General features: G+C 29.6%; 36 protein-coding genes (1 of these 36 only partly in view). 21 read left to right on the top strand and 15 right to left on the bottom strand.

The features are described 5' to 3' along the window. The 5 genes from ACYPV9_RS13165 to ACYPV9_RS13145 form a co-directional block, all read right to left on the bottom strand. On the bottom strand, positions 1–2,248 hold a 2,248-nt coding region (locus ACYPV9_RS13165), incomplete at its 3' end, for a beta strand repeat-containing protein (RefSeq protein ID WP_459744424.1). A 112-nt stretch (positions 2,249–2,360) separates the two neighbouring features. Beyond that, positions 2,361–2,957 carry a phage tail protein gene (locus tag ACYPV9_RS13160; RefSeq protein WP_459744422.1) on the bottom strand — a complete coding sequence of 199 codons (597 nt, stop codon included), beginning with the start codon at positions 2,955–2,957 and terminating at the stop codon, positions 2,361–2,363. 160 nt (positions 2,958–3,117) lie between these two features. Then, positions 3,118–3,798 (bottom strand): response regulator transcription factor, encoded by a 681-nt coding sequence (locus ACYPV9_RS13155; protein WP_459744420.1) that lies wholly within the window; start codon positions 3,796–3,798, stop codon positions 3,118–3,120. A 13-nt stretch (positions 3,799–3,811) separates the two neighbouring features. Further along, entirely contained in the window at positions 3,812–4,603 is a 792-nt protein-coding gene (locus ACYPV9_RS13150) for a sensor histidine kinase (RefSeq protein WP_299063034.1), read from the bottom strand. Between the two features lie 951 nt (positions 4,604–5,554). Next, the gene (locus ACYPV9_RS13145) at positions 5,555–5,953 is read right to left on the bottom strand and encodes a hypothetical protein (protein ID WP_299063037.1); all 399 of its coding nucleotides are present in this window, start codon (positions 5,951–5,953) and stop codon (positions 5,555–5,557) included. Positions 5,954–6,136: 183 nt separating this feature from the next. On the opposite strand from ACYPV9_RS13145, the gene uvrC reads away from it, so the two are divergent. Both uvrC and ACYPV9_RS13135 read left to right on the top strand, forming a co-directional pair. Next, the gene (uvrC, locus tag ACYPV9_RS13140; RefSeq protein ID WP_459744417.1) at positions 6,137–7,930 is read left to right on the top strand and encodes an excinuclease ABC subunit UvrC; all 1,794 of its coding nucleotides are present in this window, start codon (positions 6,137–6,139) and stop codon (positions 7,928–7,930) included. 2 nt (positions 7,931–7,932) lie between these two features. Continuing rightward, positions 7,933–10,131, top strand: coding sequence for a patatin-like phospholipase family protein (locus ACYPV9_RS13135; RefSeq protein WP_459744414.1), 2,199 nt, complete (start codon positions 7,933–7,935; stop codon positions 10,129–10,131). A 64-nt stretch (positions 10,132–10,195) separates the two neighbouring features. Here the strand turns inward: ACYPV9_RS13135 and ACYPV9_RS13130 are convergent, their stop codons facing one another. Then, entirely contained in the window at positions 10,196–12,448 is a 2,253-nt protein-coding gene (locus tag ACYPV9_RS13130) for an inorganic phosphate transporter (protein ID WP_459744411.1), read from the bottom strand. A 260-nt stretch (positions 12,449–12,708) separates the two neighbouring features. On the opposite strand from ACYPV9_RS13130, the gene ACYPV9_RS13125 reads away from it, so the two are divergent. Both ACYPV9_RS13125 and ACYPV9_RS13120 read left to right on the top strand, forming a co-directional pair. Then, positions 12,709–15,459, top strand: a complete 2,751-nt coding sequence (locus tag ACYPV9_RS13125) for a TonB-dependent receptor (protein WP_459744408.1) — start codon at positions 12,709–12,711, stop codon at positions 15,457–15,459. A 131-nt stretch (positions 15,460–15,590) separates the two neighbouring features. Next, on the top strand, positions 15,591–17,603 hold the full coding sequence (locus ACYPV9_RS13120) for an autotransporter outer membrane beta-barrel domain-containing protein (protein WP_299063053.1): 2,013 nt from the start codon (positions 15,591–15,593) through the stop codon (positions 17,601–17,603). Positions 17,604–17,675: 72 nt separating this feature from the next. Here ACYPV9_RS13120 and ACYPV9_RS13115 read toward each other — a convergent pair whose 3' ends face one another. Next, on the bottom strand, positions 17,676–18,149 hold the full coding sequence (locus ACYPV9_RS13115) for a cation transporter (protein ID WP_459744405.1): 474 nt from the start codon (positions 18,147–18,149) through the stop codon (positions 17,676–17,678). 94 nt (positions 18,150–18,243) lie between these two features. Between ACYPV9_RS13115 and ACYPV9_RS13110 the strand changes: the two genes are divergently transcribed. Further along, the gene (locus ACYPV9_RS13110) at positions 18,244–19,119 is read left to right on the top strand and encodes a DMT family transporter (RefSeq protein ID WP_459744403.1); all 876 of its coding nucleotides are present in this window, start codon (positions 18,244–18,246) and stop codon (positions 19,117–19,119) included. A gap of 55 nt (positions 19,120–19,174) precedes the next feature. On the opposite strand, the gene ACYPV9_RS13105 is transcribed toward ACYPV9_RS13110, so the two are convergent. Together ACYPV9_RS13105 and ACYPV9_RS13100 are read right to left on the bottom strand one after the other, a co-directional pair. After that, positions 19,175–21,229 carry a M16 family metallopeptidase gene (locus ACYPV9_RS13105; protein ID WP_459744401.1) on the bottom strand — a complete coding sequence of 685 codons (2,055 nt, stop codon included), beginning with the start codon at positions 21,227–21,229 and terminating at the stop codon, positions 19,175–19,177. A gap of 9 nt (positions 21,230–21,238) precedes the next feature. Continuing rightward, the gene (locus tag ACYPV9_RS13100; protein WP_299063065.1) at positions 21,239–22,546 is read right to left on the bottom strand and encodes a M16 family metallopeptidase; all 1,308 of its coding nucleotides are present in this window, start codon (positions 22,544–22,546) and stop codon (positions 21,239–21,241) included. A 266-nt stretch (positions 22,547–22,812) separates the two neighbouring features. On the opposite strand from ACYPV9_RS13100, the gene rplU reads away from it, so the two are divergent. From rplU to ACYPV9_RS13040, 12 genes are all read left to right on the top strand, one after another. Then, positions 22,813–23,472: a 50S ribosomal protein L21 gene (gene rplU, locus ACYPV9_RS13095; RefSeq protein WP_299063068.1), complete on the top strand. Its 660-nt coding sequence runs from the start codon at positions 22,813–22,815 to the stop codon at positions 23,470–23,472. 40 nt (positions 23,473–23,512) lie between these two features. Then, positions 23,513–23,773: a 50S ribosomal protein L27 gene (rpmA, locus tag ACYPV9_RS13090; protein WP_015481656.1), complete on the top strand. Its 261-nt coding sequence runs from the start codon at positions 23,513–23,515 to the stop codon at positions 23,771–23,773. Positions 23,774–23,879: 106 nt separating this feature from the next. Next, positions 23,880–25,112: a 3-deoxy-D-manno-octulosonic acid transferase gene (locus ACYPV9_RS13085; RefSeq protein WP_459744397.1), complete on the top strand. Its 1,233-nt coding sequence runs from the start codon at positions 23,880–23,882 to the stop codon at positions 25,110–25,112. 63 nt (positions 25,113–25,175) lie between these two features. Further along, positions 25,176–25,733 (top strand): YeeE/YedE family protein, encoded by a 558-nt coding sequence (locus tag ACYPV9_RS13080; RefSeq protein WP_459744394.1) that lies wholly within the window; start codon positions 25,176–25,178, stop codon positions 25,731–25,733. A gap of 3 nt (positions 25,734–25,736) precedes the next feature. Continuing rightward, positions 25,737–26,150: a DUF6691 family protein gene (locus ACYPV9_RS13075; protein WP_299063078.1), complete on the top strand. Its 414-nt coding sequence runs from the start codon at positions 25,737–25,739 to the stop codon at positions 26,148–26,150. A gap of 275 nt (positions 26,151–26,425) precedes the next feature. Beyond that, positions 26,426–27,418 (top strand): GTP 3',8-cyclase MoaA, encoded by a 993-nt coding sequence (gene moaA, locus ACYPV9_RS13070; protein ID WP_299063081.1) that lies wholly within the window; start codon positions 26,426–26,428, stop codon positions 27,416–27,418. A 2-nt stretch (positions 27,419–27,420) separates the two neighbouring features. After that, complete coding sequence (locus ACYPV9_RS13065) at positions 27,421–28,608, top strand: molybdopterin molybdotransferase MoeA (protein WP_459744389.1); 1,188 nt, start codon at positions 27,421–27,423, stop codon at positions 28,606–28,608. Between the two features lie 42 nt (positions 28,609–28,650). Further along, entirely contained in the window at positions 28,651–29,007 is a 357-nt protein-coding gene (locus ACYPV9_RS13060; RefSeq protein WP_459744387.1) for a four helix bundle protein, read from the top strand. A 25-nt stretch (positions 29,008–29,032) separates the two neighbouring features. Continuing rightward, positions 29,033–29,506 (top strand): cyclic pyranopterin monophosphate synthase MoaC, encoded by a 474-nt coding sequence (moaC, locus tag ACYPV9_RS13055; protein WP_459744384.1) that lies wholly within the window; start codon positions 29,033–29,035, stop codon positions 29,504–29,506. After that, a complete protein-coding gene (locus ACYPV9_RS13050) occupies positions 29,499–30,605 on the top strand; it encodes an NTP transferase domain-containing protein (RefSeq protein WP_459744381.1) in 1,107 nt (368 codons plus the stop codon). Before moaC ends, ACYPV9_RS13050 begins: the two co-directional genes overlap by 8 nt. Next, positions 30,606–31,685, top strand: coding sequence for a ThiF family adenylyltransferase (locus tag ACYPV9_RS13045; RefSeq protein WP_459744379.1), 1,080 nt, complete (start codon positions 30,606–30,608; stop codon positions 31,683–31,685). It begins immediately after the preceding gene. Positions 31,686–31,694: 9 nt separating this feature from the next. After that, positions 31,695–33,464, top strand: coding sequence for a MutS-related protein (locus ACYPV9_RS13040; protein WP_459744377.1), 1,770 nt, complete (start codon positions 31,695–31,697; stop codon positions 33,462–33,464). A 40-nt stretch (positions 33,465–33,504) separates the two neighbouring features. On the opposite strand, the gene ACYPV9_RS13035 is transcribed toward ACYPV9_RS13040, so the two are convergent. The 5 genes from ACYPV9_RS13035 to mutY all read right to left on the bottom strand — a co-directional run bounded on the left by ACYPV9_RS13035 (position 33,505) and on the right by mutY (position 38,623). Then, positions 33,505–35,100 carry a hypothetical protein gene (locus ACYPV9_RS13035; RefSeq protein WP_459744373.1) on the bottom strand — a complete coding sequence of 532 codons (1,596 nt, stop codon included), beginning with the start codon at positions 35,098–35,100 and terminating at the stop codon, positions 33,505–33,507. A gap of 101 nt (positions 35,101–35,201) precedes the next feature. Then, the gene (gene gldD / locus ACYPV9_RS13030; RefSeq protein WP_459744370.1) at positions 35,202–35,753 is read right to left on the bottom strand and encodes a gliding motility lipoprotein GldD; all 552 of its coding nucleotides are present in this window, start codon (positions 35,751–35,753) and stop codon (positions 35,202–35,204) included. Continuing rightward, complete coding sequence (gene gldE / locus ACYPV9_RS13025; protein ID WP_459744366.1) at positions 35,746–37,074, bottom strand: gliding motility-associated protein GldE; 1,329 nt, start codon at positions 37,072–37,074, stop codon at positions 35,746–35,748. Before gldE ends, gldD begins: the two co-directional genes overlap by 8 nt. A gap of 23 nt (positions 37,075–37,097) precedes the next feature. Then, positions 37,098–37,538 carry a single-stranded DNA-binding protein gene (locus tag ACYPV9_RS13020; RefSeq protein WP_299063108.1) on the bottom strand — a complete coding sequence of 147 codons (441 nt, stop codon included), beginning with the start codon at positions 37,536–37,538 and terminating at the stop codon, positions 37,098–37,100. Positions 37,539–37,579: 41 nt separating this feature from the next. Beyond that, positions 37,580–38,623 (bottom strand): A/G-specific adenine glycosylase, encoded by a 1,044-nt coding sequence (gene mutY / locus ACYPV9_RS13015; RefSeq protein ID WP_459744363.1) that lies wholly within the window; start codon positions 38,621–38,623, stop codon positions 37,580–37,582. Positions 38,624–38,764: 141 nt separating this feature from the next. Here mutY and ACYPV9_RS13010 point away from each other — a divergent pair, with 141 nt between their 5' ends. After that, a complete protein-coding gene (locus tag ACYPV9_RS13010) occupies positions 38,765–39,055 on the top strand; it encodes an HU family DNA-binding protein (protein WP_077810882.1) in 291 nt (96 codons plus the stop codon). 328 nt (positions 39,056–39,383) lie between these two features. Next, complete coding sequence (locus ACYPV9_RS13005) at positions 39,384–40,913, top strand: Rne/Rng family ribonuclease (protein ID WP_077810883.1); 1,530 nt, start codon at positions 39,384–39,386, stop codon at positions 40,911–40,913. 88 nt (positions 40,914–41,001) lie between these two features. Here the strand turns inward: ACYPV9_RS13005 and ACYPV9_RS13000 are convergent, their stop codons facing one another. Beyond that, entirely contained in the window at positions 41,002–42,057 is a 1,056-nt protein-coding gene (locus ACYPV9_RS13000) for an endonuclease/exonuclease/phosphatase family protein (RefSeq protein ID WP_459744359.1), read from the bottom strand. 119 nt (positions 42,058–42,176) lie between these two features. Between ACYPV9_RS13000 and ACYPV9_RS12995 the strand changes: the two genes are divergently transcribed. Both ACYPV9_RS12995 and ACYPV9_RS12990 read left to right on the top strand, forming a co-directional pair. Next, complete coding sequence (locus ACYPV9_RS12995; RefSeq protein ID WP_459744357.1) at positions 42,177–44,927, top strand: carboxypeptidase-like regulatory domain-containing protein; 2,751 nt, start codon at positions 42,177–42,179, stop codon at positions 44,925–44,927. Between the two features lie 10 nt (positions 44,928–44,937). Beyond that, positions 44,938–45,750: the 5' portion of a DUF5689 domain-containing protein gene (locus tag ACYPV9_RS12990; protein WP_459744353.1), read on the top strand. 612 nt of this gene lie beyond the right edge of the window; the window shows 813 of its 1,425 coding nt (coding positions 1–813); it begins with the start codon at positions 44,938–44,940; its stop codon lies beyond the right edge, outside the window.

The following is a 45,750-nucleotide window of genomic DNA, read 5'->3' as shown; positions in this document are numbered from 1 at the left end:
TAGTTCCTGCGTTAGCAGAAGCAAAAGCAAAAGTTGGGCTTCCGTCTAAAGCAACATCATCAGCACCAATTATTCCGTTTAAAGTAGCTGTACCAGTTGCATTTCCTGCAGTTGTAGCATCATAAACTTTATTAGTAGCCGTTAAACCGGTAACTGTAAGATTTTTTGCCGTAATATCTGCAATTAAAGTAGGTTGCGTTAATGTATAGTTTGCAACATCAGTTCCAGAGATTGTGTAACCTGTAGTGTTAACATTGATGTTAGTTCCTGCGTTAGCAGAAGCAAAAGCAAAAGTTGGGCTTCCGTCTAAAGCAACATCATCAGCACCAATTATTCCGTTTAAAGTAGCTGTACCAGTTGCATTTCCTGCAGTTGTAGCATCATAAACTTTATTAGTAGCCGTTAAACCGGTAACTGTAAGATTTTTTGCCGTAATATCTGCAATTAAAGTAGGTTGCGTTAATGTATAGTTTGCAACATCAGTTCCAGAGATTGTGTAACCTGTAGTGTTAACATTGATGTTAGTTCCTGCGTTAGCAGAAGCAAAAGCAAAAGTTGGGCTTCCGCCTAAAGCAACATCATCACCAGATACCACACCCGATAAAGTAGCAGTTCCTGAAGCAGCGGCAGTAGTTGTGTTATCATATTGTTTATTTACTCCAGAAAGACCAGTTACGTTTAATGCAATTAATACAGTATTTTTTGCAACTGTATCGGAAGTATTATTTCCAATATTTCCGTTAGTATCTGTTAAAGATACATTTAGTGTAATATTACCATCAGGTAGTCCACTTAAATCAATATTTGAAATTTTATCTGTAGCTGTGTTAATTGTACCTGAATTTGTTATAGAACCAGAGCCTCCATCACTTGTAAATGTATAATTATAAGTTGATCCTACTTCTGCATTAGCAAACGTAAAACTTACCTTATCATCATTTGCAGCTCTTATTGTAGATTGATCTATTGATGCACTATAACCATTAGGTGCAACTGCATCAACTAAAACTGAAGTTGTATTACCAGCACTATTTAAAGTTAAAATAGCATTAGAACTACCGGTATCTTGTAATGATCCGCCATTAGTAACTAACGATCCTATTGTAATTCCATCAGTATCTAAATCTCCAGATTGAATTGTATATCTAAATAAAAGAGCTGTAGAACCAGTACCGCTCATGTAAGTAGCTTGACGAACAGTACTACCAATTGTTACGGCGGTTTGAGGGGTTCCTCCTGTAGTAACTACAGTTATGTTTTCATTAAAATTAATGGTGAAATCTAAGTTCTGACCTGTAGTATAAGTTGCATTTGGAGGTACAGAAACACTAGTTACTATTGGTGCTACTGCACTTGAAATAACTGTAGTTGTATTATTAGTATCAGTAGCAGTTCCATCATCAATAACAACAGTAAAAGTTGTAGTTTCTGACGTACTAGATCTATTATCTGTTGGGTTAAAAGACAAAGCTCTTAATTTAGTTTGTAAATCTGCGGGACTTGTACTCGTAATCGTATAAGGACCTGTACCAGAAAGTCCTGATCCTGTTAAAACTCCTTTAGCATTATTGTCTAAAGTTATGGTTGCAGATAAATTATCGCCATCTGCATCAAAAGTAGTTATTGAAGAAAAAGGAGTTATGGTTGCAGTATCGTTTACGGATTGTCCCGAAGATGTATTAGCTATTATTGGTGCGGTATTAGATGAACCAAGTGTTACACTATCTAAAACAAATTGTTCAGATGTTGTGTAACTAGATGCAATTGTAATTTCAGTTACTGAAGTCCAATTTAATGTTATGTCAAATGCATTTCCACTAAAATTAGAACTTGCTGTAGTAACAACTGTATTACTTCCACCAGTTGGAGTGAATGTCCAAATTCTGAATTCACTATTAGCAGTACTAGCCATCTTTAATTTAGTGACATTAACTGCTTGATTAAACGTAATAGTCATATCACCAGTTTCTGAAGATGTACTTTGATATACAGCTCCATTTGTAGTTCCTAGTGCTCCACCTAAATTAGCAGAATTAAGATAGGAAGTTTGATCTGGGTTAAAACTGTTCGAGTTTTGTATTCTAACAGTCATAGTTGTACCAGATAAAGTTTCTACTACTGTTCTAAGATTAGATCCACTTGTGTTATCCGTAGTAGTAGCATCCGAAATATCAAAAGTTTGTGAAAAGGATTGATTTGAATAGGTTAAAATTATACCAATAATTAACAATAAAGTAATTTTTTTCATAATGAGAAAGTATTAAATTCTTTTTAAGAAAGAATAATTCAAATTTAATAAAGCGGATGTAAAAAAAAACAGGTAATTCTACCTGTTTTTTAAATCGAAGTGTTTTTTAAATTTAGTCTCTTGAAGGAAAAATACCTTGTAAAGCAATTAAATAGTTTACAGTTTCGAATGGTTGCATATTGTTGTGATCTCTACTTCCACCATTATTTCCAATAGTAAGTCCTGCGTTTCCACTAATGGTTTGTCCGTTTACAGTGTTGCCTGATGATGCTGGCCCAAAATTCTTTGTTTTGCTTGGGCCTAAACTTCCGGGGTAATTTCCTACAGCAGGTATATCGCCTGCTTGTGGTATTTCATTTACACCATTTTCTGTACTTAATAAAATGTGCTGATCTTGTGCACCACTATCAATAGCGGCGTGGTTATGAGAAGGTATTTCTAGAATATTTAAAGTGTGTGTTTCTTCACCACCTCTTGCGCCTAATTGTCTAGGAGTAAGTCCAGGTCCAGTACCATAATGCATAGGTACTCTACCTCTTAAATCTGGTAAGGCAAAAGTAGTTCTGCCATCTCCACCATAAGTAGTTCCTATAATAGAAAATAAAGCTGTGTTTTGTGCAATAGGCATTAATTGACCGTCGCATTTTGCCCATCCTCTAATAGTAAAGTTACCTACAAATGCCATAATTTGTCCAATAAATGGTTCCATAATATAATAGTTTTAAGTTAATAAGTTTGGTTTGTACTTTTTGTACATTTCAAAATTATACTTAAGCGTTGAAGTGCATTAGAGAAATAATTACTAAAAATCAAAAAGGGTATAAATACTTATTTATAAAGTATTTATACCCTTTAAAAAAGGAAATCTGTTATAAATTAAAATCTGGCGTGATTTCTATTAACTTTTTTTGAATACCATAAATAACTAAACCTGCAACATTTTTAGATTGTGTTTTTAATAATAAGTTATTTCTATGACCTTCTACAGTTCTAGGACTTATAAAAAGTTTTTCGGCTATTTCTGATGTTGTAAATTGCTCGCAAATTAGTTCTAAAACTTCTAATTCTCTTTTAGATAATAAGTTCTTGTCTAAATCGCTTTTTATACGTTTTCCACTAGAAGAAATTATATTTTCATGAATTATTTTTAATACTTTTTCATCATAGAAAAATCCTTTATTAAAAACTTCATTTATAGTATGTACAACTGTTTTTGGGTTGGTGTTTTTTAGCAAATAAGAAGATGCACCAACATCAATCATGTTGGTTATAAAAGATTTGCCATCGTAACTTGTTAAAGCTATAATTTTAATATTAGGATGTGATTTATGTATAGCTTTGGTAGCTTCTATACCATTCATCTCTGGCATTTTTAAATCCATTAAAATTATATCTGGAAACTCTTCTGTATTATGAATAAATTTAAGTAGTTCTTCACCATTACCGGCTTCAGAAACAACATTAAAATTAGGTTCTCTTTCTAACAGAAAACGCATTCCTTTTCTAAAAAGTTCTTCATCATCTGCTATTACTATATTAATTTTACTCATAACTTTAGGGTATTTATATTATAATTAAAATTTTAAAACCTTCGTTTTTTTTGCTTTTTAATTGAAATTTGCCATTTAATAAAGAAACTCTACTTTCTATATTCTTTATACCAAGACCTTTTTTATTTTGCATGTTTTCAGAGTTAAAACCAATACCATCATCTGCATAATCAAAATATAACTTGTTATCGTTGTAGTTAATTTTTATAGTGCAATTACTAGCTTTACCATGTCTTACAGAATTATTTATTAGTTCTTGAGTAATTCTAAATAAATGCAACTCGTTTTGTGGTGATAAATGTTTCTTTGGATATAAAATTTTATAATCGATATTAATTTTTCTACTATTATTAAAACTGTCTGCCAATTCTTCTATGGCATCTTTTAAACCAAATTGAGACAAAATTGGAGGTAAAAGATTGTGTGCAATTTTTCTAGCACTTTCTAATGTTTTATCTGTTACATCTAAAATACCTTCGTTAACAAATAAGTATTCTTCTGGGCTTAAATTGCCGTCTTTTAAAAGATTTGCGTTTAAATTAATAACATTTAGTTTAGAACTAATATCGTCATGTAAATCTTGTGCAATTCTTTTACGTTCTTCTTCTTGTGTTACTATTATAGATTGTATTATTTCTTTTTGATGGTTTATTTGTAAAGTTTTTTTCTCTAACTCTTTTGCTACTATTTTTTTTCTTGAGAAAAAGAAAAATAAAAGTAGGGCTGCTCCCATTAAGAGGAGTAATAAAACACCTATTAGTACAATAACAATCACTTGATCTTCTTTAGCAAAGAATTCTTCCATAAGGGGTTTTTGAAAAGTAAAAACGAAATTAAGGAAAAATTTTTATTTAAAAATAGTTGAAAATTAGCGATATAAAAAACCTGTTGTAAAAAACAGGTATTTATACTTGTTGCTCTATTTTTTTGTTATTTCTAAAACTTTTATTCCATTCTACAGCAATTAAAATTTGATAACATAAGTAGATAAAAGAGTTTAATAACCACAATAACCGAGTAGTTGTAGTTTGAATATTACCTGCAGAAAATAATAAGGTACTACAAACTAGGTATAAGAAAAAACCTGAATTAAAGTAGATGTACTTTTTGTTTTTAGAATCAATTTTTTCGATAAAAAAACTAAAACTAGAAATGATTAAAGGAATTGAAAATATAAGAATTTCTATACTATTAAAGCGAAATAGCAACTCAGGTTTAAAGCAAAAAACTACAATTAGTGTTAAAGGAAAAATTACACAGCTATATTTTAAGATAGTTTTTATTACTTGATTGTTTAAAACTGTACTAAAAAACAAACTCATTAAAATATATTGACCAATGGTAAATACATGAAAGAAAAATAAATTATTAATTTTTTTAAAAGCTAAATAAGAACTAATAATTTGAATGATTAGACTTAACAGTAAAAAGAAATACAAATATTTATAGGCAACAGATTTTTGCTTATATGTTATACTATATAGAATAACATTTATAAATAAAACAACGTAACCTAAGTAAATAAGGCTTTTTCGTACTATAAAAATTGAATCCATATAAATTGTTAAGGTTGTAAAATACTACGATTAGATTTTATTTTTATTGAAACAAAATAAAAACTGTTTTCTAGAGTTTTATCACCTTTTTACGCTAAAATTACTTGATGTTTTTAGAATTATACAACAAAGCACTAAATACATAATAAAGTATTTTAGTGCTTTGTAATTCTTGTTATAAGAGTGTAGTATGAAATTTATTAACCTCCGTTTAAAGGACTTTCTTCATCACAAACATTTGGGCAAGGTTCAGAGAAATCATAAATATCTCCACCTTCCTCATCTAATGTAAGTCCGTCTTTAGAAGAAATCATATCTTTTCCATTTTTGTCTACACCAACCATCATTAATTTTTCGATGTATACTTTTTCTCCTTCAACCATTGTTTTTTCTACACCAATGTAGGCTCTAACGCTTGCTGCGCCTTCATCTATAACTTCTTGCAAATCTTTTAAAGGAATGTTAAATGCTCTACAATCATTATAATTGTTATAGCTACTTTCTAGTTTACGCCATCTTTTAGCCCAGTCTTTTGCAACTTTTAAACTAATAGTGTTTCTTGGGTTTGGTTTTGGTATGTCGTTTGGTTTCGTTGACATTTGTAGTTAATTTAAGTGTTAATATTAAGTTTGGTTAGGGAATAAAAATATATAAAATAAAGTAAACTTGTGTGTTAACTATTAACTAATTACTTAAAATTAGGTGTTTATACTTGTTACATGTTAAAAAATAATCTAGTAATACATTCTTAAATATGTACTAAAAATTGGTATTTTCGTACTATGTCTATACCTTCTTTAGAGCTTCAAATAAAAACCTTACCAAAAGAACCTGGTGTTTATCAATATTTTGATAAAAACGATGTAATTATTTATGTTGGTAAAGCTAAAAACCTAAAAAAGAGAGTTGCTTCTTACTTTAATAAGAATCACGATAACGGTAAAACAAGAGTTCTTGTAAAGAAGATTGTTCGTATAAAACACATTGTTGTAAATACAGAAACAGATGCTTTGTTGTTAGAAAATAATCTAATAAAAAAATACAAACCTCGTTATAATGTTTTACTTAAGGATGATAAAAGTTACCCTTGGTTGTGTATAAAAAAAGAACGTTTTCCAAGAGTTTTTATGACACGTAGAGTTATAAAAGACGGATCTGAATATTATGGACCATACACTTCGATAAGAACAGTACGAGTTTTACTAGACTTAATAAAAGAATTATATCCTTTAAGAACTTGTAATTACGATTTAAGTCATCAGAATATAAACGAAGGCAAATATAAAGTCTGTTTAGAATATCATTTAAAAAACTGCAAAGGCCCTTGTGAAGCTTTGCAAACCGAAGCTAATTACAACGAGTCTATAAAAGAAATTCGAAATATAATAAAAGGTAATTTTAAAGAAAGTTTAGAGAAATTTAACAGAATGATGTTGAATTTTGCTGAAAACATGGAGTTTGAAGAGGCTCAAAAAATTAAAGAAAAGTTAGATTTATTAAGTAACTATCAATCTAAAAGTACTATTATAAATCCGTCTATAAACAATGTAGATGTTTTTTCTATTATTTCTGATGAAACCCATGGGTATGCAAACTTTCTAAAAATTTCTAACGGATCGATTATTCAATCGCATACAACAGAAATTAAGAAAAAATTAGACGAAACAGATAAAGAGTTGTTAGAATTATTTATTGTAGAAATTAGACAACGTTTCGAATCGCAATCACCAGAAATTTATGTGCCTTTTAAAGTAGATTTAGGTGAAAATTTAAAAGTAACAATTCCTAAATTAGGTGATAAAAAACGTATTGTAGAACTGTCTCAAAGAAACGCAAAATATTATAGACAAGAGCAATTTAAACAAGTTCAGATTGTAGATCCAGAGAGGCATACAAAAAGAATAATGGCACAAATGAAAAAAGATTTGCGTCTATCTGTAGAGCCTCGTCATATAGAATGTTTCGATAACTCTAATATACAAGGTACAAACCCAGTTGCTGCTTGTGTGGTTTTTAGAGATGGTAAACCAAGTAAAAAAGAATATAGGCATTACAATATAAAAACAGTTGTTGGGCCAGACGATTTTGGTTCTATGGAAGAAGTTGTTTTTAGAAGGTACAAACGCTTGTTAGAAGAAGATAAACCGTTGCCACAATTAATTATTGTAGATGGTGGTAAAGGGCAATTATCATCAGCATTAAAAAGTTTAGAGGTTTTAGGTTTGCGAGGTAAAATTGCCATAATTGGTATTGCTAAAAGATTAGAAGAAATTTATTATCCAGATGATCCAATACCTTTATATTTAGATAAAAAGTCTGAAACCTTAAAGATTACACAGTATTTAAGAAATGAGGCGCATAGATTCGGTATAACATTTCATCGAAATAAACGAAGTAAAAGTGCTATAAAATCTGAGTTAGAACAAATTCCGGATATTGGTAAACAAACAATTACTACTTTATTGCGTAAATTTAAATCGGCAAAACGAGTAAAAGAAGCTTCTTTAGAAGATTTAAAAACAACAATTGGTAACTCTAGAGCTTTAAAAGTCTACAATTATTATCACAAACAATAATCATGAAAATAAAACTACTTTTTTTTGTTTCTCTTATCACCTTAAGTATTTATACGCAAAGTAAACAACCAAAAGTAGGCTTGGTTTTAAGCGGAGGTGGAGCCAAAGGTTTTGCTCATATAGGTGTTTTAAAAGCAATTGATAAAGCTGGTATACAAGTAGATTATGTTGGTGGTACAAGTATGGGTGCAATTGTTGGTGGTTTGTATGCTGCGGGTTATTCTGCAAATCAAATAGAAGAAATTATTTTAAAAACAGATTTTTTAACGCTGTTAAGAGATCGGTTGCCTAGAAGTTCAGAAACCTTTTTCGAGAAAGAATATGGTGAGAAATCTGTAGTAACGCTTCCTGTAAATAAAGGCAAAATAGGGTTGCCAAGAGCGATTTCTAAAGGACAAAATGTATTAAATTTATTATTAGAGCTTTTCGATTCTGTAGACGGTAATCAAGATTTCTCTAAACTTTCAATTCCGTTTTTTTGTGTAGCAACAGACGTAGAAAATGGTGCGGCGGTAATATTAGAAAAAGGCTCTTTACCATTGGCATTAAGAGCAAGTGGCTCTTTTCCATCACTTTTAAACCCAGTAGAGGTAGATAACAAATTATTAATTGATGGTGGCATTGCAAATAACTTTCCTGTAAGTATCTTAAAACAAAAAGGAATGGATATTGTGATTGGTGTAGATGTTGAAGGTAAATTATTTCAGAAAGAAAAAATAAACTCTGTTGTTGCTTTATTAAATCAGATAATGAGTTATAAAATGTATAGTAAATCTGATGAAGAAATAAAGAAAATAGATGTCTACATTCATCCAGAGATTTACAACTATACAGTTGTAGATTTTGATAAGAAAGAAGAAATTTTAAAAAAAGGTGTTGTTGAGGCGTCTAAATATGCAGAGGTTTTTGCTGAAATTGCAGCCAAACAAAAAGTAAAAAAGAAAAGAAAAAAGTTAAAGTTTAGTACAGAAAAATTGTTGATTTCTGATATTGGAATTGATGGAGCATCTTATTATACAAGAGCTTTTGTTTTGGGTAAATTAAATATAAAAAGTGGTGACAGTTTATCTAGAAATGATATTACAAAGAAGATTTACTTGCTTTCTGCAACAAGAAATTACGCTAGAATAGAATATAATTTAATTAAAAAAGTTAACGGTAGTTATTTATTAGACTTTAAGTTAATAGAGTCTAATGAAAATGCAAATTTAAAGTTAGGTGTACATTACGATTTGTTATATAAATCTAGTGTTTTGGCAAGTTACAATCAGAAACATTTACTTAAAAAAAACGATTTATTTTCTTTAGATTTGATTTTAGGTGATAACTTAAGATACAACTTAAATTATTTTGTAGATAATGGTTTTTATATAAGTTACGGTTTTAGGTCTCGATATAATCATTTTAGAAGTAATTCTAAATACAATCAGGTATCAGATTTACCAAATGTAAGTAGTATAAATTTAAGTTACACAGATATTACCAATCAAGCATTTTTTCAAACGACATTTAGTAGAAAATTTGCTTTGGGTTTGGGTGCAGAACATAAGTGGTTAAAAGCATCAACAGAAACATTATCTACTAATGAAATACCAGAAACAATTATAGATAGAAGTAATTATTTTAATGCATTCGGATACATAAAACTAGATACGTATGATAAAAAATATTTTGCTACTAAAGGTTATTTTGCAGATTTAAACTTTAAATGGTATGTTGCCTCTACAGATTATAATGATGATTTTAAGATGTTTTCGCAAGCAAAAGGAACCTTGGGCTTTGCAACTACTTTTTTTGATAGATTAACATTTCAAAACACCAATGAAGCCGGTTTTACCATAGGAAACCCAACTTCGAATGTATTTGATTTTTATCTTGGTGGTTATAATCAAAATTACATAAATACCTTTGTTTCTTTATATGGATACGAGTTGGCAGATTTTTCTAACAATTCGTTTATAAAATCTCAGTTTGATTTTAGATATCGATTAGGCGATTCTCATTACTTTTCATTTATAGCAAATTACGCACGATTAGAAGATAATGTTTTTAGAGATTTAGATTTGTTCGAGAATATAAAATCAGGTTATGCTCTTGGGTATAGTTACGATTCTTTTTTAGGTCCTATTGAGATAAAATATAGCTGGACACCAGATCATACCGATGGCCAATGGTTATTCAATCTTGGTTTTTGGTTTTAAAAAATTGTCATAAAAAAAGCCCTGAGATTTCTCAGGGCTTTTTTTATGTGATAAATATAATATGTTATTTATTTGATTTTGTAGTTAAATAAAACTCTTCATAAGTATTTAAAAGATTCATTAAAGCAGAAATTAAATCTTTTGTTTCTAATAATAAACTAAAATAAAGAGTTGTATTCTTCGGGCTAGTTTCATCTGTTCTAATTCTAGCTACTTGCTTTTCTACGGAATCAGAAACATTGTTTAAAAGTTGCCTTTTTTCAAAAATAATTTGACTTAAATCATCGAAACTTCTATTTTTAAAAGTAGCATTTACTTTTAATAAAAGTGAAGCTAATTCAATATCTATTTCTTTAAGGTCTTTTAGTTGTCCTTTTTTTAAGTTTTTATGATTGTTGTTTACGTGTTTGTAGCTTGCTCTAGAAATATAACTTATAGATTGCGCTACATCTTGTAAATAACCTAGAACCATAATGTAAAATCTACTAGCTTGTACAGATGTTTCATCTAAAGATTTTATAAAATAGAATACGCCATCTTTTAAACTGTCAATTTCGTTATTAAGCTTTTCTACGTGCTTATCTGTTTTACGAAGTTTGTTTAAATCGTGGTTTGCTAAATCATTTACAACGTTTGTGTACAATTTGTTTACTCTTTCTGCAACTCCAGAAATATGATCTGCACTTTCTTCTATTACTCCGTTAATTGTAATTAATTCAGCTCTTTCTATAAAATCTTTCTTTTTTACTTCTTTTGTTTTATTACGGTGTTTAATTGTATTTCTACCAATTAAAACAGCTAAAAGAATTAATAATAAAGGTATAGAAGCAATGTGTAAACTTATTAAGTAAGCAATTACACCTGCAGCAATAAAAGCAATAATTGCGGTTAAAAACCATCCACCAATTACATTTAAAACACCTGCAACTCTATAAACAGCACTTTCTCTACCCCAAGCTCTATCTGCTAAAGATGTACCCATTGCAACCATAAAAGTTACATAAGTTGTAGAAAGTGGCAACTTCATAGAAGTTGCTATAGAAATTAAAACACTTGCCATAATTAGGTTTACCGAAGCTCTAACTAAATCAAAAGCAGGCATTTCGTAAGTTTTATCTTTTGTAAGTTGTAAAACAGGTTTCTCGAATTTCGAGTTTATAAACGTTTGTGTTTTTTTAGGGATTACATAGTTAATACCAACATTTAAAAACATTGCAGCTCTTACAACAACTCTAGAAACATTGTTAGGTTGAAATTTCTCATGGCCTTCACCTTGTCTAGATAAATTAATACCAGTTTCTATTACAGATTTTGCTTTAGAAGATGTCCATAGTGTAACAACCATAATTCCTCCAGCTAAAAGAAGTAACCAAATGTTAGAAGGTACTTTTTTGGCCAAACTTCCCATAGAAAATAATTGAGGATCTACGCCAGAAGCACTCCAAGCTTCATAAGAATTTAATGCAGCAATTGGTACACCAATAAAGTTTACTAAATCGTTACCAGCAAAAGCCATTGCTAAAGAAAAGGTACCAACACCAATAATTAAAACAAGAATATTAATTTTTAGAAAACGAATTAATAATCCAGAAATTAGTGTCCAAATTAAAAAACTTGCAGCTATAATTTGTATTGTGTTACCATCTAATAAACCGGCAATGCTTCCGTAAAAATCTGTTCCTTTTAGACCTTTAATTATTATAAAATAGGTAATAGCTGTAATTGCAAAGCCACCAAATAATGCGTTGATATAGTTAGGTCTTGTTTCAAAATTAAACGAATAGATAAGTCTCGAGAAATATTGCACAATTGCACCGACTGAAAAGGCAACTACTACAGAGAGTAAAATACCTAAAACAATATCTGTAGCGGTATTGTAGTTTATGTAGTTCCAGATAGCATTAATGCTTTCGGCATCGTTATTTGCAATTTTAATAAGTGCAATAACTACAGCAGAACCTAAAAGTTCAAAAACGATAGAAACCGTTGTAGAAGTTGGCATTCCTAAAGAGTTAAAGATGTCTAGCAATAGAATATCGGTAATCATCACTGCCATAAAAATGTACATTACATCTTGAAAAACAAACATGCCAGGATTAAAAATACCTTTTCTAGCAACTTCCATCATTCCGCTAGAAGTTACAGCCCCAAAGAAGACACCAACACTAGCAATAATCATTATTTTCTTTACAGAAATGGCTTTAGAACCTATGGCAGAATTTAAAAAATTTACTGCATCGTTACTTACACCAACAACTAAATCTACAATAGCTAAAACAGCTAAAGCGACAAGCATTAAAATATATGGATCACCCATTTTTCTTCAAAAATTTTAAGCAGCAAAGTTAAATACTCAATCTGTTGACTACGTTATCTTAATGTTATGAAATTCATTTAAGAATGCGTCAAAAATAACAATTTTATTATTAACCCATAAAATTATTAAGAAATGTTAAATTAACATATAAACACATCTGGTTAACATTGTCTTAACGCGCTAATAACGCAACGATAATTTACAACTAACATAGACTTTACAAATCTAACGGACTTTTGCCAACGTAAATAACACACAAAATGAAGAAATTTTTATTTATTGCTTTTATTGCATTAAGTCAAGTATTAACAGCGCAAGACAAAGGAACTTTAAAAGGTTTGTTAACCGATAAAGAAACTAACAATGATCCTTTACCTTTCGCAAATGTATTTATTAAAGGAACAAGTATTGGGGCAACCACAGATTTTGATGGAAATTACTCTATTAAAGTACCTGCAGGAACACACGTTGTTTCTTTTAGTTTTTTAGGTTACAAAACTGTAGAAAAAACATTTACAATTAAAGCAGGAGAAACTGTAGTTTTAAACCAAGTTATGTCTGCAGAAGAAGGTGTAGGTTTAGATGAGGTTGTTATTAAAACATCTACAAGTAAAGAGTCTGCAAATGCATTATTATTAGAACAGAAGAAAGCAACTGTAATTAAAGAAAGTATAGGCGCGCAAACATTAGCTAAGGTTGGTGTATCTAATGCTGCTAATGCAACAACTAAAATTTCTGGTGTTACAAAAAGTGAAGGTACTGGAAATATATTTATTAGAGGTTTAGGAGATAGATACTTATCTACTACTATGAATGGTTTAGCTATTCCTTCGGATAACGTATCAAACAAAAACATCAACTTAAACTTATTTTCTACAAGTGTTATTAAAAATATAGGTGTAAGTAAAACATATGCTACTTCTAGTTATGCAGACCAAGGTTCTGGTAATGTAGATATAGATTCTAAAGAGTACACTAAAAAAGGTTTTTCTATATCTGTTTCTGGTGGTACTAACACAAACGTAACAAGTTTAAACGGAGATTTTAGAACGCCAATTATTAACAATGATGTTACTTTAGGTTTTCATAAAAAAACATTTGCATTACAAGATTTAATAACAAACCAAGGCTGGGGTACAGAAGCAATGTCTACACCGGTTAATTTTAGTGGTTCTTTTACTGCAGCAAATAAATTTACAGTTTTAGGTAAAGATGTGGCTGTTTTCTTAACAGGTTCTCATTCAAAATCTTTTACACACCAAAAAGGGGTTTTTAATTCTTACAGATCGAACGTTTTAGATAATAGTTTTTCTGATGCAGAACAATATAGTTCTGTAGCAAATACTACAGGTTATGTAAACTTTAAAATAAAATTAAACGATAATAACAAACTTAAATACAACACACTTTTTGTAAATACAGGTACAACAAATTTGTATGAACAAGGTAGAAATGGTTTGGGTTATGTTTTTGATCAAGATCCGCAAGAAGAAGGCGCTTTTGTAAGAGACCAAAACTTTAAGCAAACAACAATGTTTGTAAACCAGTTAATGGGAGAACATAAATGGAACGAAAACAATACTATAAATTGGGCCGGAGGTTACAATTTTGTATTAGCAGAAGAACCAAACAGAATTAGAAACGAGGTAAATATTTTAGATATTACAAATTCACCTTTAATTCAGTATTCTCACGTTGGTGATTACCAGCAAAGAAAATCTACTCAGAAAATTCAAGATAAAGAATATACTGCTTTTATAGAAAATAAATGGGCTTTAGGAGCTATAAACGAAGACGATGACAAACCATATTCTTTAAATTATGGTGTAAACTTTAGACATAAAGAAAGAACTTTTAGATCTTTATTTGTTGGGGTTAGAGCTAAAGATTTCACCGCACCTTCTATAGATGATCTATCAGAAACATTTACACCAACTAATTTTAATAATGGTTTAAGATTAAGAGTTGGTGAAGTAGATAGATACAATGCAGATTTAGATATTATGGCAGGTTACGTAAACTTCGATTTTCAATTAAACGAAAAGTTTTCTGGTAATTTAGGTTTACGTTACGAAAGAAATGAATTAGACGTTACTTGGGATGTTACAAACTATGTTGGTAGGTTAGGTACAATTAATAGAGTTTACGAAAGTTTATACCCAAGTGTAAATTTAAAATACGAAATTAAAGAAAATCAATATTTACGTTTTGCATCTAGTATTACACAAACTTTACCAGAATTTAAAGAATTAGCACCTTTCGAGTATGTTTCTCCTACAGGTCGTGTAATTAAAGGAAATCCTGAATTAGAAAAATCTGACATTTATAACTTAGATTTAAAATACGAAATGTTTCCTCAAAGTGGGCAGTTATTTTCTGCAACTGCATTTTACAAGCAAATTATCAACCCAATTAACTTAGCGCAAGCAAGAGGTTCTTCTGGTAACTTTGTATATTCTAATACAGGTGATGAAGCAGAAGTATATGGTTTAGAACTTGAAGCTAAAACAGATTTAATAAAAAATGATGACGATGAAGGTGTTTTAAACATAACTGGTAACGTTACGAAAATGTGGTTAAAACAAGATTTATTAAAAGATTTTCAATATAAAGATATTACAGAATCTAGTTTACAAGGAGCTTCAGATTTTATTATAAATAGTTCTTTAAGTTATAGTGATAAAAAAGAAAAAGAATTTATTGCAACTTTAACAGGTAACTATTCTTCGGATAAAATATTTGCTTTGGGATCTCCAGAGGATTTTGCAAATAGTGCATCTCTTTATAATGACGAAATTTTAGAAAAAGGGTTTGTTGCTTTAGACTTAGTTGTAAGTAAAAAACTTACAGATAATTTAGTTGTAAAGTTTGTAGGTAGAAACTTATTAAACCCAGAGATTAAACAAACTCAAAAAGTTAGAGATTTAATTTCAGAGATAGAAACAAATCAAACTGTTTTGTCTTACAAGAAAGGAAGTCAGCTTACATTAAGTGTAAAATATACTTTTTAAATCTAGGTTAACGATTATTTAACAAAAGGGTAGTTTTTGTAATAAAAGCTAACATAGGATTAATATTTACATAAAGAAAAGAAAAGGATTAGTTGATTTCTTTGTGGAAAATTAAAATCAAACAAAAAACAATGAAAAAATCAGTTTTTAAAATTCTTAACATCGTAGCTTTTTCGATAGCTACTTTAACATTAACCAATTGTGGTAGTGACGAGCCAGATATTATTTTACCAGGTAACGAATCTGAAGTTATAGAAAACTTAAAGGTTGGAATAATGAATGGTAACTTAGATGAAGATTATACTTTAGATCCTGGTGTGGCATACAATCTTAACGCAGCTTTTACTATTGACTCTGGTGCTAAATTAACAATTCCTGCAGGAACTAAAATTCAGGCATTAAACAACGGAACAAGCGTTTTTATCGCCGTTTTACAAGGAGGTCAAATAGATATTCAAGGTACAGCATCATCTCCAGTAATTATGTCTTCAGCTTCAGGAAATCCTGGTGATTGGGGTGGTTTAACTCTTTGTGGTGAAGCTACAACAACTGCAGGTGTAGATGCAGAAGCAGAGGTTGGTGGTTTTATTTATGGTGGTACTAACGATCAAGATAGTTCTGGTTCTATTAACTACTTAGTTATTAAAGGTACAGGAGCTCAAATTAGTTTAAACTCTCAATACAATGGTGTTTCTTTTTACGCTGTAGGTTCTGGTACAACAGTAAGTAATGTTGCTGTTATAGATGGTTCTGACGATGGTGTAGAATTTTTTGGAGGTACAGTTTCTGTTTCTAACTTATACTTAGAAAACAACGAAGATGATTCTATCGATTGGACAGAAGGATGGAACGGAACAGTAAATACTGCTTATATTTCTCATACTAAATCTGGTTTTTCTACAGTTTTTGAAGGTGATAAAGATAACGGAAACCCTAAATTTAACGATATTACAGCTATTTCTACTGTTGGTGGTAAAGCTTTACAATTTAAAAAGACTTCTGGAGGAACAATCTCTGGATTATCTTTAAGTGGTTATGATGTAGATTTAGACATGGCAGATGGTGGTGCTACTTCTAACGTAGTTTTTTCTGATGGTTATACACCAGTTGCTTTAGCTACAGAAGAAGAAATGGCAGCTTCAGGTGAATACTTTTATACATTAAACACAACTGTTGTGCCAACTGTTGCGGCTTCTGCATTCGATTGGGTACCAACAGACTTATCTTTTGAAACAAGTGCTTTACAAGGTGCTGTAACTACAGATGTAACTTTAGATGCTTCTGTTAACTATACATTAAACTCTTCTTACATAGTACAATCAGGTGCAACTTTAACAATTCCTGCAGGAACAAAAATTACTGCAAGAAATGGTGGAACTGGTGTTTACATTGCAGTTTTACAAGGTGGTAAAATAGATATTCAAGGTACAGCAACTAACCCAGTAGTTATTGCTTCTGCTTCTGGTGAACCAGGAGATTGGGGTGGATTAACAATTTGTGGTAAAGCAACAACATCTGCGGGTGTTAATGCAGAAGCAGAGGTTGGTGGTTTTATCTACGGAGGAACAGAAGATGCAGACAATTCTGGATCTATTAAGTATTTAGTAATTAAAGGAACAGGAGCTCAAATTAATTCTGAATCTCAGTACAACGGTGTTTCTTTTTACGCTGTAGGTTCTGGTACAACGGTAGAAAACATTTCTGTAATTGATGGTGCAGATGACGGTGTAGAGTTTTTCGGTGGAACAGTTTCTGCTTCAAACTTATACTTAGAAAATAACGAAGATGATTCTGTAGACTGGACAGAAGGATGGAACGGTACTGTAACTAATACTTACATTTCTCATACTAAATCTGGTTTTTCTACGGCTTTTGAAGGTGATAAAGCTAACGGAAATCCTAAATTTGTAAACTTAACAGCTATTTCTACTGTAGATGGTACGGCTTTACAATTTAAAAAGACTTCTGGTGCAACTATTACTAACATTTGGTTAGAAGGTTATGCTAAGAACATCGATATGAAAGACAATGGTCCTTTAGCAAACGTTATTATAGATGGTGTAGCGGCAACAACTACAGCAGACTATAAAACAGGAACAAAAGTAGATGTTTCTACTTGGACATGGAAAAGTGCAGGTTTATAATCTAAAACTTTTATAAAAACTAAAAAGCAGGCGTTAAGCCTGCTTTTTTTAATTTATAGAAATAATGTTGTTTTAAACAGTTTCCTTTTTATCGCAACAAGCCATTTTACAATCTTCTGCACAAACCATTTTACCATCGATGGTTTTACCAGAACAACAGCCTTTTTTTTCTGGTTTTAATTCACATTTTTCTTTACAATCATCAGAGCATTTATGTGATTCTTTAGTAGTACTTATTTCATTAGAAGCTTCAGAAGCTGTATATAAATCTCCGCCAGCAATTCCGTTAACATAAGCAATTAAATCTTTTTTAGATGTTGTATTTGCATCGTAAGAAATGTTAGCAATACTATCAGTAAAAACAACTTTAGCATCTATTACACCTTCTTTTTTAGACAATTTAGATTGAATTGTTTTTGCACAACCAATTTCACAAGTCATACCAGAAATAGCTAGAGACACATTCTCTTTTTTTACATCTTTAGCGCATCCAATAAAAAACAAACATGTAATTGCAATAGAAAATAATATTCTTTTAGTGTTCATAATATTTAATTATTAAATTATGTTACAAATTTATCAATAATCAAGTTTATATCTTAATAATTGTTACACTTTTGTATTGAGAAATATACTAATTATGAATAATCAACAACAAAAATGGTTGTATTTAACCTTGCTTTCTTTGGTTTGGGGTAGTTCTTTTATTCTGATGAAAAAAGCCTTATTGGGTGTTACGCCAATACAATTAGGTGCTTTAAGAATGATTTTTACTGCTATATTTTTACTGTTAGTCGCTTTTCCATCACTTAAAAAAATACAAAAGAAACATTATAGGTACATCGTTTTTACTTCAATAGCCGGTACGTTTGTGCCAGGTTTTTTATTTGCTTTTGCTATTACAACAATTGATAGTTCTATTGTTTCAATTTTAAACTCTCTAACGCCTTTTAACACGCTTATTTTTGGTGCAATTGTTTTTGGTTTCGGATTTAAAAGAACGCAATTGTATGGTATTTTAATTGGTTTAATTGGTACGTTAATTCTCATTTTAAAAGGAGCTGCATTAAATCCAGATCAAAATTATTGGTATGCATTTCTTATTATTATCGCCTCGGTTGGTTATGCTTTTAATGCAAACATGGTAAAAAAGTATTTAAATGATTTAAATGCTTTGTCTATTGTTACTGGTAATTTTTTATTATTGATTGTACCTGCGTTTATTGTTTTAATGTTTACAGATTTTTTTAAGAATTTCGATTTTAATAACAAGGTACTGATGCAATCTTTAGGTTATTTGGCGATCTTATCTATTGTTGGAACCGGAATTGCCAAAACTATTTATAATAAATTAGTACATATTTCAGACCCAGTTTTTTCGTCATCTGTCACGTATTTAATTCCTTTAGTAGCTATTTTTTGGGGAGTTTTAGACGGAGAGAAGTTAAGCCCGCTTCAAATATTTGCTGGTGTAATTATACTTTTTGGAGTATATCTTGTAAATAAGAAAAAATAAAAAGAGCCAAGAAATTAATCTTGACTCTTTATAAAATGTATTATTTTAAAGTTGATTAATTAAAATCTGAATCAGAAATACCTTCATTAATTTTAATTTCTTTTACAACAAAATCTAAGTTCATTGGTCCAGATTTAATTCCGATAGCATGCGGAAATTTAATTCCGTTTACTTCTTTATAATCAGAATAAACAGTTGGGGTTTTTACTTCTTTTCCGTCTGGAGTTTTAATAGTAGTTATCTCTTTAACTTTTAACCCAGAAGTCATATCATAAAATACCTCTTTATCATTAAAACCTAAAACATAAGCATTTTTACCATCTAAAGGTTCTATTCTTAAAAGTTTACCAGCAGTGTAAGCTAAATCACTAAATAGTGCATTTGCACTTTTTGCTTTTGTAATTTGTTCTGCAGTCATATCTCTTTTTTGACCTCTTGAAGAAGCGTAACCAGTTGTACCGTTAAAAGTACTTTTTTGCATTACGTTACCCATAACAGCAATCTCTTGAGAAGATTTGTTAGGTGCAGCAGCTTTCATTGTCATAACCAAAGGTGTGCCTTGTACTGTAGCATTAGAAACAATCATGGTGGTTTTTACAGCCATAACTTTGTCTTTACCACCAATAGCATCTAAATATTTATTTACAACTTTTTCTGCAGTAACTCCTTCTGGTATAGGCATTGTCATTTCTGGTTTTTCAGTAGGATTTCCTTCTTTGTCGAAATAGCTAATTACGTAATCAGTTTTTTCTAAGTTTTTAAGAACGTCAATTCCTCTACCAGTTACCATTATTCTAGATTTATCTCCTCTAAAATATTTGATAGCAGCATTTTGTACATCATCTACAGTTACAGAGTTAATGTTTTTAATGTAGTTTGCATAAAAATCTTCTGGTAAATTGTACAAAGCAATGTTTAAAGCATAACTTGCTGCAGTAGCAGGTTTTTGTACATCCATTACAAAACCACCAATGTATTCTTCTTTAGCGTCTTGTAATTCTTTTTCTGTAACTTTTTGATAACGAATTTTGTTAATCTCTTTCTTGATTTCTACAATAGCGCTATCGGTTACCATGTTTCTAACACTTGCAGTTGCTCTAAAAGTTGCTGTGTTGTCTTCTCTACTTTGACTAATACCAGAGTAAGAACCATAAGTATAAGCTTTGTCTTCTCTTAAGTTGTTAAAAAGTCTTGCAGAACCACCGCCACCAAGAATTTTATTAGCTAATAATGCAGCATAATAATCTTTGTCTCCTAAAGTTAAATCTGTAGTATTAATTACAGAAATTTCAGATTGTTTTGCATTTGGCATGTTAACAAAGCTAATTGCTGCAGTTGGTAAATTTTCTGGAGCAGGATATGAAGATGCAGGTATTTCTCCTTCTTGCCAATCTTCAAATAAATCTTCTACTAATTTTTTAGTTTCCTTCGGATTTATATCACCAACAATAATTAGATACGCATTGTTAGGTTTGTAATAAGTGTTGTAATTGCTTTTTATATCTTCTAATGTAATAGCGTTTACAGTTTCTTTGCTTGTGAATTCTCCGTAAGGATGATTTTTACCATACACTAAAATATTCTGAACTCTACCTGCAATTGCTGGTACATTTTTTTCTGTAGATTTTAAATTCTCTAAAGTAACTTCTTTTTCTTTATCAAATTCTTCTTGAGTAAATGTAGAGTTTTTAACACCATCTGCCATTAAACCCAAAACCTCTGGAAAATATTTTTTTAACGATCTTGCAGAAGCGCCAGTACTATAATAACTTACACTTGCACCTAAAAAATCTACTTTTTCATTAAAATCATCTTTAGAAATATTAGTAGTTCCTCTACCTAGTAAGCTTCCCATCATTCCAGAAACACCAGCAATATTACCTTCTAAATAAGGTTTATTGTCTATTCTTAAAGTTGCAGAAACTCTAGGTAATTTATGGTTTTCTACCATAATTACTGTCAATCCGTTTTCTAGAGAAAATTTTTCTGCACTTCCTAATTTTACAACAGGATCTGGCCCTGGTGTAGGCATTTTACTTCTGTCTATTTGCGCATTTGTGGCAAAAGACATGGTTATAACTGCTATAATTGATAAAATTTTTGTCTTCATCTTTCTTAATTATTTTTTCTTAGGTAGGTACTCTAAGATTAATCTTTGATTCTTGTTTAAATATTTTTTTGCAACTTCTCTCATTTCTTCTCGAGTAATAGATCTATAAATATCTATTTCAGAATTTATCAAATTAGTATCACCATACATTACGTGGTATCTAGCTAAAGAATTTGCAATACCTACCACACTAGAATTAGAGTTTACGTAGTTGTTTTCAAATTGATTCTGAATTTTTTGGTAATCTCTTTCAGAAATTAAATCTGTTTGTATTTTTACTATTTCTTCATCAATTTCTTTTATTAAATCCATTAAAGGAGTTTTACCTAAAGGAATACCAAAAAGAGCATACACACCATAATCTTGCTGAGAAACATTTGCAGCTTGTACAGCTAAAGCCATTTTCTTTTTGTCTACAATCTTTTTGTATAAAACAGAACTTTTACCACCGCTTAAATACGTAGAGATCATGTCTAAAACCTTAGAATCTCTTGTTTTAAAAGAAGGAGTTCTGTAAGCCGCTACAATTGCAGGAATTTGAATGTTCTCGTCATAAGCCTTTGCTTTAAACTCTTTTGTAATAGGTTCTTCTTTTGGGAAAGTTCTTACTACTTCTTCGCCTCTTGGAATTGGTCCGAAGTAATCTTCGATCATTTTCTTGGTAGAAGCAATATCCATATCACCAGCAACCACTAAAGTTGCATTGTTTGGTACATAGTATTTTTTGTTAAAAGCTAAAAACTCTTCTAAAGTTGCAGCGTCTAAGTGGTCCATATACCCAACATTTGGGTCTTTGTATGGATGTACTTTAAAGATGTTTTTAGATATTTCTGGTAAAAGATTAGAGTAAGGTCTTGTACGTTGTCTTTTTTCTTCTTTAACAACTTCATTTTGAATGTCTACACCTTCTTGTTTAATAATTGGATGCAATAAACGTTCAGATTCCATCCATAAACCTAGTTCTAATTTGTTAGATGGAAAAATTTCATAGTAATATGTTCTATCTTGAGAAGTGTTTGCATTATTTCTTCCTCCGTTAGAAGAAACAATTTTAAACCAATCTCCTTTTTTAATGTTTTTAGTTCCTTCAAATAATAAGTGTTCAAAGAAATGTGCAAAACCAGTTCTTTTTCTGTCACCATCTTTACCACCAACACCATACATTACAGAAGTAATAATTACTGGGGCAGATTTGTCTTGATGCAGTATTACATGTAGTCCGTTGTCTAACTTGTACTCTTCAAACTCAACCTTTTGTGCATTTGCAGAAAATGCAATCAACAATGCTGAAGCAAGAGATAAAATACTTTTTTTCATTTATTTTTTATTTAATTAATAGTTGATGCTTTGTATGACGCAGATAATTTATCTTTGTTACAACAAATTAACTTTTTTTGTAAGTTATCTTCAAAAATAGCAAGAATCTAATGAAACATAAAGAGCAAACCGTATTTATTTGCTTGATTGTTAAATAGTTTATTTTTCTATAGCAATGTTGTAGAGTTGTAAAAAATATGTATATTTGCATCCGCATTTTCAAGAGAGAAAGTGTATAATAAGTATAAATACGCAAAACAAATAGTATGTACGCAATCGTAGAGATAGCAGGGCAGCAGTTTAAAGTAGCAAAAGACCAAAAAGTATACGTTCACCGTTTACAAGGAGAAGAAGGATCAGAAGTAAGTTTTGATAATGTTCTTCTACTAGACGATAATGGAAGTGTATCGATTGGCGCCCCAGCTATAGAAGGAGCCGCAGTAACGGCCAAAATTTTAAGTCACTTGAAAGGTGATAAAGTAATCGTTTTCAAGAAGAAAAGAAGAAAAGGTTACCAAAAGAAAAATGGACACAGACAAGCTTTAACAGAGATTCAAATTGAATCTATTGCTGCTTCTGGTGCTAAAAAAGCAACTAAGAAAGCTGCAACTAAAAAAGCAGCTGCTCCAAAGGCAGAAGCTAAAAAAGCTGCTCCAAAGAAATCTTCTAAAGGAGATGACTTAAAGAAAATTGAAGGTGCAGGACCTAAAGCTGCTGAAGCTTTAGTAAACGCAGGTTTAGATACTTTTGCAAAAGTAGCTAAGACTGATGCATCTAAATTAAGCGAAATTTTATCTGAAGCAAGTTCAAGATTATCTCACATCGTGACTGATACTTGGCCAAAGCAAGCTGGTTTGGCTGCAGAAGGTAAATGGGATGAATTAAAAGAATTACAAGATAGATTAGACGGAGGTATTGAAAAATAAATCCTTATAATTTAACTTTAACCTATAAAAACTCAATAACATGGCACATAAAAAAGGTGTAGGTAGTTCGAAGAATGGTAGAGAATCAGAATCGAAACGACTAGGAGTAAAAATATTTGGAGGACAAGCTGCAATTGCAGGTAACATTATCGTTCGTCAAAGAGGTACTACGCACAATCCAGGAGAAAACGTTTACATGGGTAAAGATCATACTTTACATGCAAAAGTTGATGGAATTGTAGAATTTCAAAAGAAAAGAGATAACAGATCTTATGTATCTGTAACTCCATTTGAAGCTTAAGATTAAGTTTTAAAAAATATAAAAAGCTCAAACATTAATTTGTTTGAGCTTTTTTTTGTGATAAAGGTTACAAAACAACTTGTTTGTATTTTGTACTTTTACAGTCATGAAATTTTTATACAATTTAGTACTTTTTAAAGCAACTATTTTACTGCCAATAATTGGTTTTTTTAATAAAAAAATAAAACTTTTTATAAATGGAAGAAAAGAAGTGTTCTCTAAAATTGAAGTTTTAAAAAATGAACATACAATTTGGTTTCATGTAGCTTCATTGGGTGAGTTTGAACAAGCTAGACCAATTATAGAAGAGTTAAAAAAAGAAAATTATAAGTATAAAATATTAGTTACTTTTTTTTCGCCATCGGGTTACGAAATTAGAAAAAATTATAAGTTGGCAGATGTAGTTTGTTATCTTCCTTTAGATACAAAGTCAAATGCTAAAAAGTTTATAGAAATTGTAAATCCTAAAATGGCAATTTTTATTAAATATGAATTTTGGCCAAATATTCTGAATCAGCTAAAAACCAAAGAAATTCCTACGATTTTAGTTTCTGGTATTTTAAGAGATAAACAATTGTTTTTTAAAAGCTACGGAGGTTTTATGAGAGAGTCTTTAAAGGCTTTTCATTATTTTTTTGTACAAAATCAAGAGTCTAAAAAATTACTAAATTCTATTAATTTCACCAATGTTACAGTTGCTGGAGACACCCGGTTTGATAGAGTTTCAAAAATTTTAGAACAAGATAACTCATTAGATTTTATAACCGAATTTAAAAGCGGTAAATACACTTTAGTTGCAGGCAGTACTTGGCAAGAAGATGAAAAATTATTGGTAAATTATATCAATAATAATGCAGGCGAAGATGAAAAATTTATTATTGCACCCCACAATATCAAAACAGATGCAGTTTTAGAACTGCAAAAATCGATCAATAAAAAAACAGTATTATTTTCTAATCGATCAAACAAAAATCTCTCAGAGTATCAAGTTTTTATTATTGATACAATTGGTATTTTAACCAAGATATATGCTGCGGCAAATGTTGCGTACGTTGGTGGAGGTTTAAAGACTGGATTGCATAATATTTTAGAGCCAGCAACCTTTGGAATTTCTGTAGTTATTGGAAATAAATACGACAAATTTAAAGAAGCGGTAGATTTAGTTAAAATTGGTGGTTGTTTATCAATTAAAAATCAAGAAGAGTTTACAAAAACTTTGTTAAAATTAAAGGAAGATGAAAGCTTTAGAAACTTAACAGGGGTTATCAATAAGAGGTATATAAAAGACAATCTTGGTGCGACTACACAGATTATAAATTATTTAAAAGATAAAATTTAAGAGAGAATTTATTTAGGTTTTGGTTCTTTGAATTCATGCTGAATAGATAAAAATAGATTAATTATGGATATTATTTTACAACCTTGGGCTTGGTATGTTGGCGGGCCATTAATAGCAATTTCGTTGCTTTTGTATTTTTATTTTGGTCAAAATTTTGGTGCTTCTACTAATTTTGAAACCTTATGTACAATGGCTGGTGCAGATAGATTTTCTGATTATTTTAAAAAAGATTGGAAAGACAGAGATTTTGCATTGTTATTTGTAGTTGGTTTGATTATTGGTGGTTTTATTTCGGCATACTTTTTAACACCAAACCAAACAATAGATTTAAATCCGAAAACTGTAACCGAATTAAGTGATTTAGGTTTTTCTAATATTGGTAATCAATATTTTCCTGATGAAATTTTTGGTGATGATGTTGTTTTTTCTTTTAAAGGATTTTTAATATTATTAATTTCTGGAGTTTTTGTAGGTTTTGGTACAAGATATGCTGGCGGTTGTACATCGGGTCATGCTATTACAGGTTTAAGTAGTCTACAATTGCCTTCTTTACTAGCTGTTATTGGTTTTTTTATTGGCGGAATTATTGCAACTTGGTTCATAATCCCTTTATTATTTTAAATTATGAAAAATATTAAATTTTTATTTTTAGGAATCTTTTTTGCTATTGTTTTAAGTAAGACTCAAGCAATTTCTTGGTTTCGCTTTTACGAAATGTTTAAGTTTCAATCTTTTCATATGTATGGTATTATTGGCGGTGCCGTAATAATTTCTGCAATTTTTATGCAGTTATTTAAAAGCGGAAAAATTAAAGATATAAATGGTAATAGAATAGTACCAAAACCAAAGAAAAAAGGCTTTATACGAACTATTTTAGGTGGAACTTTTTTTGGCTTAGGATGGGGAATCTCTGGGGCTTGTGCTGCACCAATTTTTGTTATTCTTGGGTTTAAATTGGCGCCTGCATTAATTTTATTAGTTGGCGCTTTATTAGGCACTCTAATTTATGGTGTATTAAGTAAAAAATTACCAAATTAATAAATCGAAATAAGAAATTTCTTGTAAAAATATTAAGAGTAATTAAAAGCTTTTGTAAACAGGAAATTCTATGCAATAATTACTCGTATTTCTATAGAAATTATGTAAAACTACATTCAGAATTCTAGTGTATACTATTTTCAAGTTTTTATAAAGGAATTCTCAAAATTAAAAACTAATTTTAAAGAAATTATTGCCTCGTATTATATTATGGTAATATTTTTAGATAAAAGAAGTAAAACAACATATTTTACAGCTAGATTTAAAATCTTTTCATGAGTAAACTTGTAGACAATTTTGGACGACAAATAGAGTACGTTCGGTTAGCAGTAACCGATCGTTGTAATTTACGTTGTCAATATTGTATGCCCGCTCATGGTATAGACATAGTGCCAAGGCAAGAGTTATTAACCTTTAAAGAAATGTATCGCTTAATTCGCGTTTTAACAGAGTTAGGCGTAAATAAGGTGCGATTAACTGGTGGCGAACCTTTTGTGCGTAAAGATTTTGTCGGTTTTTTGGAAATGTTGTCTTATAACGATTTGTTAGATGCAATAAATATTACCACAAATGGTGCGTTAATTTCTCATCACATAGAAAAAATTGAAAAACTAAAAAAGATAAAGAATATCAATTTAAGTATCGATAGCTTACAAAGAGAAAAATTTGCTAAAATTACTAGAAGAGATGTTTTTCCTGAAGTTTATAAAACTTTTGAATTGCTAGAAAAAAGCAGCTTAAATTTAAAGCTAAACGTAGTTGTACAATCGGGTTTTAATACAGATGAAATTGTAGATTTTGTAAGATTGACAAAAGATAAAAATGTAGCTGTTCGTTTTATTGAAGAAATGCCTTTCAATGGAAAAGGACAGCGTGATATGCAAGAAAATTGGACGTTCAACAAGATTTTAAACGAGATGAAAACCGAGTTTGATGTTCAAGAAATAAAGTCTGAAAAATCATCGACTTCAAGAAATTATAAAGTAGAAAATCATTTAGGTACTTTCGGAATTATACCTGCATTTACAAGAACTATTTGCAACGATTGTAATAGAATTAGAATTACAAGCACAGGAACTTTTAAAAATTGTTTGTTTGATGATGGCGTTTTTAATTTACGTGATTTCATAAGAAAAGGCGCTTCAAATGACGATTTAAAAGAACTTTTCTTAGGGTTGGTAAAAGACAAACCAGAAAATGGTTTTATAGCAGAAGCAAATAGAAAAGATGGTGGCGCTTCTGAAAGTATGAGCACAATAGGAGGATAAATATGATTTCAGTAAAAGAAGCTTTAGAAACCGTTTTAAATTCAATCCAAAATTTTGGAGTTGAAGAAATTCCGTTTATAAAATCTGTTGGAAGAGTTTTAAAAGAAGATATTCTTGCAGATAGAGATTTTCCGCCATTTAATAGAGTTTCTATGGATGGAATTTGTATCGATTTTAATGCATTTAATAACGGACAAAGAGATTTTAATGTAGAAGGAATACAAGCTGCAGGAAGTGAGCAAATGACGCTTAAAAATAATGAAAACTGTATTGAAGTTATGACAGGTGCTGTTTTACCAAACAATGCAAATACAGTAATTCGTTATGAAGATGTTACGCTTAAAAACGGAATTGCAACAATCAATATTAATAAAATAAATGATTGTCAGAATGTACATGCAAAAGGGAAAGATGGTAAAGCTGGTGATGTTTTAATCTCAAAAAACAAAATTATTTCTGCCGCAGAAATTGGTGTTTTTGCAACAGTTGGTAAATCGGTTGTAAAAGTTGCAAAACAACCAAAAGTAATGATTGTTTCTACTGGTGATGAATTGGTTGGTGTAGATGAAATTCCGTTAGAACATCAAATTAGAAGATCTAATGTTTTTACGTTGGTTTCATTATTAGAAAGATTACATATTCCTTCTGAAACTGTTCATATTACAGATGATAAACCAATTTTAAAATCAAAAATAAAAAGCTTCTTAAAAGAGTTTGATGTGTTACTTTTTAGTGGCGCGGTTAGTAAAGGAAAATACGATTTTTTACCTGAAGTTTTCGAGGAGTTAGGTGTAGAAAAACTGTTTCATAAAGTAGCGCAAAGACCAGGAAAACCTTTTTTCTATGGAAAAACTGATGAATGTAATATCTTCGGATTTCCCGGTAATCCAATCTCGACATTTGTAAATTGTTTGGCGTATTTTTATCCTTGGTATTATAAATCTATAGGAGTAGAAATAGAAGAAGAAACGGCAATTTTAGCTGAAAATGTATTATTTAAACCCAATTTAGAGTTTTTTTTACAAGTAGAATTAAAAAGTAAATTTGGGCACTTAGTAGCCTTTCCAATAAAAGGAAATGGTTCTGGAGATTTAGCAAGTTTGGTAAATGCAGATGCTTTTATTCAATTACCAAATGATAAAAATGAGTTTAAAAGTGGAGAAGTTTTTAAAATAATTCGCTATCGCTAATTATTAGTTTTGAGTGTTTAATTTTAAGTAAAAAATAGAGTTATGAAAGAAAGTATCGTTCAAAAAAAGAGTTTCGAATTTTCTTTGAAAATCATTTCTCTCTACAAGCAATTACAGCAAGAAAAAGAATTTATAATATCAAATCAAATTTTAAGAAGTGGAACTTCAATTGGAGCAAATATTGAAGAGGCATTGGCAAGACAAAGTAAAAGAGATTTTACAGCAAAGATGTCTATTTCATCAAAGGAAGCAAGAGAAACTAAATATTGGTTACGATTATTAAAAGAAAGTGAATTAACAAATATAGAGGTGAATCCACTAATTTTGGACATTCACGAGTTAATTAGAATTTTAACTTCCATTGTTAAAACTTCGCAGAGTAACTTAACTAAAAACTAAACATTTAAAACTAAAAACTATTTAAATGACTTTTACACATTTAAATTCCAATAACAATCCTAAAATGGTAAATGTTTCTGATAAGAAAATTACCAAAAGAACAGCAATTGCAAAAGCAACCATGTTTTTAGGAAAAGAAGTGATTTCTAATTTTTCAAATGATGAATTAACAACCAAAAAAGGCCCCGTTTTTCAAACAGCAATTATTGCAGGAATTCAAGGTGTTAAAAAGACTTCAGAATTAATACCAATGTGTCATCCATTATTTATTAATGGAGTAGATATTGATATTAAAATTATCGATTTAGAAAATATTGAAGTGCTTTGTGAAGTTACAATTGAAGGAAAAACAGGTGTAGAAATGGAAGCTTTAACTGGTGCAAATATTACTTGTTTAACAATTTATGATATGTGTAAAAGCATCAGTCAAAAAATGGTGATTAAAGAAGTAAAGTTGGTAGAAAAAACTGGAGGAAAATCTGATATTATAAATGGCTAAACATAAAAAACACACAAATTTAGAAAGAAGAGATAATGATAATTTCGCTCCAAATGAAATCGCTATTTTAGGAACAAATTGTGGTGTAATTTCAGATTTAGTTCATAAGGTATCCCAAAAATTATCAAACTATAAATTGGCTTATTTTGATGCTTCACATGCAAAAGATGTTGAGAGAAATAGATTGTCTGAGTTTACTTTTCATCATGAAGGAAATTTACAAATTACTACTTCTGGAAACGTAAATAAATTTGAACAACGTTTGCAATTTGCGCAATACGATTATGTTTTTATCAACGGAAATCATTACCAAGGTGCCAAACAAATTTTAATTTTAGACGAAGTAAAAGAAGCTTCTGTATTAAAAAGATTATCACAATTAGATAATATACAGTTTATTATAAAGCTGAATTCTGAGACCGAAATTTTTGATTTTTTAGTTGAAAAATATCCAAATATTAAAAATAAAATATGTTATTCGATTGATGAAGTCGATGCAATTTCAAAGCATATAAATAATTTAATTCAAGAGAAGATTGCGCCAATAAAAGGTTTGGTTTTAGTTGGTGGAGAAAGCACAAGAATGGGGAAAGATAAATCTGAATTGAATTATTTTGGGAAACCTCAAAAAGAATATGCTAAAGAATTATTAGAATACAACAATTTTGAAACCTATTATTCTGTTAAGAAAGAATCAGGAAATTCTGAAGAAATTTCGGATAAATTTTTAAATTTAGGACCTTTTGGTGGAATTTGTTCTGCATTTCAGAAAGACCCAAATTCAGCTTGGTTGGTTTTGGCAACTGATGTACCATTTGTAAATGATGAAGTAATTCGTCAATTACTAAAACATAGAAATCCGAGTAAGGTTGCTACAGCAATTAAAGGAAAAAGCAAGGAGTTTGTAGAGCCTTTAATTACTATTTACGAACCAAAAGCATATTCTATCTTATTACAATATTTAGCACAAGGATATTCTTGTCCGCGAAAAATGCTAATTAATTCTGATGTAGAAACTGTAGAAATTGATGATGAATTTATCAGAAACATAAATACTCCAGAAGAATTTAAAGCTGCCAAAGAACAGATAAATTCATAGATGAAACCCACAAAAAATCAACTTTTTAAGCGTCAAATTACTTTAGCAGAAATTGGTAAAGAAGGGCAAAACAAACTGCAAAAAGCTTCTGTCTTAGTAGTTGGTTGCGGTGGTTTAGGAAGCCCAATTGCAGTGTATTTGGCATCAAGCGGAATTGGAAAAATACATTTAGTAGATTTTGATACCGTTGATGTTACAAATTTACATCGTCAAGTTTTTTATAGTTTAGAAGATTTAGGTAAATCTAAAGCAGCAGTTTTATCAGAATTTATAAAAAAAAGAGCGCCATTTACAGAGGTAAATTTTACAAACAAACCAATTACAAAAGACAATGTTTTAGAGTTTGTAGAAAGTGTAGATATTGTTGTAGATGGTACAGATTCTTTGCCTACCAAATATTTAATAAACGACGCTTGTGTAATTAAAGGTAAGCCTTTGGTTTATGGTTCTTTGTATAAATTTGATGGTTATGTGTCTACATTTAATGTAGAACAAAAAGACGGCAGTTATTCGGCCAATTTAAGAGACGCTTTTCCAGAAATGGCTACAGATATACCTAATTGTGAAGAAGCAGGTACTTTAAATGCTATAGTGGGTATAATTGCTACTACACAAGTAAATGAGGTTTTAAAGTTAATTACAGGAATTGGAAAACCGCTAATTAATGAGTTGTTAATTTATAATTCGTTGCAAAACACGCAATTGAAAATGAAACTAAAAGCATCTATTATGAAAGATAAAATAGCTAAATTATTTAACGTTCAAACGTATGTTGATGTCGCTTGTTCTGGTCAAAATTTAGATTGGCAAATATCGCCTGAACAATTAAAAAATAGATTGGATGATGAGAATTTAGAAATTATAGCGGTTTTAAATAATTTGAATTTACCTTTTTACGTTCACCAAACGATTCATATTAATAAATTTAAAGCATCAGAAATTAAGGTTGATAAAAATAAAACGTATGTTATGGTTTGTCAGCGTGGTTTAAACAGTTATAGAGCTACTAAAAGATTAAAAAAAGAGTATCCAGATTTAGAAGTTTTAAGTTTAACTGGCGGAATTTCTTCTTACAAATAAACGTTTTTAATGAGTAAAATATTAGATTTTTATATAAATACCAAAAAAGAATTAGAAAACGAAGCAGCAATTTTAAAAAGAAAATCTATCAACTTAAGTGTTTTTAGATTTGCAGTTTTTATTGGAACTTGTCTTTTAATATACCTTACTTTAGGTGCTTATCCAGATGTTTTTATTGTAGCTTTTTTAGGTGCATTGTTATTTGGTTTTTTAGTTGTAAAACACATAAATTTACAACGTAAAAGGGCAATTGTAAATGCTAAAATAGCTATAAATAAAGATGAAATTAGTGTTATAAATGGTGAGTATTATCATTTAGAAACTGGCGAAGAATTTATAGATTCAACACACTTTTATAGTAACGATATTGATTTATTTGGAAAAGGTTCTTTTTTTCAAAATATTAATAGAACTAAAACATTAGATGGTAAATATCTTTTAGCAAACTTACTTTCTAATAACGAAAATACGTTAATCGAAAGTAAACAGAAAGCAATTAAAGAGTTGTCTAAAAAAGTTATTTGGAGACAAAATTTTGCAGCTTTGGCAAGTTTGGTTTCAGTTAAAACGAATTCAGAGTCTGTAGTAGCTTGGTTCTCTAAGTATAAAAGGGTTTTCCCAAATTTCTTATCTAAAGTTCAGGTTTTATTTTCTTTGATTTCAGTAATATTAATTGGTTTAATTTCATTCGGGTTTTTATCATTTTCATATTTGGTTCTTTGGTTTTTTGTTGGTCTTTTTATTACCGGAAGATTTTTAAAAAAAACTAGTAACTTATATTCTGAAACCGATAAGGTTAGAGAAACTTTTAAGCAATATCATGTTTTATTGAACGAGATAGAAAATGAAAAATTCACATCAGAAATATTAGTAAAAAAACAAGCAATTATTAATTCTGAATCAAAAAAAGCATCAAAAATATTTAAAGAATTTGCAAGAATTTTAGACACGTTTGATCAAAGAAATAATATTTTAATTGCTGTTGTTGGTAATGGTTTGTTTTTAACTGAAATTTACAATGCTTGTAAAGTAGAAAAATGGATTTCTACATATAAACATACCGTAAAAAAATGGTTTGAAGCTGTTGCTTTTTTTGATGCTAAAAATACATTAGCCAACTTTACTTTTAATAAACCTAATTTTGTTTTTCCAGAAATAGTTGCGCCGCAAAACGTTATCGATGGTGAAAATTTAGGACATCCGTTGTTAAATGCTTCAAAAAGAATTGACAATGATTTTTCAATAAAAAAAGAAGCGTTTTTTATTGTTACTGGAGCAAATATGGCCGGTAAAAGTACTTTTTTAAGAACTGTTTCTTTAAGTATTGTAATGGCAAATTGCGGATTGCCAGTTTGTGCAGAAAGTTTTAAATATGCACCAATTAAGCTTATTACGAGTATGCGTACTTCAGATTCTTTAACAGAAGATGAATCGTATTTTTATTCTGAATTAAAGCGATTAAAATTTATTGTAGATCAAATTGAAAATGAAGATTATTTTATCATTTTAGATGAAATATTAAAAGGAACTAATAGTAAAGACAAAGCAATTGGCTCTAAAAAGTTTGTAGAAAAATTATCGAAATCGAAATCTACAGGAATAATTGCTACACACGATGTAAGTTTATGTGCATTAGAAGATGAATTTGTAGATATAAAAAATTATTACTTCGATGCAGAGATTGTAGATAATGAGTTGCGTTTTGATTATACGTTAAAAAACGGAATTTGTAAAAATATGAATGCTTCTTTCTTGTTGCAAAAAATGGAAATAATTTAAAAAAAAAGGTAGCTTAACTAAACTACCTTTTTTATGATATTTAAATACTGTTTTTAGTTATTTCTACTTTCCAGATTTTGTTAGATGCTTGCGATTTATTTTTGCCATAAGTTCCTGGATTGGATTCAAAGGCTTCAATTCCGCCAAATATAAATCCAACATTAATTGTTTTTTTATCTGAAGAAAAACTCTTTGCAACATCTATAATTTCATCAGAATATTTACTGTAAGTTATTTCTCTATTAGGAAACATTATTGCTTCTGCACCATAAAATGGTGCCGAATTTTCATCTTGATCTTTAAAGATATTGTAGTTTAGCGTTTTTGGTGTGCTTTTTAGAGGTAAACTGTTAATATCCATAGAAATCTGAACACTAGAATTTGTAAATCCGGATAAATGTCCTTTTGGTGCTCCTTTGCCATCACCAATACCTCCTATTAAAAAAGAATGTAAATAGTTGCTGTTTGTATCAAATAAAACTACACTCGGACAAGAATAAACATTAAAGTTTTTTTGATTGTAAGTTGCGTCATATGTATATAATTTATTGTTATCATTTGTATAATTAGGATGCACATAAATAGCATCGTTCCATGCTTTTAATGGATGCCCAGGTTTAAACACACCTGTATAAATTGCAATACTTTTTTCTATAGAATTATTAGTCGGGTTTTTATAAAGTGATGGTAAAATTGGTCCGTCTCTTCTTCTAAATACAGAAATAGTATCCGAAGCTTTGCTTGTAGGGTTACTAATGTCTGATATTGGATTCTTTACCTGAATATTTAAAGTTGATATGTTTTCTTTATTATTACTTACTGTAAAAGGGTAAACTGCGTTTAGGTATTTTTGGCCTTCAGAAAATTTTGGTGCACTATTACCAAAACTATGACCTAAAGAGAGGTATAGTACATCATCGAAAATATACAATTCGCCACCGGTACTAATCAAGGTGTTATTTTTACCGACTTTAAGTAAATCTGTCCACTCATTTTCTCTTAATTTTTTCTCTTTAACTAACTTTATTAGATTGCTTACATTTATTTTTGCAACATGGTTGTAAGTTGTAAAGCCTTTGGTTAAATTTGTAAAATCTTCTGGTCCATAACCGCCAAGAGTATACAAATAATTTCCTTTTTGTTTCACCAAAGCATTTGAGTTTTTAAAGATGGTTGAATTTTCTTTAACAGTTTGTAATAATTGATAAAGTGGATTGGACTGTGCAGGAACACCGTCTCTAATTGTGTTGTATTTATTTTCGATCACAGATATGAAATCGGTAAGAGTTAAACTTCCAGAAATTTCATCATTTATAGGATTGTAAACATAAATTACATCGTTATATGAAGATTTTGTAAAAGAAGAGCCCGCATAATTTCCGTTTAAATTATGAATTCCTCCGTTTAAAGAATCTAAAGAGTTTGTTCTACCAGCAAATAAAAGCCATTCTTCACCGTTTAAAGATTCGGCATGCGTAAAAGATTGTAATGCGGGCGCATTCGTGTTTTTTGTTTGTGAAATTTTTAAAACGTACTCTGGAATAATTTTAGCAGTACTAGTTTCTTTCTCTTTGCAAGATTTACATAAAAAAACGAGTAGAAAAACACCAAAAATTTTTAATAAATTAATTTTCATGATAGATAAGTTTGGTTAATTATTTCAAATAACCGAAAAAATCTACTAAAAAATTAGCGTTGTTATGGCTGTTTTATAAAGTAGGTAAATTTACTTGAAATTTAATTTTGCCACTCTAAAGTTTCTATTAAATGTAAAATATCTTCTTTTACATAATCTATTGCAGGTAAAATGGAATCGTAGTTAGGTTTTGCGTAAAAATATAAAGAACCTTTTAAGAAGTTTTTTGTGCTATCTGTAACATGAAATTGTATGTTAGAAGCTGCATTACCGGTAATTTCGTACATACTACCGTATACTTTTTTTGTGTCGTTTAAAAAGTCTTTGGGTAAAATTTGTTCTGCTTTTGTAGTGTGTTTAAAAACTAATTTTTCTGCTTCAGTTAAAAGTTCTTGTATGTTGTTTTTAACAGGTCTATATGTAATGTCTATTGATGCTTTTAATTTTGGATATTTAATTGTTATCCAATTGTTTTTCTCGTTGATTACACTAGCGTGTTTTAAAACCTTAAAGGTGTAAGGTCTTTTTAAGTCTAAAGTTTTGTATTCTTTTTCTTGATATTTTAAACTAAGATAAGCTTTGGGTTTTGGTAATATATCTTCTTTGCAAGAAAGAAAAGTTGTTATAAAAAGTAATAATAAAATATTACGCATTTCTTGTAGCTTTTACTTGTTTAATTCTTTTTTTATCGAGCGCTTCTATGGTAAATGTATAATTTTTGAAGACTATTTTTTCGCCTTTTTTAGGGAATTTGCCAGAAATTTCTAAAATAAAACCAGCTAAGGTTTCGCTTTCTCCTTTTTCTTCCTCAAAAATTTCTTCGTCTTCATCATCTAAAACTTTGCAAAAATCTTTAATAGAAGTTTTTCCTTCAAAAATATAATTATTATCGTCTATCTTAGAGTAAGATAAATCATCGTCATCAAATTCATCATTAATGTCACCAACAATTTCTTCTATAACATCTTCTAAAGTTACTAAGCCACTTGTGCCTCCATATTCGTCAACAACAATAGCCAAATGATTTTTCTTTGCTCTAAAATCGCTAAGTAAATCGTCTAATTTCTTGTTTTCTGGTACAAAAAACGGTTCTCTTAGTAAGTTTTGCCATTTAAAAGATTTCTTATTTAAATGAGCTAGTAAATCTTTAGCGTATAAAACACCAATTATATTATCTATACTTTCTTTGTAAACAGGGTTTCTAGAATAACCATTTATTAGTATTTTATTTAAAACTTCTTCGTAAGTTTCATCATCAGAAATTGCAAAAATATCGATTCTTGGTTTCATTATTTGCACCGTTTCTGTGTTACCAAAGTTTACAATTCCTTCTAGAATCTTCTGTTCGTCTTTGCTAGTTGCACCTTGCGATGTTAATTCTAAAGCTTGTGAAAGTGTTTCTACAGAAAAATTACTTGCTTTGCTACCAAATTTTTTCTCTACCCACTTTGTAATAGCTATTAAAGGCATGCTAAAAGGTGTTAGTAAAATGCTAACAGATTTAATAAATTTAGACATTTTTTTAGAAAACCCTAGTGCGTTTCTAGAGGCATATACTTTAGGTAAAACCTCACCAAAAAGTAAAATTAAAAATGTGACTAAAATTATTTCTAACAAAAACCGAATTGAAACTGTAAATAAGTAAAGGTTTAGGGTAAAGTTAAAACTACCAAAAAGCGTTTCTGCTAATGAGGCAAATAGTAAAACAATTAAAATATTTATAAAGTTATTTGTTATTAAAATTGTTGCTAGTAACTTTCTTGGTTTTTCTAATAAAGTAACTACAATGTTTTCTTCTTTACCGTTATTAGAAAGTTCGTTTAGGTCTGTTTGAGAAAGAGAGAAAAATGCAATTTCAGAACCCGAAATTAAAGCAGAACTAATTAGTAATGCAATTAAAGCAATACTATTTAAAGTTGTAAAAAGGTCTATTGATGCTAGAAATATAAATATATGATTGGGATCTGGATCCAAAATTATGTGTTATTAATTAATAATTAAAATGGTAAATCGTCATTTTCTTCTTCTTGGGCAATTGGCTTAGGTACATTTTGTATTGATGTGTTTTGTTGTACAGCCATTGTATTATTTTCTAAATTTTTCTTAGATGATAGCATTGTCATTTCAGAAACAAGAACTTCTGTAGAGTAACGTTTTACACCATCTTGTTCCCACTGCCTGTTTTTTAGTTTTCCTTCTACATAAACTTTATCTCCTTTAGATAAGTATTTTTCGCATATTTCTGCCAATTTATTTCTTACAACAATATTATGCCAATCTGTATTGGTAACTTTTTCTCCGGTTTGTTTATTTGTATAACTTTCTGATGTTGCAATAGGAAATCGACCAACACTATTTTTGTCATCAAAATAATGCATTTTAACATCGTCACCTAAATTACCAATAAGAATTACTTTATTTATTGTACCTGCAGCCATAATAATATCGTTTAACTAATCAAATGTACTAAAAATATCAATTACTTTTTAGTGTCTAATGCCTGTAAAAAATTAGCTATTAATATAGGTACAGGAAAATCTTCGATGTTATGCCAAGGTGTGGTTGCGTTTTTATGTTTTTTGGTTTCTACAATCCAGAATTGGGTATATAAATGCTGATGAGAAAGTTTATGTACAATTTCTTTAGAATTAAATAATGATATTGTGGTTTCGTCGGGAAAAAGATTTTTAAAATTATCAGTATCTATTAAATCTTCTTTATTTAAATTTTTATTGCTTTCAATTAAAGGAAATTGATATAAACCTTGCCAAATACCTTTACCTTTTCTTTCTTCTATAATGGTATTGTTATCTGCGGTTTTAACTACCATAAAATTAAAGAACCTTTTTTTAATTTTAATTTTCTTCTCTTTAATAGGTAATTCTTTTGTGAGTTTTTTTTCAAAAGCCACACAACTATCTGCTAAAGGGCAAGAATCACACAACGGATTTTGAGGTTTACAATGCAATGCACCAAAATCCATTATTGCTTGGTTAAAAGTTCCTGGTTGTTCTGTATCTATTAAAGATTGCGCTAGAATTTTAAATTCTTTAATTCCTTTTGTAGAGTTTATTGGTGTATTTATACCGTAATATCTAGATAGTACTCTATAAACATTACCATCTACAACTGCTGTTGGTTCATTAAAACAAATAGAAGCAATTGCAGATGCTGTGTAATCTCCAATTCCTTTTAATTTTATGATCTCTTTATATGTGGTTGGAAATTCACCGTTTAATTCATTTGCAATAATTTTTGCAGAATAATGTAAATTTCTTGCTCTAGAGTAATAACCTAAACCTTGCCACATTTTTAAAACGGTACTTTCATCTGCATTTGCAAGATCAAAAACTGTTGGAAAACTGCTTGTAAATTTCAAATAATAAGACAAACCTTGCGCAACTCTTGTTTGTTGTAACATGATTTCGCTTAGCCAAATAAAATAAGGATTCTTAGTTTTGCGCCAAGGCAATTCTCTGTTGTTTTGTAAGTACCAGTATATTAATGTGTTAGAAAATTTCATGAATAAAAAATAGATTTGCAATATTACATTTTAAAATTCACATAAATTTAAGTCTTTATCTTTTTGGAATTGATTAATTATCATATATTTGCATCCGCATTTTTGAAAGTAAATTAATAAAAATATAGTAAAAATAGAGACATGACGAAAGCAGATATCGTATCGAAAATTTCAGATAAATCAGGAATTGAAAAAACAGATGTTTTGGCAACTGTGGAAGCATTTATGACTGAAGTTAAAGGTGCATTAGAGAATGGAGATAACGTTTATTTAAGAGGTTTTGGTAGTTTTATTATCAAAACAAGAGCAGAAAAAACTGGTAGAAATATTTCTAAGAATACAACTATTAAGATTCCTGCACATAATATACCAGCTTTTAAACCAGCTAAAACTTTTACAGAAGGAGTTAAAAGTAAAGTAGTAGTAAAATAACAAAATACTAATCTAAACCTAAATAAAAAAGGGTTTACAAAACAACAGACATTATGCCAAGTGGTAAAAAAAGAAAGAGAGCTAAGATCTCTACGCACAAAAGAAAGAAAAGAGCTAGAGCAAATAGACACAAGAAAAAGTAAGCATTCGCTTACTTTTTCGTTTATTATTTAGACGAAAAAACAATCAACCAAACAAACAAAAAAGTTCATTGACATTAGAAAGTTTATTAGCTGTGTAAGGCTGTAAATTTTCTCACGGTATTAAAAATACCTTACAATATTAATCCATCTGCACAATTAAGTGCAGTGTTAAAACCAAATTCAGCATGAAAACAGAATTAATAATTCGTTCGAATTCATCTGATATTGATTTTGCCTTATTAAGAGATGGAAAACTTATTGAATTAAATAATGAAACAACTGGTAATAAATTTTCTGTTGGCGATATATTTTTAGCCAAAATAGGAAAAGTATTAACAGGTTTAAATGCCTCTTTTGTAAATGTAGGTTACCCCAAAGATGGGTTTTTACATTATCATGATTTAGGAGCGCAAGTAAACTCATTAAATGCATTCATTAAGAAAGTAAGCACAGGTAAGTATAAAGAGTTCACTCTAAAAAACTTCCGATTTGAGGAAGACATTAACAAAGACGGTAGTATTAATGATGTACTAAAAACAGGGCAAAACCTGTTGGTACAAATTGTAAAAGAACCAATTTCTACAAAAGGACCAAGATTAAGTTCTGAGTTGTCTATTGCAGGTAGATTTTTGGTGTTAGTTCCTTTTTCTAACAGAGTTTCTGTATCACAAAAAATAGCAGACCCAAAAGAAAAAGAACGATTAAAAAGATTAGCAAAAAGCATAAAACCCAAAGGGTTTGGTGTTATTTTAAGAACTGTTGCCGAAGGTAAAAAGGTAGCAGAACTAGACAAAGATTTGCAAAACTCATTAGATCGATGGAAAAGGATGTGTAAAAGTATAGCAAATACAAACACACCAACAAAAATCTTAAGCGAGTTAAACAGAGCATCTTCTATATTAAGAGATGTTATGAATGAAACTTTTACAAGTATTGTTACAAATGATGAAACTCTAAAGGTAGAAATTAAAGAATATCTACAAGAAATTTATCCAGAAAAAGAAAAAATAGTGAAGTTACACAGATCGGAAACTCCTATTTTCGAAAAATATGGAATAGAAAGACAAATTAAAACATCGTTTGGTAAAACAGTTTCTATGAGTAAAGGTGCCTATTTAGTTATAGAGCACACAGAAGCATTACACGTTATTGATGTAAATAGCGGAAACCGTTCTAACAAAGCTGGCTCTCAAGAAGATACTGCATTAGAAGTAAATTTAATTTCTGCAACAGAAATTGCCCGTCAATTGCAATTGCGAGATATGGGCGGAATTATAGTTGTTGATTTTATTGATATGCATAAAGCTGAAAACAGAAACAAACTGTACCAGCACTTGAAAGAGCAAATGGCTTTAGATAGAACAAAACACAAAATATTACCTCCAAGTAAATTTGGTTTGGTACAAATTACAAGACAAAGGGTTAGACCAGAGTTAAGTATAAAAACTACCGAAGCCAACCCAAATAAAAACGGAGATGTAGAAGCGCCAATTGTCTTATTAGACAAGATAGAAGCAGATTTAGAAAAGTTTATTTCTAATCCAAAGAATAAAAAGATACAATTACACTTGCATCCTTTTATTGCTGCATATTTATTAAAAGGCGTAAATTCTATACGTTTTAAATGGTATTTAAAACACAAAAAGTGGATTACTATTATACCTAGAGATGCTTACACATACTTACACTATAAATTTAAATCTCCTAGAGATTAATTAATAGCTGTAAAAGGCAATAATTTATTATCAAAAAAACCCGAAACTAAAGAAGTTTCGGGTTTTTCTATTTTTAGAACAGTAGTTTTTAGTTTTTTTCTTTTATCAAATACATGTAAACAGGATAATGGTCAGAATATCCACCAGTATAAGAACCGTTAGAAAAACTTCGAAACGGGTACCCTTTAAACTTTCCTTTTTTATGACTTAAAAACTGCTTGTTAAAAATCATAGCTTTAAACATTTTATAACTAGAAAAATCTTTTTTGCTTTTATTTAAAAGTGGCGACGAAATTAAAATCATATCAAAAAGATTTAATTTATCCCTATAAACCAATGTGTTAAAGCCTCTTCGATATAGATCTTCATACGGATTATATATGTCGTTTTCTAGTACATTCTTTTTTCTACTTTTAGTTTTCAAAACATTTTTGAAACTAGAATTTATTGGATCGTCATTAAAATCTCCCATAGTTAAAATCTTAGCATTTTCATTCTCAGATCTAATTTTCTCGATAATTTTTAAATTCTGATACGCTGCCTTTTCTCTTAAGGGTCTACTTTTTGCTTCTCCGCCTCTTCTAGATGGCCAATGATTAACAATAACATGTATTAACTCGTCATCTAAATAACCAGAAACTAGTAATTGGTCTCGAGTAAAAATTTTTTTATTTTCTTTGTAAATATTTGGATTGAATGCTTCGTGATAAATTGGTTTAAAATATCTTTTTTGATATAATAACGCTACATCAATACCTCTTTTGTCTGGCGAATTGTAATGCACAATACCGTAATTTTTATCTTTTAAATGTTTTGAATTAATTAAATCTTCTAAAACATTTAAATTTTCAATTTCAGAAACACCTATTATAGCTGGACTAGTATTCGATTTTTCCAATCCAATTTTCGAGATCGTACTAGAAAGTTTGTCTATTTTATCCCAATAAACCTTAGAACGATTAAATTTCAACTCCATTATTGGGCTTGCTTCATCATTTAAAGAAACATCATTAATGGTGTCAAATAAATTTTCTAAGTTGTAAAAAGCAATTGTTCTAATAGCATATTTTTTGCTGTTTTTCTGAGAAAAAGAATTAGAAGCACAAAAAATAAGGAGTAAAAAAAGACATAAATAATTTCGCATTTTTTTTAACAAATCTATAAAACATTTAGATTCAAATAAAAGAAAATATGAATTTAGTATTCTTTTTTAGAAAAAAAACACTAATTTTAAGGCGCTATAAAACTGAAAAAGAAAACTTTATGAATAGAACTATTATTTTAATAGTTGTATTTCTATTGTGCTATACTAAAATTTTTACCCAAAATATTTTAGAAGGAATTGTGCTTAGTCATCATTCTAAAGAGCCATTAGAAAATGTTTCAATAAGAATTAAGAAATTAAATATTGAAACTAAAACTACACAAAAAGGAGTGTTTAAACTAAAAAATATTCCTAAAGGAAAACACCTTTTACAAATCTCTTTTTTGGGTTACGAAACTCAAAATTTTCCCATTGATTTTAATACTACTAACATCAATCTTGGTGAACTTATACTCTATAAGTTAGATAGAGAGCAAGAAGACCTAAGTATTATTACAATTACAGATGATGAGTTAAATGATGATGCTAATTCTGCAGATAATATAGCGGGTTTATTACAATCTTCTAGAGATGTTTTTTTAAGAACAGCAGCATTTGAGTTTAGTTCATCCTTTTTTAGAGTTCGTGGTTTAGATTCTGGCTACGGAAAAGTTCTGATAAACGGTGTAGAAATGAATAAGATTTACGACGGAAGAGCTCAATGGAGCAATTGGGGTGGATTGAATGATGTGCTTAGAAATCAAGAATTCACAAACGGATTAGCAGCTTCTAATTTTACTTTTGGCGGCATTTTGGGTGCAACTAACATAGATTCTAGAGCATCATTACAAAGACCAGGCAGTAGAATTTCATATTCATCTTCTAATAGAAGTTATGTGCATAGATTAATGGCAACTTACAACTCTGGAATTTCAAAAAAAGGTTGGTCTTTTACTTTTTCTGGAAGTAGAAGGGTAGGTAAAGAGGGGTTTAATGAGGGTACTTCTTACAATGCATATTCAGCTTTTGCATCCATAGAAAAAAAGTTTAATGATGCACATAGTATAAACTTTACAGGAATTTTTACACCAAATAGAAGAGGTAAATCCTCACCAAATACACAAGAAGTTTTTGATCTAAAAGGCATTGCATATAACGAATATTGGGGTTTTTTAAATGGAAATAAATTAAACGCTAGAATTAAAGAAGTTGTAGAGCCTATTTTAATGTTGAATCATTTTTGGAACATTTCTGCAAAAGCGTCTTTACAAACAAATGTTTCTTATCAATTTGGTAACATTGGAAACAGCAGAATCGATTTTAACGGTGGTGCAAACCCGAGTCCTTCTTATTATCAAAAATTACCAAGTTATTTTTTACGAACTAATAATTTGGCAGAAGCATATACTGCTCAAGAAAATTTTTTAGATGATGGCCAAATTAATTGGGATACTATTTTTGATGCAAATGTTACCACAGCAAACTCAGATTCTAATAGTGCTTTTGTTTTATATGAAGATAGAAATGATGATAAGTTAATTACGTTAAACGGTATTTATAATTTAGAAATAAATGATAATTTTTCCATCAACTCTAAGATAGAGTATAAACAATTAAAATCTGAAAACTTTGCAGAAGTAATAGATTTGTTAGGAGGAAACGGTTATTTAGATGTAAATAATTTTGCAGCTTCTAAAGCTCAAATGCAAAACGATTTACAAAATCCAGATAGAATTGTTGGTGTTGGAGAAAAATTTAAATATAACTTCAATTTAAATTCAACAGTTATAAATGCTTTTTTACAAGCACAGTTTAAACTTAATAAGTTAGATTTTTTTGCAGCCTTAAAAGTTTCTAATTCTGCTAGTTATAGAGAAGGTCTTTACAAAAACGGAAGATTTGAAAACTCCTCTTTAGGAAATTCAGAAAAAATAAATTTTTCAAATTATGGTTTTAAATCGGGTGCAACTTATAAAATTAACGGACGAAATATAATCAATGCTAATTTTGGTTACTTAAATCAAGCACCAACATTAAGAAATTCTTTTTCGAATTCTAGAGAAAACAACAATATAGTCGATAATTTACAAAGCGAACAAATTTTAACTACAGATGTAAGTTACGTTAGAAGGAGTCCTGTAATTACGGCAAGATTAACAGGTTATTATACAAGTATAAAAGATGCTACAGAGATTTCATTCTATTTTGCAGATGGTTTAGGTGGCGATAACACAGCTTTTGTACAAGAAATTTTATCGGGAATAGAAAAAAGACAATTAGGTCTAGAATTAGGTATAGAAGCACAAATTACAGCTACTTTAAAACTAAAAGGAGCAGCTTCTATTGGTAGTTTTGTATATAATAATAATCCAGATTTATATTTAACTTCAGATATTTCTAATACAGGTATTTTTGATGAAAACGGAAGGTCTAAAAATTACACATCAAATCTTAAAAATTATAAAATTGCTGCAGGTCCGCATAATGCTTATTCTGTTGGTTTCGAATATAGAGATCCAGATTATTGGTGGGTTGGTGCCACAACAAATTTCTTTTCAAATACATATGTAGACATTGCTCCGTTAACAAGAACAAGCAATTTTTATACAGATTCAGACGGTTTAAGTTTTTTTAATTACAATACAGAAATTGCTCGAGAACTTTTAAAACAAGAAAAATTTGATAATTATAAGGTTGTGAATATTGTTGGTGGAAAATCTTACAAAATTAAAAAATACTACATAAGTCTATTTGCTACCATAAATAACTTATTAAACAAAAAATACAAATCTGGTGGTTTTGAACAAGGTAGAAATGCAAACTACAATGAATTAAATACAGACAAAAGTTTGGCAAAACCTGTCTTTGGCAATAAATATTGGTATGGTAGAGGTACAACTTACTTTTTAAATCTAAACATAAGTTTTTAAAATTTTTAAAATGAAAAGAAATACATTAACAACTTTATTAATTCTTACAATTACAAGTCTATTATTTATTACTTGTGTAGAAGATAGTGATTATACAGTTCCAGAAAATTTAGGTGAAGAAGAAAACCAAAAACTTACAGCGATATTAGATAGTATTAATAGTAATCTCTTAGAGTTAAAGTCTATAAAATCTTTAAAAGAACTATATATTTCTGGTAATAAACCTTTAAAAATTACATCGAATATTGTTGTGAAAGGTTATGTGAATTCTTCTGATGAAAACGGAAATTATTTTAGAGAGTTTTATATGCAAGATGCTCCAGAAAATCCTACTGCCGGAATTAAAATAGCAATTAATCTTACCAACACATTTAATAAATTTAATTTGGGTAGAGAGGTTTACATTCGGTTAAAAGATTTATTTATTGGCGAATTAAATTCTGGCGACGGAATTATAACAATAGGAGGAAAAATAAGTATTACTAATGAAAACGAAATAGAAAGTGTTTCTTCTAAACAAGTAGATAGTCATTTTTTTCGTTCAGAAAAAGCAGAAATAATTGTACCTAAAGCAGTTTCTTTAGCAGCATTAAATGCTTACGATATAGGTACTTTTGTTTCTGTAAATAATGTAATTTTTTCGGAAAATCTAGCAGGTAAATCTTATGTAGATCCTACAGAAGATTTTGATACTCAAAGAAAAATTCAAACATGCCAAAAACTGGGTTATGCAAATCTTATTTTAGAAACAAGTTCTTTTGCAAATTTTGCAAATAATGCATTACCAACTGGTGGCGGAACAATTAACGCTTTAGTTTCTAAA

It is taken from the genome of Polaribacter sp. OB-PA-B3, assembly GCF_054589375.1.
Note: the sequence above shows the minus strand (reverse complement) of the source record. Positions and strands in the feature narration are given on the sequence as shown.

What these genes read in the sequence shown, in the direction of transcription:
- ACYPV9_RS13115 (WP_459744405.1), bottom strand. Translation starts at nt 18,149, where the DNA reads ATGAACACTAAAAGAATATTATTTTCTATTGCAATTACATGTTTGTTT.
- ACYPV9_RS13075 (WP_299063078.1), top strand. Translation starts at nt 25,737, where the DNA reads ATGAAAAATATTAAATTTTTATTTTTAGGAATCTTTTTTGCTATTGTT.
- ACYPV9_RS13145 (WP_299063037.1), bottom strand. Translation starts at nt 5,953, where the DNA reads ATGTCAACGAAACCAAACGACATACCAAAACCAAACCCAAGAAACACT.
- ACYPV9_RS13065 (WP_459744389.1), top strand. Translation starts at nt 27,421, where the DNA reads ATGATTTCAGTAAAAGAAGCTTTAGAAACCGTTTTAAATTCAATCCAA.
- ACYPV9_RS13155 (WP_459744420.1), bottom strand. Translation starts at nt 3,798, where the DNA reads ATGAGTAAAATTAATATAGTAATAGCAGATGATGAAGAACTTTTTAGA.
- ACYPV9_RS13135 (WP_459744414.1), top strand. Translation starts at nt 7,933, where the DNA reads ATGAAAATAAAACTACTTTTTTTTGTTTCTCTTATCACCTTAAGTATT.
- ACYPV9_RS13045 (WP_459744379.1), top strand. Translation starts at nt 30,606, where the DNA reads ATGAAACCCACAAAAAATCAACTTTTTAAGCGTCAAATTACTTTAGCA.
- ACYPV9_RS13085 (WP_459744397.1), top strand. Translation starts at nt 23,880, where the DNA reads ATGAAATTTTTATACAATTTAGTACTTTTTAAAGCAACTATTTTACTG.
- ACYPV9_RS13005 (WP_077810883.1), top strand. Translation starts at nt 39,384, where the DNA reads ATGAAAACAGAATTAATAATTCGTTCGAATTCATCTGATATTGATTTT.
- ACYPV9_RS13160 (WP_459744422.1), bottom strand. Translation starts at nt 2,957, where the DNA reads ATGGAACCATTTATTGGACAAATTATGGCATTTGTAGGTAACTTTACT.
- ACYPV9_RS13120 (WP_299063053.1), top strand. Translation starts at nt 15,591, where the DNA reads ATGAAAAAATCAGTTTTTAAAATTCTTAACATCGTAGCTTTTTCGATA.
- ACYPV9_RS13125 (WP_459744408.1), top strand. Translation starts at nt 12,709, where the DNA reads ATGAAGAAATTTTTATTTATTGCTTTTATTGCATTAAGTCAAGTATTA.
- ACYPV9_RS13100 (WP_299063065.1), bottom strand. Translation starts at nt 22,546, where the DNA reads ATGAAAAAAAGTATTTTATCTCTTGCTTCAGCATTGTTGATTGCATTT.
- ACYPV9_RS12995 (WP_459744357.1), top strand. Translation starts at nt 42,177, where the DNA reads ATGAATAGAACTATTATTTTAATAGTTGTATTTCTATTGTGCTATACT.
- ACYPV9_RS13150 (WP_299063034.1), bottom strand. Translation starts at nt 4,603, where the DNA reads ATGGAAGAATTCTTTGCTAAAGAAGATCAAGTGATTGTTATTGTACTA.
- mutY (WP_459744363.1), bottom strand. Translation starts at nt 38,623, where the DNA reads ATGAAATTTTCTAACACATTAATATACTGGTACTTACAAAACAACAGA.
- moaA (WP_299063081.1), top strand. Translation starts at nt 26,426, where the DNA reads ATGAGTAAACTTGTAGACAATTTTGGACGACAAATAGAGTACGTTCGG.
- ACYPV9_RS13105 (WP_459744401.1), bottom strand. Translation starts at nt 21,229, where the DNA reads ATGAAGACAAAAATTTTATCAATTATAGCAGTTATAACCATGTCTTTT.
- ACYPV9_RS13130 (WP_459744411.1), bottom strand. Translation starts at nt 12,448, where the DNA reads ATGGGTGATCCATATATTTTAATGCTTGTCGCTTTAGCTGTTTTAGCT.
- ACYPV9_RS13040 (WP_459744377.1), top strand. Translation starts at nt 31,695, where the DNA reads ATGAGTAAAATATTAGATTTTTATATAAATACCAAAAAAGAATTAGAA.
- ACYPV9_RS13020 (WP_299063108.1), bottom strand. Translation starts at nt 37,538, where the DNA reads ATGGCTGCAGGTACAATAAATAAAGTAATTCTTATTGGTAATTTAGGT.
- moaC (WP_459744384.1), top strand. Translation starts at nt 29,033, where the DNA reads ATGACTTTTACACATTTAAATTCCAATAACAATCCTAAAATGGTAAAT.
- ACYPV9_RS13010 (WP_077810882.1), top strand. Translation starts at nt 38,765, where the DNA reads ATGACGAAAGCAGATATCGTATCGAAAATTTCAGATAAATCAGGAATT.
- ACYPV9_RS13035 (WP_459744373.1), bottom strand. Translation starts at nt 35,100, where the DNA reads ATGAAAATTAATTTATTAAAAATTTTTGGTGTTTTTCTACTCGTTTTT.
- uvrC (WP_459744417.1), top strand. Translation starts at nt 6,137, where the DNA reads ATGTCTATACCTTCTTTAGAGCTTCAAATAAAAACCTTACCAAAAGAA.
- ACYPV9_RS13080 (WP_459744394.1), top strand. Translation starts at nt 25,176, where the DNA reads ATGGATATTATTTTACAACCTTGGGCTTGGTATGTTGGCGGGCCATTA.
- ACYPV9_RS13060 (WP_459744387.1), top strand. Translation starts at nt 28,651, where the DNA reads ATGAAAGAAAGTATCGTTCAAAAAAAGAGTTTCGAATTTTCTTTGAAA.
- ACYPV9_RS13000 (WP_459744359.1), bottom strand. Translation starts at nt 42,057, where the DNA reads ATGCGAAATTATTTATGTCTTTTTTTACTCCTTATTTTTTGTGCTTCT.
- gldD (WP_459744370.1), bottom strand. Translation starts at nt 35,753, where the DNA reads ATGCGTAATATTTTATTATTACTTTTTATAACAACTTTTCTTTCTTGC.
- rplU (WP_299063068.1), top strand. Translation starts at nt 22,813, where the DNA reads ATGTACGCAATCGTAGAGATAGCAGGGCAGCAGTTTAAAGTAGCAAAA.
- rpmA (WP_015481656.1), top strand. Translation starts at nt 23,513, where the DNA reads ATGGCACATAAAAAAGGTGTAGGTAGTTCGAAGAATGGTAGAGAATCA.
- ACYPV9_RS13050 (WP_459744381.1), top strand. Translation starts at nt 29,499, where the DNA reads ATGGCTAAACATAAAAAACACACAAATTTAGAAAGAAGAGATAATGAT.
- ACYPV9_RS13110 (WP_459744403.1), top strand. Translation starts at nt 18,244, where the DNA reads ATGAATAATCAACAACAAAAATGGTTGTATTTAACCTTGCTTTCTTTG.